The sequence below is a fragment of the Arthrobacter sp. TMS2-4 genome (genome assembly GCF_054511075.1).
The window spans coordinates 112,278-168,436 of sequence record NZ_JBTNDI010000005.1; the positions used below are offsets into that span (position 1 = coordinate 112,278).

50 protein-coding genes, 1 tRNA gene and 1 other RNA gene (2 of these 52 cut by a window edge) are annotated in these 56,159 nt (G+C 70.8%); 20 read left to right on the forward strand and 32 right to left on the reverse strand.

Annotated elements, in window-relative coordinates:
• On the forward strand, positions 1-240 hold the end of the coding sequence (locus ACX80F_RS08870) for a S8 family peptidase (protein ID WP_459336019.1). It extends 2,928 nt beyond the left edge of the window; only the last 240 of its 3,168 coding nucleotides appear in the window; the start codon falls outside the window, past its left edge; the stop codon is at positions 238-240.
• Positions 241-415: 175 nt separating this feature from the next.
• Here the strand turns inward: ACX80F_RS08870 and ACX80F_RS08875 are convergent, their stop codons facing one another.
• Positions 416-1,705, reverse strand: coding sequence for an aspartate kinase (locus tag ACX80F_RS08875; protein WP_459336020.1), 1,290 nt, complete (start codon positions 1,703-1,705; stop codon positions 416-418).
• A gap of 211 nt (positions 1,706-1,916) precedes the next feature.
• Between ACX80F_RS08875 and ACX80F_RS08880 the strand changes: the two genes are divergently transcribed.
• Positions 1,917-2,849 carry an ABC transporter ATP-binding protein gene (locus ACX80F_RS08880; protein WP_459336021.1) on the forward strand — a complete coding sequence of 311 codons (933 nt, stop codon included), beginning with the start codon at positions 1,917-1,919 and terminating at the stop codon, positions 2,847-2,849.
• A complete protein-coding gene (locus ACX80F_RS08885; protein ID WP_459336022.1) occupies positions 2,846-3,985 on the forward strand; it encodes an ABC transporter permease in 1,140 nt (379 codons plus the stop codon). The genes ACX80F_RS08880 and ACX80F_RS08885 overlap by 4 nt, the downstream gene beginning before the upstream one ends.
• A 25-nt stretch (positions 3,986-4,010) precedes the next feature.
• Here the strand turns inward: ACX80F_RS08885 and recR are convergent, their stop codons facing one another.
• The 4 genes from recR to ffs form a co-directional block, all read right to left on the reverse strand.
• Positions 4,011-4,607: a recombination mediator RecR gene (recR, locus tag ACX80F_RS08890; protein ID WP_459336023.1), complete on the reverse strand. Its 597-nt coding sequence runs from the start codon at positions 4,605-4,607 to the stop codon at positions 4,011-4,013.
• Positions 4,608-4,808: 201 nt separating this feature from the next.
• Entirely contained in the window at positions 4,809-8,594 is a 3,786-nt protein-coding gene (locus ACX80F_RS08895; protein WP_459336024.1) for a DNA polymerase III subunit gamma and tau, read from the reverse strand.
• The gene (gluQRS, locus tag ACX80F_RS08900; protein ID WP_459336025.1) at positions 8,591-9,544 is read right to left on the reverse strand and encodes a tRNA glutamyl-Q(34) synthetase GluQRS; all 954 of its coding nucleotides are present in this window, start codon (positions 9,542-9,544) and stop codon (positions 8,591-8,593) included. Before gluQRS ends, ACX80F_RS08895 begins: the two co-directional genes overlap by 4 nt.
• 30 nt (positions 9,545-9,574) lie before the next feature.
• Positions 9,575-9,670, reverse strand: an RNA gene (gene ffs, locus ACX80F_RS08905) — signal recognition particle sRNA small type.
• Between the two features lie 136 nt (positions 9,671-9,806).
• On the opposite strand from ffs, the gene ACX80F_RS08910 reads away from it, so the two are divergent.
• Positions 9,807-9,891, forward strand: a tRNA-Ser gene (locus ACX80F_RS08910).
• 50 nt (positions 9,892-9,941) lie between these two features.
• On the opposite strand, the gene ACX80F_RS08915 is transcribed toward ACX80F_RS08910, so the two are convergent.
• Positions 9,942-11,015 carry an oxygenase MpaB family protein gene (locus ACX80F_RS08915; RefSeq protein ID WP_459336026.1) on the reverse strand — a complete coding sequence of 358 codons (1,074 nt, stop codon included), beginning with the start codon at positions 11,013-11,015 and terminating at the stop codon, positions 9,942-9,944.
• Between ACX80F_RS08915 and ACX80F_RS08920 the strand changes: the two genes are divergently transcribed.
• On the forward strand, positions 11,014-11,517 hold the full coding sequence (locus ACX80F_RS08920; protein WP_459336027.1) for a glutathione peroxidase: 504 nt from the start codon (positions 11,014-11,016) through the stop codon (positions 11,515-11,517). The genes ACX80F_RS08915 and ACX80F_RS08920 overlap by 2 nt on opposite strands.
• A 59-nt stretch (positions 11,518-11,576) precedes the next feature.
• Here the strand turns inward: ACX80F_RS08920 and ACX80F_RS08925 are convergent, their stop codons facing one another.
• Positions 11,577-12,497 (reverse strand): Cof-type HAD-IIB family hydrolase, encoded by a 921-nt coding sequence (locus ACX80F_RS08925; RefSeq protein WP_459336028.1) that lies wholly within the window; start codon positions 12,495-12,497, stop codon positions 11,577-11,579.
• 89 nt (positions 12,498-12,586) lie between these two features.
• Between ACX80F_RS08925 and ACX80F_RS08930 the strand changes: the two genes are divergently transcribed.
• The 3 genes from ACX80F_RS08930 (at position 12,587) to ACX80F_RS08940 (ending at position 14,565) form a co-directional block, all read left to right on the forward strand.
• Complete coding sequence (locus ACX80F_RS08930; protein WP_459336029.1) at positions 12,587-13,513, forward strand: ribokinase; 927 nt, start codon at positions 12,587-12,589, stop codon at positions 13,511-13,513.
• A gap of 73 nt (positions 13,514-13,586) precedes the next feature.
• The gene (locus tag ACX80F_RS08935) at positions 13,587-13,886 is read left to right on the forward strand and encodes a type II toxin-antitoxin system VapB family antitoxin (RefSeq protein ID WP_459336030.1); all 300 of its coding nucleotides are present in this window, start codon (positions 13,587-13,589) and stop codon (positions 13,884-13,886) included.
• Positions 13,879-14,565, forward strand: a complete 687-nt coding sequence (locus tag ACX80F_RS08940; protein WP_459336031.1) for a LytR C-terminal domain-containing protein — start codon at positions 13,879-13,881, stop codon at positions 14,563-14,565. Before ACX80F_RS08935 ends, ACX80F_RS08940 begins: the two co-directional genes overlap by 8 nt.
• A gap of 82 nt (positions 14,566-14,647) precedes the next feature.
• On the opposite strand, the gene aceB is transcribed toward ACX80F_RS08940, so the two are convergent.
• Together aceB and aceA are read right to left on the reverse strand one after the other, a co-directional pair.
• Positions 14,648-16,276 carry a malate synthase A gene (aceB, locus tag ACX80F_RS08945; protein ID WP_459336032.1) on the reverse strand — a complete coding sequence of 543 codons (1,629 nt, stop codon included), beginning with the start codon at positions 16,274-16,276 and terminating at the stop codon, positions 14,648-14,650.
• 47 nt (positions 16,277-16,323) lie between these two features.
• Positions 16,324-17,661 carry an isocitrate lyase gene (aceA, locus tag ACX80F_RS08950; protein ID WP_459336033.1) on the reverse strand — a complete coding sequence of 446 codons (1,338 nt, stop codon included), beginning with the start codon at positions 17,659-17,661 and terminating at the stop codon, positions 16,324-16,326.
• Positions 17,662-17,784: 123 nt separating this feature from the next.
• On the opposite strand from aceA, the gene ACX80F_RS08955 reads away from it, so the two are divergent.
• The gene (locus ACX80F_RS08955) at positions 17,785-19,269 is read left to right on the forward strand and encodes a helix-turn-helix domain-containing protein (protein ID WP_459336034.1); all 1,485 of its coding nucleotides are present in this window, start codon (positions 17,785-17,787) and stop codon (positions 19,267-19,269) included.
• Between the two features lie 97 nt (positions 19,270-19,366).
• On the opposite strand, the gene ACX80F_RS08960 is transcribed toward ACX80F_RS08955, so the two are convergent.
• The 9 genes from ACX80F_RS08960 to ACX80F_RS09000 all read right to left on the reverse strand — a co-directional run bounded on the left by ACX80F_RS08960 (position 19,367) and on the right by ACX80F_RS09000 (position 26,959).
• The gene (locus tag ACX80F_RS08960) at positions 19,367-19,906 is read right to left on the reverse strand and encodes a DUF6328 family protein (protein ID WP_459336035.1); all 540 of its coding nucleotides are present in this window, start codon (positions 19,904-19,906) and stop codon (positions 19,367-19,369) included.
• Positions 19,907-19,916: 10 nt separating this feature from the next.
• Entirely contained in the window at positions 19,917-20,744 is an 828-nt protein-coding gene (thiD, locus tag ACX80F_RS08965) for a bifunctional hydroxymethylpyrimidine kinase/phosphomethylpyrimidine kinase (protein ID WP_459336036.1), read from the reverse strand.
• A 96-nt stretch (positions 20,745-20,840) separates the two neighbouring features.
• On the reverse strand, positions 20,841-21,329 hold the full coding sequence (locus ACX80F_RS08970; RefSeq protein ID WP_459336037.1) for a hypothetical protein: 489 nt from the start codon (positions 21,327-21,329) through the stop codon (positions 20,841-20,843).
• On the reverse strand, positions 21,326-21,991 hold the full coding sequence (locus tag ACX80F_RS08975) for a TetR family transcriptional regulator (protein WP_459336038.1): 666 nt from the start codon (positions 21,989-21,991) through the stop codon (positions 21,326-21,328). Before ACX80F_RS08975 ends, ACX80F_RS08970 begins: the two co-directional genes overlap by 4 nt.
• Before the next feature lie 209 nt (positions 21,992-22,200).
• The gene (locus tag ACX80F_RS08980) at positions 22,201-23,139 is read right to left on the reverse strand and encodes a type IV toxin-antitoxin system AbiEi family antitoxin domain-containing protein (RefSeq protein WP_459336039.1); all 939 of its coding nucleotides are present in this window, start codon (positions 23,137-23,139) and stop codon (positions 22,201-22,203) included.
• Positions 23,140-23,344: 205 nt separating this feature from the next.
• Positions 23,345-24,607, reverse strand: a complete 1,263-nt coding sequence (gene tgt / locus ACX80F_RS08985) for a tRNA guanosine(34) transglycosylase Tgt (protein WP_459336040.1) — start codon at positions 24,605-24,607, stop codon at positions 23,345-23,347.
• 39 nt (positions 24,608-24,646) lie between these two features.
• Positions 24,647-25,516, reverse strand: a complete 870-nt coding sequence (locus ACX80F_RS08990; RefSeq protein ID WP_459336041.1) for a DUF6707 family protein — start codon at positions 25,514-25,516, stop codon at positions 24,647-24,649.
• Between the two features lie 97 nt (positions 25,517-25,613).
• Positions 25,614-26,153: an NUDIX hydrolase family protein gene (locus tag ACX80F_RS08995; protein ID WP_459336042.1), complete on the reverse strand. Its 540-nt coding sequence runs from the start codon at positions 26,151-26,153 to the stop codon at positions 25,614-25,616.
• An 86-nt stretch (positions 26,154-26,239) separates the two neighbouring features.
• Positions 26,240-26,959 (reverse strand): VOC family protein, encoded by a 720-nt coding sequence (locus ACX80F_RS09000; RefSeq protein ID WP_459336043.1) that lies wholly within the window; start codon positions 26,957-26,959, stop codon positions 26,240-26,242.
• Positions 26,960-27,046: 87 nt separating this feature from the next.
• Here ACX80F_RS09000 and ACX80F_RS09005 point away from each other — a divergent pair, with 87 nt between their 5' ends.
• On the forward strand, positions 27,047-27,649 hold the full coding sequence (locus tag ACX80F_RS09005) for a YdeI/OmpD-associated family protein (RefSeq protein WP_459336044.1): 603 nt from the start codon (positions 27,047-27,049) through the stop codon (positions 27,647-27,649).
• Positions 27,650-27,698: 49 nt separating this feature from the next.
• Here ACX80F_RS09005 and ACX80F_RS09010 read toward each other — a convergent pair whose 3' ends face one another.
• The gene (locus ACX80F_RS09010; protein ID WP_459336045.1) at positions 27,699-28,928 is read right to left on the reverse strand and encodes a saccharopine dehydrogenase family protein; all 1,230 of its coding nucleotides are present in this window, start codon (positions 28,926-28,928) and stop codon (positions 27,699-27,701) included.
• A 12-nt stretch (positions 28,929-28,940) separates the two neighbouring features.
• A complete protein-coding gene (locus tag ACX80F_RS09015) occupies positions 28,941-29,954 on the reverse strand; it encodes a glycoside hydrolase family 76 protein (protein WP_459336046.1) in 1,014 nt (337 codons plus the stop codon).
• Between the two features lie 145 nt (positions 29,955-30,099).
• Between ACX80F_RS09015 and ACX80F_RS09020 the strand changes: the two genes are divergently transcribed.
• The 3 genes from ACX80F_RS09020 (at position 30,100) to murJ (ending at position 33,712) form a co-directional block, all read left to right on the forward strand.
• Positions 30,100-30,885, forward strand: coding sequence for an SDR family NAD(P)-dependent oxidoreductase (locus tag ACX80F_RS09020; RefSeq protein ID WP_459336047.1), 786 nt, complete (start codon positions 30,100-30,102; stop codon positions 30,883-30,885).
• A gap of 36 nt (positions 30,886-30,921) precedes the next feature.
• Positions 30,922-32,082: an acyl-CoA dehydrogenase family protein gene (locus ACX80F_RS09025; RefSeq protein WP_459336048.1), complete on the forward strand. Its 1,161-nt coding sequence runs from the start codon at positions 30,922-30,924 to the stop codon at positions 32,080-32,082.
• A gap of 112 nt (positions 32,083-32,194) precedes the next feature.
• Complete coding sequence (gene murJ, locus ACX80F_RS09030; protein WP_459336049.1) at positions 32,195-33,712, forward strand: murein biosynthesis integral membrane protein MurJ; 1,518 nt, start codon at positions 32,195-32,197, stop codon at positions 33,710-33,712.
• A 19-nt stretch (positions 33,713-33,731) separates the two neighbouring features.
• Here murJ and ACX80F_RS09035 read toward each other — a convergent pair whose 3' ends face one another.
• Positions 33,732-34,922: an ATP-grasp domain-containing protein gene (locus ACX80F_RS09035; RefSeq protein ID WP_459336050.1), complete on the reverse strand. Its 1,191-nt coding sequence runs from the start codon at positions 34,920-34,922 to the stop codon at positions 33,732-33,734.
• 297 nt (positions 34,923-35,219) lie between these two features.
• On the opposite strand from ACX80F_RS09035, the gene ACX80F_RS09040 reads away from it, so the two are divergent.
• The 4 genes from ACX80F_RS09040 (at position 35,220) to ACX80F_RS09055 (ending at position 39,962) form a co-directional block, all read left to right on the forward strand.
• Positions 35,220-35,561 (forward strand): YidH family protein, encoded by a 342-nt coding sequence (locus tag ACX80F_RS09040; RefSeq protein ID WP_459336112.1) that lies wholly within the window; start codon positions 35,220-35,222, stop codon positions 35,559-35,561.
• A gap of 53 nt (positions 35,562-35,614) precedes the next feature.
• A complete protein-coding gene (locus tag ACX80F_RS09045) occupies positions 35,615-35,917 on the forward strand; it encodes a DUF202 domain-containing protein (RefSeq protein ID WP_459336051.1) in 303 nt (100 codons plus the stop codon).
• Positions 35,918-36,070: 153 nt separating this feature from the next.
• A complete protein-coding gene (gene ppc / locus ACX80F_RS09050) occupies positions 36,071-38,902 on the forward strand; it encodes a phosphoenolpyruvate carboxylase (protein ID WP_459336052.1) in 2,832 nt (943 codons plus the stop codon).
• A gap of 127 nt (positions 38,903-39,029) precedes the next feature.
• Positions 39,030-39,962, forward strand: a complete 933-nt coding sequence (locus ACX80F_RS09055) for an NADP-dependent oxidoreductase (protein WP_459336053.1) — start codon at positions 39,030-39,032, stop codon at positions 39,960-39,962.
• Positions 39,963-40,034: 72 nt separating this feature from the next.
• On the opposite strand, the gene ACX80F_RS09060 is transcribed toward ACX80F_RS09055, so the two are convergent.
• The 6 genes from ACX80F_RS09060 to ACX80F_RS09085 form a co-directional block, all read right to left on the reverse strand.
• A complete protein-coding gene (locus tag ACX80F_RS09060) occupies positions 40,035-41,486 on the reverse strand; it encodes a TspO/MBR family protein (protein ID WP_459336054.1) in 1,452 nt (483 codons plus the stop codon).
• A complete protein-coding gene (locus ACX80F_RS09065; RefSeq protein WP_459336055.1) occupies positions 41,449-42,084 on the reverse strand; it encodes a DedA family protein in 636 nt (211 codons plus the stop codon). Before ACX80F_RS09065 ends, ACX80F_RS09060 begins: the two co-directional genes overlap by 38 nt.
• Positions 42,085-42,180: 96 nt before the next feature.
• Positions 42,181-43,089, reverse strand: coding sequence for an RluA family pseudouridine synthase (locus ACX80F_RS09070; protein ID WP_459336113.1), 909 nt, complete (start codon positions 43,087-43,089; stop codon positions 42,181-42,183).
• A gap of 39 nt (positions 43,090-43,128) precedes the next feature.
• Positions 43,129-43,947 (reverse strand): DNA-formamidopyrimidine glycosylase family protein, encoded by an 819-nt coding sequence (locus tag ACX80F_RS09075; protein WP_459336056.1) that lies wholly within the window; start codon positions 43,945-43,947, stop codon positions 43,129-43,131.
• Positions 43,940-48,934, reverse strand: a complete 4,995-nt coding sequence (locus ACX80F_RS09080) for an Lhr family ATP-dependent helicase (protein WP_459336057.1) — start codon at positions 48,932-48,934, stop codon at positions 43,940-43,942. Before ACX80F_RS09080 ends, ACX80F_RS09075 begins: the two co-directional genes overlap by 8 nt.
• 59 nt (positions 48,935-48,993) lie before the next feature.
• Positions 48,994-49,368, reverse strand: coding sequence for a DUF4232 domain-containing protein (locus ACX80F_RS09085; RefSeq protein ID WP_459336114.1), 375 nt, complete (start codon positions 49,366-49,368; stop codon positions 48,994-48,996).
• Here ACX80F_RS09085 and ACX80F_RS09090 point away from each other — a divergent pair.
• Positions 49,319-49,741, forward strand: coding sequence for a hypothetical protein (locus tag ACX80F_RS09090; RefSeq protein ID WP_459336116.1), 423 nt, complete (start codon positions 49,319-49,321; stop codon positions 49,739-49,741). The two genes, ACX80F_RS09085 and ACX80F_RS09090, sit on opposite strands and share 50 nt — an antisense overlap.
• Before the next feature lie 80 nt (positions 49,742-49,821).
• On the opposite strand, the gene ACX80F_RS09095 is transcribed toward ACX80F_RS09090, so the two are convergent.
• Complete coding sequence (locus ACX80F_RS09095) at positions 49,822-50,277, reverse strand: 23S rRNA (pseudouridine(1915)-N(3))-methyltransferase RlmH (protein ID WP_459336058.1); 456 nt, start codon at positions 50,275-50,277, stop codon at positions 49,822-49,824.
• Between the two features lie 97 nt (positions 50,278-50,374).
• Here ACX80F_RS09095 and ACX80F_RS09100 point away from each other — a divergent pair, with 97 nt between their 5' ends.
• Entirely contained in the window at positions 50,375-51,142 is a 768-nt protein-coding gene (locus tag ACX80F_RS09100) for a type 1 glutamine amidotransferase domain-containing protein (RefSeq protein ID WP_459336059.1), read from the forward strand.
• A 121-nt stretch (positions 51,143-51,263) separates the two neighbouring features.
• Here the strand turns inward: ACX80F_RS09100 and ACX80F_RS09105 are convergent, their stop codons facing one another.
• From ACX80F_RS09105 to ACX80F_RS09120, 4 genes are all read right to left on the reverse strand, one after another.
• The gene (locus tag ACX80F_RS09105) at positions 51,264-51,962 is read right to left on the reverse strand and encodes a potassium channel family protein (protein ID WP_459336060.1); all 699 of its coding nucleotides are present in this window, start codon (positions 51,960-51,962) and stop codon (positions 51,264-51,266) included.
• Positions 51,955-53,334, reverse strand: a complete 1,380-nt coding sequence (locus tag ACX80F_RS09110; RefSeq protein ID WP_459336061.1) for a TrkH family potassium uptake protein — start codon at positions 53,332-53,334, stop codon at positions 51,955-51,957. Before ACX80F_RS09110 ends, ACX80F_RS09105 begins: the two co-directional genes overlap by 8 nt.
• A 196-nt stretch (positions 53,335-53,530) precedes the next feature.
• Positions 53,531-54,205 (reverse strand): response regulator, encoded by a 675-nt coding sequence (locus ACX80F_RS09115; protein ID WP_459336062.1) that lies wholly within the window; start codon positions 54,203-54,205, stop codon positions 53,531-53,533.
• A 4-nt stretch (positions 54,206-54,209) separates the two neighbouring features.
• Positions 54,210-55,667, reverse strand: a complete 1,458-nt coding sequence (locus tag ACX80F_RS09120; protein WP_459336063.1) for a sensor histidine kinase — start codon at positions 55,665-55,667, stop codon at positions 54,210-54,212.
• 385 nt (positions 55,668-56,052) lie between these two features.
• Between ACX80F_RS09120 and ACX80F_RS09125 the strand changes: the two genes are divergently transcribed.
• Positions 56,053-56,159, forward strand: partial view of a GNAT family N-acetyltransferase gene (locus ACX80F_RS09125; protein ID WP_459336064.1) — the start only. The gene runs 358 nt beyond the window's last position; 107 of the gene's 465 nt are visible here — the first part of the coding sequence; its start codon is at positions 56,053-56,055; the stop codon falls past the right edge of the window.

Here is a 56,159-nt window from a genome sequence, read left to right on the forward strand (position 1 = left end):
CTCGCTCTCGCGAACGGCAGCACGGGCAAGGTGACCCTCGCCTGGACGGGCCTGGAGCCCGGCTCCTACGTGGGTCGCGTGACCTACGCCGGATCCTCGGCCGTGACCTTCGTGACGGTCGTCGTCGACGGACAGGGCACTGCGACGGTTCAGCCGGACGCGGAGCTTCCCGCCGTCAGCCCGGCGGACAAGCTCCTCACCGGCCCCCGGGAATCCATCACCCCGACCGGGAACAAGTAACACCAGCTGAATAACAGGGAGAAGGCCGGTGGATCCCTGATCCACCGGCCTTCTCCCTGTCCAGCGGCCGTCCGTTGCGTCACGCGGGCCCGCCGTCTGGGTCATGTCAGGGGGCATGTCCTGGGAGTCCCACTCATGGGCCGCGGTCGGCGGGCGGACGCCCCCGGAGGAAGCGTTACCGGCCGGTTCCGGCGTACACGGTCGCGGTGGTCTCGCCGTCGAGCTCGAAGGCGGCGTGCACCGCGCGAACCGCGGTGTCGAGCAGTTCGGCGCCGGTGACGACGGAGATGCGGATCTCCGACGTCGAGATCATGTCGATGTTCACCCCGGCGTCGGACAGGGCGCGGAAGAAGCGGTAGGAGACACCGGGATTCGATCGCATGCCCGCGCCGATCAGCGAGAGCTTGCCGATCTTCTCGTTGTAGTCGACCGATTCGAAGCCGACGCCGTCCCGGGCGGCGTCGAGTGCGGCGAGCGCCTCGGCGCCGTCGACGATCGGGAGGGTGAACGAGATGTCCGTGCGGCCCGATCCGTGCGTGGAGACGTTCTGCACGATCATGTCGATGTTCGTGTTGGCGCCGGCGATGATGCCGAAGATCTCGGCCGCCTTGCCGGGGATGTCGGGCACCCCGACCACGGTGACCTTCGCTTCGGAGCGGTCGTGCGCGACGCCGGAGATGATGGGCTGTTCCAAGGGTTCTCCCTCTTGAATCTTGATCTGGTCGTCGGGGCTGGGAAGCACCCAGGTGCCCTCGTTGTGGCTGAAGGACGAGCGGACATGCAGGGGGACGCCGAAGCGGCGTGCGTACTCGACGCACCGCAGATGCAGGATCTTGGCACCCGACGCCGCCATCTCGAGCATCTCCTCGCTCGAGATCGTGTCGATCTTCTGCGCCGACGCGACCACCCGGGGATCCGCGGTGTACACGCCGTCCACATCCGTGTAGATCTCGCAGACATCCGCGTCGAGCGCCGCCGCGAGGGCGACGGCGGTGGTGTCCGACCCGCCGCGGCCGAGCGTCGTGATGTCGTTGCTGTCACGGCTCATGCCCTGGAACCCGGCGACGATCGCGACGTCGCCCTTCTCGATGGCGGTCCGGATGCGGTGCGGGGAGACGTCGATGATCCGCGCCTTGCCGTGGATGGCATCCGTGATCATGCCGGCCTGGCTGCCGGTGAAGGATTGCGCGGAGGCGCCGGTCGCGTGGATCGCCATCGCCAGGAGGGCCATGGAGATGCGCTCGCCCGCGCTCAGGAGCATGTCCATCTCCCGGGCGTCCGACGACGTCGGGCTCACCTGGGCTGCGAGGTCCAGCAGCTCGTCCGTGCTGTCCCCCATGGCGGAGACGACGACGACCACCTGATGACCCGCAGCCTGGGTGTCGACGACCCGCTGTGCGACGCGCTTGATGCCATCGGCGTCGGCCACCGACGATCCGCCGAATTTCTGGACTATGAGGCTCATGCACTCGCTCACTGAAGAAGGAGGACGGCGGCGTCAGCCGGCCGTGGTTGCTGGAACGGGCGGCAGCATCGGCGCCTGAGGGGAGCGGGGGATCCTGATTCCGCGCCCGTGTCAGTGTAGCGGCGGGGGAATCGTCCGCTCAAAGTCGGGGTCCGAATAAGAACCTGCCGGCTTCCGGTCCAAATGCTCCCGCGTCGCCTAGTGTCAGACCATGACCAACGAATTTGGGGGAATCGTTGTCGAGGGGGTCGCACGGAGCTTCGGCTCGGTGCAGGCCGTCCGCGATATCGATTTCGAGGCTCCGCCCGGGGAAGTGACCGCTCTGATCGGTCCGAACGGCTCCGGCAAGACGACCCTGCTGTTGATGATGGCGAGCCTCCTGGCTCCCGATCTCGGCACCGTCCGGGTGGCAGGGTTCGACCCCGTCGCGCAGCCCGGGGAGGTGCGGAGCAGGGTCGGCTGGATGCCGGACACCCTGGGAGCCTGGGAATCGCTGACTGTCCGGGAGGTGCTGACGACGATCGGCGCGCTCTACGGGATGAGCCGTACGGACCGGACCCGGCGGGCCGACGAACTCCTCGCGGCCGTCAAGCTCACCGAGCTCGCCGACCAGCCCGCCCGCGTCCTCTCCCGCGGGCAGCAGCAACGGCTCAGCCTGGCCCGTGCCCTGATCCACGACCCGCAGGTCCTGCTCCTGGACGAGCCGGCGTCGGGTCTCGACCCCGGATCGCGGGTGGACCTGCGGTCCCTCCTACGCTCCCTCGCCGCAGCGGGCAAGACCGTCGTGGTCTCCAGCCACGTCCTGTCGGAGCTCGACGAGATCGCCGACCGCGCCGTCTTCGTCAGCCGAGGGCGGTCGGTGAAGAGCCAGACGCTCGACGAGGCGGGCGGCCAGATGCGCCGCTACTACATCCAGGCCGAACCGATGTCCGCCCTCGCCGCGGCCCTGCAAAGCCACGGGGTGCGCTACGAGACGCGCCTCGACTCGCGGCGTGAGGAATTCCTCGTCCAGCTCGGCAGCACCGCAGAGGCCTCGTGGCTGTTGCGCACCCTGGTGATGGCCGACGTCGTCGTCACCGCTTTCGCACCCGCCGGCGGTGCGCTCGAAGAGACCTACATGAGCCTTGATACGGACAGACGATGAGCACAGTGACCGAACCCTCGACCCCCAATCCCGTCCGATCCTCGGCCTCGCTACCCTTCAGGACCGCGGTCCGCACCGTGTTCACCCTCGAGATGAAGCAGCGGCTTCGGGGCAGGGGCTGGTACTGGATGCTCGGCATCTGGTTCGTGGTGATCGGCTTCATCTTCGTCCTCGGCCTCGGCGTGATCGGGACCACCGACAACGAGGGTGGGATCCTCTTCGACCTGATCGTCGGATTCGTCCTCCTCTTCGGGCTCCTGGTCTCTCCCGGGCTCTCGGCGAACGCCATCAACGGTGACCGTGCGGGCGGAACCCTCGCGATCCTGCAGGTCACCCTGCTGACACCGGGGCAGCTGCTCGCCGGGAAGTGGCTGGCCTCCTGGGCAGGGTCCCTCGCGTTCCTCGTCCTCAGCACCCCCTTCATCTTCTGGGCGCTGGCGCTCGGCGGCGTCAACGGCCAGGAGGCGGTCGTCTCGCTCCTGATGCTCGCGGTGGAACTCGGCATCGTCTGCGCGATCGGTGTGGGCGTCTCGGCGCTCGCGAACCGCCCGCTCTTCTCCATCGTGAGCACCTACATGCTGGTGGCGCTGCTGGCCGTCGGCACGGTGATCGTCTTCGGGCTGAGTACCCTGCTCGTGATGGAGGAGCGGACGATGAGGTCCTCCTACTACACCTACCCGGAGAGCAGCCTCGACGACATGGGCGCGCCCGAGCCGGGCGCCCAGATGGAGTGCGTGACGCAGACCTACCAGTCGGAGGTGCCGAACACGCAGTACATCACCTGGATCCTGGCCGCGAATCCGTTCGTCGTGGTGGCGGACGCCGTTCCCTACAGCGTCGAGGACCTGCCGGAGCCCGGGGCGCCGGACCCCTACGGTCCCACCGCCGGGCCGTACTACACGCCGGGCGTCATGGAGACGATCAGCCAGGGCGTGCGCTCGGCCCAGGCCGGGCCCGACACCGACCAGACCTGTGAGGAGGCGACCCAGGCGCTGCGGCCGCTGCCCCAGGGTACTCCGATCTGGCCGTTGGGTCTGGGGATCCAGCTGCTCCTGGCGGCCTCGCTCCTGCTGGCCGCCCGCCGAAGGCTGACGATGCCCGCCAGGCGCCTGGCGCGGGGGACGCGCATCGCCTAGGTGGCCTTTCCGGGGGTCGCTCGCGTCAGGACATGACGCGGCGGCCCTCGAAGGCCCGGCCGAGCGTCACCTCGTCCGCGTACTCCAGGTCGCCGCCGACCGGGAGACCGGATGCGAGCCGTGTGACGGGAATGCCGATGGTCTTGAGCATGCGCACCAGATAGGTGGCCGTCGCTTCGCCCTCCAGGTTCGGGTCGGTGGCGATGATGATTTCCTGGATCTGCGCGTCCGACAGGCGGGCGAGCAGTTCGCGGATGCGCAGCTGATCCGGGCCGACGCCCGCGATGGGATTGATGGCGCCCCCGAGCACGTGGTACCTCCCGCGGAAGGAGCGCGTGCGCTCGACGGCGATCACGTCCTTCGATTCCTCGACGACGCAGATCATGGTCGCATCGCGGCGCGGATCGCGGCAGATGGCGCACTGTTCCTGTTCGGCGACGTTGCCGCAGACGCTGCAGAACTTCACGCGCTCCTTGACCGTGGTGATCGCCGTGACCAGGCGCTGCATGTCCTCGCCGTCCGCTTCCAGGATGTGGAACGCGAGGCGCTGGGCCGACTTCGGGCCGACCCCGGGCAGGCGTCCGAGCTCGTCGATAAGCTCCTGCACTGCGCCTTCGTACACGGTGAGTCCTCTTCTGCATGTGGTGACGGCGCCGGGTCTCCGGCACCAAGGTCGTGGTCCGCACCCACCCGCGTCAGCGGGAAGAAGCGCACCCTCCATTGTCCGCCCTGCGGCGGTGGCCGGAACGCCTCCGGGCCGGACCGGCGTTACGCCCTGAGCGTGCGCGGCTGTGTCAGGCGCGGCCGACCGACGTCGTGCGGCCTACTGGCCGTCGATGCTGCGTTCCTCGATCAGGCGCCCGTTGAGGATCCGTTCGATCGCGGTGCGCCCGACGAGCGCCGAGTCCTCGATCGTCTCGTCGTCCGCGCTCGGCTCGTCCTCGACGAAGCGCAGATCCGCAGACCCTCGCGTTGCGGCTGCCTCCTCGGCGCGCTTCCGCGCGGCTTCGTCGAGCAGTTGCTGGTAGCGGCTGACCGGTTTCTGCCGAACGTCACCGGCTGCAACCGGTCGATCCAGTCCGGTTCCGCCGTCGGGCGCCGTCGTGCCGGGGGTCGGCGTCCCGGGCGTCGACGTGCTGGGCGCCGCCGGAGCGCCCGGGGCCGCGAATCTCGGGACGACAGGCTTCCTGGGTTCGGCGGGCGCCGTGGGTGCGGCAGGCGCCTGGTGTGCCGTCCGTGGTGCCGGGAGGTCCGCGTCGGGGGAGGCGGGCGTCGTGCGGTCTTCTCCGGACGCGGGGGGCGCTGCCGTGTCCGGCGGGCTCCAGACGACGGACCGCGACGCGGTCGGGGTGGGGGCCGGGCCCGCGGCAGCTCCCTGCGATCGCGCGCCGGGTCGGGGAGCGGACGCGCCCTGGGGTGTCGCGGGACGAGGAGGATGCTGCATGCTCATGCCCTGGCCGCCCGTCCGGTCGGACGTGGAGGTCGTGGGTGTCTGGGGCGTGGGCGGCTGCGCTCCTCCGGCTCCGTCTGGACCAGTGGCGCGGCGATCGGAGGGGTTCTCCGGGACGGAACCCCGGCCCGGACCGGGATCGAACGCCTCCTCGGGAGGCTCGACGAGCGCCCAGGAGTCGTCCGACATGGAGGGGTCCCAGGCGCCGACCGTCTCCGTGCCCGCCGTTGTCGAGCGCTCGGCGGGGCGGGTGTCACGGCTGGCGCCGCCCGTCGGCGAGGGCTTCTCCCCCCGGTTCGACGGCGGTGCGTCGGCGGTTCCGCGCGCCGCGGCTGGTCCGGCGTCGTGTCCCGGGCCGCCGACATCATGGCTGTCCGCCGTCGCTTTCCCGGTGTCGGCACGGCCGGTGGTGGGCGCAACGCTCGTGGCCTGCTGGGGTGCGGATGCCGCGGCCGGTGCAGCGGTCGCTTCCGCGGTGCGTGCCGGGTCCGGGCGGTCGCGTGCCTTGTCGATGGATGAGTGCGCACGAGCCTCACCCCCGGCGTCACGCGGCCCACCGCCCGTGGGCGATGACTGGGCCGCAGCAGCTACCTCAGCCGCTGCAGCGTGCACCGGCGCAGCCACTGCGGACGATGACGGTGCTGTCGATCCCGCGTCCGGCGCAACGTCTGCGTCCGATCGAGCGCCGACCTGGGGCGACGGATTCCTGCCATGATCGGACCTCGAGGAAGCAGGGCTCGGGCTACTACCCGAGCCCGCCGTGCGGGCCGGTACTTTTGGGCCCGACTCACCCGACCCGCCGGCGTCGTGGACCGCTTCGATGGAGCACGTGAGGCCGAGGACCTTGTGGATCGCCTGCTTCACGTTGTCCATGTGGGGGCCGCGCTGGAATCCGATGGCATTGCCCTGGTTCACGAAGGCGAGGACCAACTGGTTGCCCTCGAACGATCGAGGCTTGGCCGAGACATTGACGATGAGCCAGGTGGCGCGCTTGATGTGCGCGACCTCGTCCATGATCTCGGGCCAGGCACGGCGAATCATCTCGACGTTGCCACTGGACGCGACGGGCTGATCCTGGCGACCCTGTTCGGGCTGCCGGGACTCCTGCGGCTGTGCCGGAGCGCCAGGATGCTGCTGTGCCGGAGCGCCCGGAGCCTGTGCCGGGTGCTGCGGGGGAGTGCGGTGGCCCTGCGCCACGCCGGACGACGGGGCCGGCTCGGCGGAGGAAGCGGGGCCTGCCCCCGGCATCGCCGGCGGTCCGTCGGGCCGACGCTCCTCGGCAGACGGTCGTACCGCGCGGTCGCCGGCGCCCGCCGAGCTGCCAGGTCCCGAGCTGTCCCGTGCCGAGCTGTCCCGCACCGGGGTGTCCCGTACCGGGGTGTCCCGCACCGGGGTGTCCCGCACCGGGGTGTCCCGTACCGGGGTGTCCCGCACCGGGGTGTCCCGAGTCGTGTCGTCCGGCGTGGGCGCGCCCAGCGGAGCTGTCGGGACGGGGGTCCCTGCTGCATCCTGGGTGCCTTCGGCTCCCCGCATGTCCGGTGTGCCTGCACCGTCCGCGGGGTCGGGGGTGGAGGACACGCCTGACGTGCCAGGCGCATCCGGGGTACCCGACGCACCCGGAGTGCCCGCCGTACCAGCGGCGCCCAGCGTCGGCGTGCCCGCCGCGGGACGCGTCGTCGTCTGCGTCTCGGGCTCCGGGGCTCCGAACGCGGAGTCCGTGGAGACGCCCCAGTTGCCGCCCCAGTCCGGTGAGGAGTCCGGTGCGGGCGTCCTCGGCTGCTGGTCACGGGCGGCAGGGACAGCGGGCGCACCCGTGGCGGCCGACGGCACCGCAGGAGCGGCCGGGTCGGCGACCGGCAGCGACCAGCGCGCGGCGGCCTCCTCGGCGGTCCGGGGGACGCCGTCGAGCCGTGGGCGCGGAGGTTTCGCCGGCTCGGCAGCGGCGGCCGGCGCAACGGCGGGTTCGCTGCCGCCGTCCGCAACGGGAGTCCCGGCGGCGTACTCGAGGCGGCGCTCGATGCGGTCCACCCGGGCGAGCGTGCCACGGACCGAAGCGTCCGCTGCCGGGAGCAGGAGGCGCGCACACAGCAGTTCGAGATGCAGCCGCGGCGACGTGGCTCCGGTCATCTCGTTCAGGGCGGCATTGGTGACGTCGGCGGCCCGCGACAGTTCACCGGCGCCGAGCTGGTTCGCCTGCGTGCGCATCCGGTTCAGCTGGTCGTCGGGCACGCCGCGAAGGATGGACGCCGCCCCCTCGGGAACCGCGTTGATGACGATCAGGTCGCGGAACCGCTCCAGCAGGTCCTCCACGAAACGCCGGGGGTCGTGCCCGGTCTGGATCACGCGGTCCACGGCGTTGAACACCGTCGCGGCGTCACCGGCGGCCACGGAGTCGACGACGTCGTCGAGCAGGGTCGCATGCGTGTAGCCGAGGAGCGAGACGGCGAGCTCGTAGTCGAGCCCGGTCTCGCTCGCGCCGGCCATGAGCTGGTCGAGCACGGAGAGGGAGTCGCGGACCGATCCGCCACCGGCGCGGACCACGAGCGAGAGGACCCCCGGAGCCACCGGCACGTCCTCCTGGCGGCACAGCAGTTCGAGGTAGGTCATGAGGGGCTCGGGCGGGACGAGCCGGAACGGGTAGTGGTGCGTCCGCGAGCGGATGGTGCCGATCACCTTGTCCGGCTCGGTGGTCGCGAAGATGAACAGGATGTGCTCCGGCGGTTCCTCCACGATCTTCAGCAGCGCGTTGAAGCCCGCCGAGGTGACCATGTGCGCCTCGTCGATGATGAAGATCTTGAAGCGGTCGCGGACGGGGGCGAAGGTGGCGCGCTCGCGGAGATCGCGGGCGTCGTCGACGCCGCCGTGGCTCGCGGCGTCGATCTCGATGACGTCGAGGCTCCCCGAGCCGTTCCGGGCGAGTTCGACGCAGCTGTCGCACACGCCGCACGGGGTGGAGGTGGGCCCCTGCGCGCAGTTGAGGCAGCGGGCGAGAATCCGCGCCGAGGTGGTCTTGCCGCAGCCGCGGGGCCCGGAGAACAAATAGGCGTGGTTGATGCGGTCCTTGTCGATCGCCGCCATCAGGGGGTCGGTGACATGCTCCTGGCCGATGACGTCCGCGAAGGTCTCGGGACGGTAGCGGCGGTAGAGGGCTGTACTCACGGAGAAACCTTATCGGTTGGCGCTGACGGTTTGCATGCCGGTCCGGCGTCGGTGGGGAACAGGACGCCGGGGTCGACCACCCACGGATGGCGTGGCAGCCGTCCCGGGTCGAACACGGCAAGCGCCGCGTCCAGTTGTCCGCCGGGTAGACCGAGCGAGGCGAGGATCGTGTCCAGCACGGCGGCTGCGGACCAGCCCTGCCGCGCAAGGTCCTCCAGTGTCACAGCGCCGTCGCGCTTTGCCAAGCGCCGGCCCGCGGCCGTCACCGCCAGCGGGACGTGCGCGTAGGCGGGCGCCGGCAGGCCGAGCAGGGAAGCGAGATAGGCCTGCCGGGGGGCGGAGTCGAGGAGGTCATCGCCCCGCACCACCTGGTCGATGCCCTGGGCGGCGTCGTCGACGACGACCGCGAGGTTGTAGGCGATCACGCCGTCGTTCCGCCGCAGGACGACGTCGTCGACCGGAGCCGTGACGTGCCCGGCGAGGAGGTCCTCGACGGACCAGCTGTCGACGGCGGAGCGCAGCCGCAGCGCCGGAGGACGCTCGAGCCGACGTCGTGCCCGGTCCTCCTCGCCCAGCGTCCGGCAGGTGCCGGGATAGAAGCCGGGCCGGCCGTGCGGCGCGCTCGCCGCCTCCGCGATGTCACGTCGCGTGCAGAAGCACTCGTAGGCGAGGTCCTGGCCGATGAGCTGCTCCAGGGCGCGGGTGTAGCGGGGGATGTGGTCGCTCTGGCGCAGGATCGGCTCGTCGGAGGAGAGCCCCATTGCGGCCAGGTCGGCGAGTTGCTCCGCCTCGACGCCGGCCCGAACGCGGTCGAGGTCCTCCACCCTGATCAGGAACCGGCGTCCGGTGGAGCGGGCGAAGAGCCAGGCGAGGACGGCCGTGCGGAGGTTGCCGACGTGCAACTGGCCGGAGGGGCTCGGAGCGAAGCGGCCGGCGCCCGTGTCTGCCACCGTGGAACCTCCCGCTGCCCGCGCGCTTAAAGTGAAGACCCCCCATGCACCTGCCAGAGCCCGCTTACCCTTGCTACCTTCCGGTCCTGGGGGAGTTCACAGGATGACACCACATGAGGGGCCGGGAAATAGTCTACACAGTGCATCGCGTGGGGTTCGAATCGGAGGGGAGGGGCCGCAGAGACGCTGCCGTCCGCCCGCGTCCTTCCCGCGATTCGGCAGGAACCGGTTGTATGGGTATTCTGGTATCTGCTCCAAATGAGGAGGATTCGCCTAGCGGCCTATGGCGCACGCCTGGAACGCGTGTTGGGTTCACGCCCTCGGGGGTTCAAATCCCCCATCCTCCGCAGTGCAGCACGACCAGCAGGACCCCGGCTCCGGCCGGGGTCCTGCTGCGTTAAGCCGCCGACGGGCCCACGGCGCCGGTGACGCGGCGGATACGGTTCTTCGCGGCGGCCTCCGCCGGACCCTCCGGTCCCAGCCCCAGACGGATCGTCCCGAGCACCAGCCGCACGGCCGTCCGGATCGGCAGGGGGACCGGTCCGAGGGACGGCACCCTCAGGCCGAGCATCTCGCGGTGGCGCGGTTCGAGCGTCGCCACCGCCCCCGCGAAGAGGATCTGGTATCCCAGGCGCTGCGACCGGGGCAGGGGCGGACGGCGGATGTAGGTCAACGCCTCCTGCACCTGCTCGCTGTTCCTGAGGTCGTCGTCGAACCCCGCGAGTTGCGCGCGCAACTCGGCGGCGGACCGCGGCGGATCCTCGAGGCCCATCAGCCGCCCGGCCTGCGCCCATTCCGCCACGTACCCGTCCACGCCGCCCGGGATGGGTCCGCCGTACGCGGAGTGCGCAGCCAGGAAGGCGTCGGTGAAGGCCAGGTGCACCCAGCGGATCAGGTCCGGGTCCGCCGCCGAATAAGGCCTTTCGGCGCCCCGGCTGTCGGTGTACGTCCCGTGCACCCGCGTGTGGAGGCGCTGGACGAACGCGGAGCCTTCCCGCGCCGCGACCGTGGACCCGTACGTCACCGTGAAGATCCAGCGGATGGTGTTGGCGAGCCGCCCGAGGGGCTCCTCGCGGAAGCTGGAGTGGGCGTGGACGCCGGCCATCGCTCCGGGGTGCAGCGTCTGCAGCAGCAGCGCACGGATTCCTGCCACGGTGGGCGTGATGGAGCTGTGCACCGTCCACACGGCCGAGTCGACCGGGAAGTATCCGACGTCGTCGCCCTTCTCGAACTCGAACTGCCACTGCGGGATGGTCGGATCACCGTCGGTGAAGGTGGTTCGGAGCTGCGTCTTCCACGTGTCGATGATGCCCATCCGGTGACCCGTCCTGTCGGTGTCCAGCGGCCGGCCTGCGGGCCGCCGTTCCTTCCAACGAGCCCGCGGGCCGTTTTGCTCCGTCCGGTCGGGGAGCCATCCGGGGCGTGCGACGATACGAAGCACCAGCACCACCGAGCCCCTGGGAGTATCCATGCCTTCGTCCGGCCTGTACGGGATCGACCTCACCATGAACGACGGGACCAGGAAGTCCTTCGGGGACTTCCGCGGCCATCCGGTCCTCGTGGTCAATGTCGCCTCGAAGTGCGGCTTCACTCCGCAGTACGCGGGCCTCGAGGCGCTGTACGGCCGGTATGCGGCGGATGGCCTCGTGGTGCTCGGAATGCCCTGCAACCAGTTCATGGGCCAGGAGCCCGGGGACGACGGCGAGATCGCCGAGTTCTGCTCGAGGACCTTCGGCGTCACCTTTCCGCTCATGGCCAAGGGCGACGTCCGCGGCCGGGACCAGCACCCGCTCTACGCGCAGCTGACGACGTTCAGGACCGGACCCCTGCCCGGCCTCGTGAAGTGGAACTTCGAGAAGTTCCTCGTCGGCCGCGACGGCGCGATCCTGGCGCGGTTCGCCCCGACGGTCGAACCGGATGCTCCCGAGGTGATTGCCGCGATCGAGGACGCCCTGGCGCGGCCGGCCGCCTGACCCAGCGTGCCGGGACAACGCCGGGACGAAGCGGGCCGGCGCCGGGCCGGCGACGGGTCCTAGCCGAGGGACGCGACGCAGCGGGCGAGGAAGGCGGCGCCCGCCTCCTCGTGGATGAGTGAGCCCTCGGTCAGGATCTCGTAGGGCTTCGCGGGTACGCCGTCGGCCGGCCGGACGTCGAGGTGGGCGAGGTCGTATCCCTGCTCGTGCAGGTAGTCGGCCATGGCGTAGTCGGTGCGCGAGTCGCCCACCGTCCGCCAGGTGCGGGGCAGGTCCATGAGCGGCGCCACCAGGGTGAGCGCCCGCTCGGCGCCGAGGTCCTTGCCCACGCGGACGGACTCGATGTCGGTGGAGATGATGGTCGGATCCACCCGGTACCCGATGTCCCCGTTGCTGTCCGGCTCCTCCCGGTCCAACCGACAGGTTCCCATGTCGTGGCTGTGCATGATTTCGAGGACGTCCTCGTCGAAGGAGCGCTGGCCGTTCAGGTAGTCGGCGTTCGCCGCTTCGAGGGACTGCTCCACGGAGACCATGGCGAGCTTCGTCTCGTCGAAGAACATGAGGTGGGAGTACTTTTCCTCCACGAGGTCGCGTACGTCGTCGGCGAAGCTCGTGGGCAGCGCGAGCCCGCGGTCGAGGAAGACCTCACCGGCGCCGTCGGCCGTGAACGAGAACCAGGTGGCGCCCTTCTCGCAGACGGCGTGGAAGGTCACCCCGGCCGGGAGGCCGGCGTCGAGCATCGGCTCCATGACCTGCTCACGGATGAACGCGTCCGAGCGGCCCGTGTTGAACACCACCGGCCAGCCCGCGGCGGCGAGCGTGAGCAGGTCGGCGATGATCCCGGCGGGCACGGTCCGCGTCACGGGGCTGGCCACCGGGCCGTCGACGTCGAGCAGGAGTCCCTGAACGGGCCGTCCCCGGCCGGGGGCGAGCGGGGCGGGCGCGGTGGGCAGCAGGTCGATCGGGGCATCCGTAGGCATGGGTCCATTATGTTCCGCGGCGCGTGATGCCTCCATCCGAGACCGGTCCGGGGCACGCCCGGGCGGGAACGGCGTGAAAGACTCCCGGTATGAGTGCAGGGTCGCGCATCGTCGTCGTCGGGTCCATCAACGCGGACCTCGTGGTCACCGCCGACCGGCACCCGCGCCCCGGTGAGACCGTGACGGGTCGCTCGTTGACGGTCCTGCCCGGCGGCAAGGGCGCCAACCAGGCGGCGGCCGCAGCCCTGCTCGGTGCCGACGTCCGTCTGATCGGCGCCGTGGGATCGGACGCATATGCCGACGTCGCCCTCTCCGTCCTGAGGACGGCAGGCGTGGACCTGCGGTCCGTCCGGCGGACCGGCGGCGCCACCGGGATCGCGCTCATCCAGGTGGCCGACGGCGGCGAGAACACCATCGTGGTGCTGCCCGGCGCCAACGCCGGGATGACGCCCGGACTCGTCGAGGCCTCCGCCGCCCCCGTCCGGGACGCCGGCGTCGTCGTCGTGCAGGGTGAACTGCCCGCGGACGCCACGGCCGCGGCCATCCGTCGCGCCACCGGGCGCGTCATCGTCAATCTGGCGCCCGTCATCGCCGTCGACGGTGCGGCTCTCCTCCGCGCGGACCCGCTGGTGGTCAACGAACACGAGGGGGCGCTGGTCCTCGCGCGCCTCGGGGGCCCCGCGCCCGCGGACCATCGAGCCGTCGTCGAGGGTCTCCTGGGTCTCGGGTTCGCGTCGGTGGTCATGACGCTCGGTGACGCCGGGGCCCTCGTGGCCGACGGCGGTGCCCTCCATCGGGTCCCCGCGCCGCCGGTCGCCGCGGTCGACACCACGGGCGCCGGGGACGCCTTCGTCGGGGCGCTCGCGGCGCAGCTTGCCGCAGGTCGACCGTTGCTCGAGGCCGCCCGGTTCGCCGTGCGCGTCGGCTCCTACACGGTCCAGCGCCCTGGGGCGCAGCCCTCCTATCCGACGCCCGCCGACGAGCTTCCGGCGCTCCCGGAGGGCCCGGCGGCGTAACCATCGCGCCACGGGCCGACCGGCCGCGGGACGGCGCGTTCCATTGGCCGAAGCAATTACTTACCCTAGAGAGGTGATCTTCAAAGCAGTGAGTGACGGCCGGCCGTACCCGGACCACGGATGCGTGACACCCAAGGACTGGGCCGAAGTGCCTCCCCGGCAGGTGCGACTCGATGAACTGGTGACCACCAAGACCACGCTCGATCTCGGGGCGCTGCTCGCCGAGGACTCGACGTTCTTCGGCGACCTCTTCCCGCACGTGGTGCAGTGGAACGACACGATGTACCTGGAGGACGGCCTGCACCGCGCCGTCCGGACCGCCCTGCACCAGCGGACCATCCTGCACGCGAGAGTTCTCGTGCTCGATGAGTGAGCACGGCTCGCCGCGTCACCAGCGGGCGCAGGCCAAGCAGGACCCGACCGAATGGCACGGCCAGCGGATCGTGACGGAGACGGACCTCGGTGCGGTGTTCACGGAGGACGACGACGACCGCCACCGCCGGGTGTCGATGCGGAAGGTCTTCCACGGCGTCGTCCTCATCCTCCTCGTCGGGCTCGTGAGCGCCGCGGTGTACGTGGCCCTCGGCGTCGCGCGCGGTGACATCAGCACCGGGGCGCCCGAGCCGGTCCCGGAACCGACATCGACCTGCCCCGCCGGGCCGTTCGACTACCAGGACCCGAGCGGCATCAACGTCAACATCTACAACAGCACCAGCATCGACGGGCTCGCGACCACCGCGGCGGACCAGCTCCGCGGCCGCGCCTTCGCGGTGCGGGAGATCGGCAACAGGCAGGTCGGCCGGACGGGCATGACGGCGATCATCGTCTCGGGCGAGGCCGGCCGCGCCAACGCGTTCACCCTGCAGCGCACCATCCCCGACTCGATCTACGTCGCCGACGAGCGCGAAGACAGGACGGTCGACGTCGTCCTCGGCTCCGGCTACGCGGGCGTCATCGCGGCCGAGCGGCTGGACATCACCCCTGCAGGGTTGACCTGTGCTCCGGAGGAGGGCGTCACGGCTCCGCCCGCTCCGACGCCCACGGCCCCCTAGGGCCGTAGCCCCACACCTCCCGGGGCCGGTCACGCGGGAGGGACGGCGCCGCGCGGCGCCGTCCCCGTTCACCCCCGCCGGGTCAGGCGGCGGCGAGCGCCCTCTCGTCCCGCAGGTACTTCGCATACGCGGTCACGGTCAGGAAGGCCGGAAACTGCGTACCGAGGGCCACCTCCTCGAAGACCTCGCGGGCCTCGTCGAAGCGGTCGCCGTCGAACCGCGTCAGTGCGGCGAACTCCTCCTCGAGCAGCTCGGTCACCCGCTCCCGAGTGATCACCTCGCCGTCGTCCGTGAGGGCGCTCGTGTAGATCCACTGCCAGATCTGCGACCTCGAGATCTCGGCCGTCGCAGCGTCCTCCATCAGGTTGTTGATGGCCGCGGCACCGTTGCCCCTCAGCCAGGACTCGATGTACCGCACCCCGACCTCGAGATTCTCACGGACGCCACGCTCCGTGATGGTGCCCGGCGTCGCCGCGATGTCCAGCAGGGCGTCGTCGTCCGGGTGGACGTCGTCGCGCCGGCGGTCGAGCTGGTTGGGGCGGTCACCGAATGCCGCGTCGAAGACCTCCATGGCCACGGGCACGAGGTCCGGGTGTGCCACCCACGAACCGTCGAAGCCGTCGCCGGCTTCCCGGGTCTTGTCCGCCCGCACCTTCTCCAGGGCGAGGGCGTTGGCCTGCTCGTCGCGCCGGTTCGGGATGAACGCGGCCATCCCACCGATCGCATGCGCGCCGCGGCGGTGGCAGGCGCGGACGAGCTGTTCGGTGTAGGCGCGCATGAACGGCGCCGTCATGGTGACGGCGTTGCGGTCCGGCAGCACGAAGCGCGGACCGCGGGTGCGGAAGTTCTTGATGACGGAGAAGATGTAGTCCCACCGCCCGGCGTTGAGGCCCGCCGCGTGGTCGCGCAGCTCGTACAGGATCTCCTCCATCTCGAATGCCGCCGTGATGGTCTCGATGAGCACGGTGGCGCGGATGGTGCCCTGCGGGATGCCGAGCAGGTGCTGCGCCTGGACGAAGATGTCGTTCCACAGCCGTGCCTCGAGGTGGTTCTCGATTTTCGGGAGGTAGAAGTAGGGCCCACGGCCCTGTTCGATCAGCGTGCGGGCATTGTGGAAGAAGTAGAGGGCGAAGTCGAACAGGCCGCCCGCGACGGCGACGTCCTGGATGAGGACGTGCTTCTCGGACAGGTGCCAGCCCCGGGGTCGGACGACGATCGTCGGCAGCGTATCCACGGCGCCCTCGACCCGGTACTCCTTGCCCTCGGGCGAGGTGAAGCCGATGCGCCCCGCGAGGGCGTCCCGCAGGTTCAGCTGCCCGTTGATCACGTTGGACCACGACGGCGTCGAGGAGTCCTCCATGTCGGCGAGCCACACCTTCGCGCCGGAGTTGAGGGCGTTGATGGTCATCTTGCGGTCCACGGGGCCGGTGATCTCCACGCGGCGGTCCTCGAGGCCCGGCGCCGTCGGGGCCACCCGCCACGACGAGTCCTCGCGGATGTGCCGCGTCTCGGGCAGGAAGTGCGGGTCCGCGCCCGCCGCCACGGCCTTGCGCTGACGGCACCGATGATCGAGGAGTTCGTCGCGGCGCTTGTGGGTGGCACGGTGCAGCGCCTTGACGAAGTCCAGTGCCTCGCGAGTCAGGATCTCGCCCTGGCGCTGGAGGGGCGGCGCGGTGAGAGTGATGCCGTTCAGGGTGTAGGTGTCGTTCATGGGGTGCTCCTGGGAGTTCTGGCGGCGGGTTCGGGGTGCCGGGATGGTCAGTGGAACTGCTGCGTCTCGGTGGATCCGGCGAGGGCGAGGGTGCTGCCGCCGGGGTTGAGGGCCGTGGCCACCTGGTCGAAGTAGCCGGTACCGACCTCACGCTGGTGGCGGGTGGCGGTGTACCCGCGGGACTCGGCGGCGAACTCGCGCTCCTGCAGGTCCACGTAGGCGCTCATGCCGTCGCGGGCGTAACCGTGGGCCAGGTCGAACATCGAGTAATTGAGGGCGTGGAAGCCGGCGAGGGTGATGAACTGGAACGTGAACCCCATGGCGCCGAGCTCGCGCTGGAACCGGGCGATCGTGGCGTCGTCGAGGTGCTTGCGCCAGTTGAACGACGGCGAGCAGTTGTAGGCGAGCATCTGGTCCGGGAACTCCGCCTTAATCCCCTCGGCGAAGCGTCGCGCCAGGTCGAGGTCGGGGGTGCCGGTCTCCATCCAGAGCAGATCTGCGTACGGCGCGTAGGCCCGGCCGCGGGCGATGCACGCCTCGAGGCCGTTGCGCACATGGTAGAAACCCTCGGGGGTGCGCTCGCCGGTGACGAACGGCTGGTCCCGCTCGTCGACGTCGGACGTGATGAGCGTGGCGGCCTCGGCGTCCGTGCGGGCCACGACCACGGAGGGCGTCCCCGCGACGTCGGCCGCGAGCCGGGCCGCGTTCAGGGTGCGTACGTGCTGCTGCGTGGGGATCAGGACCTTGCCGCCGAGGTGCCCGCACTTCTTCTCCGACGCGAGCTGGTCCTCCCAGTGGACGCCGGCGGCGCCGGCCTGGATCATCGACTTCATGAGCTCGTACGCGTTGAGCGGCCCGCCGAAGCCGGCTTCGGCGTCGGCGACGATCGGCACGAGCCAGTCCTCGACGCTCGAGGTGCCCTCCGCCCATTCGATCTGGTCGGCGCGGAGCAGCGCGTTGTTGATGCGGCGGACGACGGTCGGCACGGAGTTCGCCGGGTACAGCGACTGGTCCGGGTAGGTATGCCCGGAGTTGTTGGCGTCCGCGGCCACCTGCCAGCCGGAGAGGTAGATGGCGCGCAGTCCTGCCTTGACCTGCTGCACGGCCTGGTTGCCGGTGAGGGCGCCCAGGGCGTTGGTGTACGCGCCGGTGCCGGCCTCCTCGGTGAGCTGGCGCCACAGCTTCTCGGCGCCGCGCCGCGCGAGGGTGTGCTCCTCCTGGACGCTGCCGCGCAGGCGGACGACGTCGGCTGACGAGTAGTCGCGCCGCACGCCGTCCCAGCGGGGATCGGCCGACCACTCGAGCTCCAGTGCGTGGGCGGCATCCGCCGCCGCGCCCTGCAGTCCGGTGGAGGAGGGATTCGAGGGTGAGGGTTCCTGCGTCATTGCTGTCTCCTTGGTCGGTGGCCGGCTGCCCGGCGGGTGTGAAAACAACGATTCGCCACTTCTGCCGAGGTTCCTACCCTTCAGCTCTGGCAAGAAACGCAGTTCTTCGCTTATCGTCAAGAAATGACGACTCCCGCATGGGCTCCGCCCTCCTCCGCCACTCCTCCGAGCGTCGAGGGCCAGCCCCTGGACCTCATCAGCCTGGGGCGGCGCGTGCGGCACCTCCGCAAGGCCAAGGGGCTCACCCTCGACGAGCTGGGTGCCGCCGTCGGTACCGTCGCGTCACAGCTGTCCCTCGTCGAGAACGGCAAGCGGGAGCCGAAACTCGGCATGCTCCAGCGCCTCGCGGCGGCGCTCGGGGTGACGATCGACGAACTGCTCGGGGCGGAGCCGCCGTCGCGCCGGGCCGCCCTGGAGATCGCGCTGGAGCGCGCCCAGCGTGGCCCCCTCTACGAGTCGCTGGGGCTGCCGAAGGTCCGCATCTCGTCGAGGCTGCCGCTGGAGGTGCTGGAGTCGCTCGTGGGTCTGCAGGGGGAGCTCGAGCGTCGGTTGAACGAGCAGGTGGCCACCCCGGAGGAGGCGCGGCGGGCGAACGCCGAACTCCGTGCGGTCATGCGAGAGCGGAACAACTACTTCCAGGAGATCGAGGTCCAGGCGCAGACCGTGCTCGACGCCGTCGGGTACAGCACGGGGCCCGTGTCCCAGCACCTGATCGCGGACATCGCCGCGCATCTCGGTTTCTCCCTGCACCACGTGGGCGACCTCCCGCATTCCACCCGCTCCGTCACCGACCTGAAGAACCGGCGCATCTACCTCACGCAGTCGCAGCGGACCGATCACGATCCCCGCTCGGTGCTGCTGCAGGCGCTCGGGCACTACGTCCTGGAGCACCGGACACCCGAGAACTACGGCGAATTCCTGCGCCAACGGGTCGCCACCAACTACTTCGCGGCGGCGCTCCTGCTCCCCGAGCGGCCGACCGTCGAGTTCCTGAAGCGGGCGAAGGCGGCAAAGGAGATCTCCGTGGAGGACATCCGCGACAACTTCGCGGTGTCCTACGAGACGGCCGCGCACCGCTTCACGAACCTCGCCACCGAGCACCTCGACATCCCCACGCACTTCCAGAAGACCCACAAGAGCGGCATCATCTACAAGGCCTACGAGAACGACGGCGTGACCTTCCCCCAGGATCACACCGGCGCCATCGAGGGCCAGCCCTCGTGCCGCCGCTGGACCTCACGCGTGGTGTTCGACGTCCAGGACAAATTCCGCGCCTACAACCAGTACACGGACACCCCGAGCGGCACCTACTGGTGCACGGCGCGGACGGAACGGGCGGCGAGCGGCGAGTTCTCGCTCAGCATCGGGGTGCCGTACGCACACGTGAAGTGGTTCCGCGGGCGGGATACGGACATCCGTGAGAAGTCCTTCTGTCCCGACGAGTCCTGCTGCCGCCGGCCGCCGGTGGATCTCGCGCGGGAATGGGCCGGGCAGGCCTGGCCGAGCGCGCGCGCCCACTCGCACCTGCTCGCGGCGATGCCGCCGGGGGCCTTCCCCGGTGTCGACGAGACCGAGGTGTACGCGTTCCTCGCGGCGCACTCGGGCTGAGGCGGCGGGGCCCGACGGCGTGCGCTCGCCGGGCGCTGCGCTCTTCGGGCGGCGCTCACCGGTCGGGTCGTTGGCGCGGCGGACCCGACGGCGGCGGTCAGCGGCGGTCCCTGAGCGCCCGACGCCGGAAGACGAGGGGGTAGGCGATCCAGAGGACCGCCTCCACGGTCACGAGCGCTCCTGCCACGACGAGGCTCACGGTCCGGCCGAGCACGAGATCGAAGACCAGCCAGAGGGTGCCCGCGAGCACCACGCCCACGAGCGCCGTGGTCATCGGGATGATGGTGGAGGTGTGCCTCACCAGCGTCCCCTTCGCCTGGAGGCCGAACAGGGCCCGGTGCAGGTTGATCGTGGACAGCATCAGGGCCTGGATCAGGACGGACAGGCACACCAGGCACAGGTAGACGGTCACCTGGACGTGGTCGAGCTCGTCGAAGCGCGCCTGGAAGGGCAGGATCAACAGGAATCCGGCCAGGACCTGGATGCCGGCCTGCATGACGCGCAGCTCCTGCAGCATCTCCTGCCAGTTGCGGTCCAGGCGCTGGTTCCCGCTCTCACCGCGTCGGTCGTCCCGGGCGGGGCGCCGCCGCGACGACCCCGGCCCGCCGGCGCCCTCCTGTCCCGCGGCGGCGTCCATCACATGCCGGCTACCGGGTGGCCCCCGCGCCGCCCTGCCAGACGGCGTCGAACGGTGCGTTGGAGGCGATGCGGTTGCGGATGCCCTCGGTCACGAAGGCCTTCGCCGTGCGGGCGGCCGCCAGCGGCGTCGAGCCCTTTGCGAGTTCAGCGGCGATCGCTGCGGCAAGGGTGCAGCCGGCGCCGCTGACGGCGACCTCGCCGACCTTCGGAGCGGACAGGACCTCGAGCGTCTCGCCGTCGAAGTAGACGTCGACGGCGTCGGGGCCTTCGATGCGCACACCGCCCTTGGCGAGGACCGCGGCCCCGCTCTGCCGGTGGATGATGCGGGCGGCCTCCTTGAGGTCGTCGAGGGAGCCGATGCTGATGCCGGAGAGGGATTCAGCCTCGAAGTGGTTCGGGGTGACGAAGGTGGCCAGCGGCAGGATGTTCGTCTTGAGCGCCTCGTCGGTGTCGAGGGCGGCGCCGGGCTCCTGTCCCTTGCAGATGAGCACCGGATCCAGGACCACGTTGTCCCACTCCTGGCTCGCCAGCGCGGAGGCCACGGTGTCGATGGTCGCCGGTGTGCCGAGCATGCCCAGCTTGACGGTGCGCAGCGGGTAGCAGGACTGGATGGCCTCGAGCTGGTCCGCGATCACCTGCCGGTCCACCGGGACGAAGCGATGCTGCCACTCGTTCTCCGGGTCGAAGGACACGATGCAGGTGAGGGCCGCGACACCGTAGACGCCGAGTTCCTGGAACGTCTTGAGGTCGGCCTGCGCCCCGGCGCCGCCGGTCGCCTCGGAACCGGCGATGGTGAGGGTGACGGCGGGGATGGTTGAAGGCTGGGTGTCGGGCATCGTCCTAGTCTGCCCGACCCGGCTCCACCGCGGCCACACTCCGCGTGCCCGTTCCGAGGATCGGGTCCCGGTTCGCCGGACAGCTCGCCGCCGGGCTCATTGCTCGGCCTCCCGCGCGGTGGCCTCCTCGGTTCCCTGCCCGGTTCCGTGCACGCGGACGAGCTTCCACACGCTGGCGCGGGCGAGCGCACCCGCAGCCCCGATGATCAGGGCGATCGGAAGGCTATCGAGGAGCACCCGGGAGGGGGAGAGCAGGGTGATGATGACGAAGGACACCAGGGTGAAGCCGGCGAAGAAGACTCCGACGTGCACCCACTGGTTCGCCACGGGGCGCAGCAGGAGGCCGAGCACGATCCCGAGTGGAAGGCCGGTGATGACGCCGACGCCGATGCCGTAGAGGAGCGCCAGGAGGAAGACGCCCGGGGCGTCCGGCCCCCAGGAGAGGGCAAAGGCCAGGGCGAGGGTCCCGAGTCCCACGAGGAACCCGACGGCGACGGCGCCGATGCCGAACGTGACCCGGTGGCGGGGATCCGGCGCACGCCGTCCCGCGCCGTCGTCGGCCGTCACGGTCGGGTCGCCCGTCACTGCCGGGTCCCCCGGATCAGCTGCACGAGGTCCTCGACGATCTTCCGCACGACGGGGAGCCGGGAGAGGATCACGAGCTTCGAGATGAGCGGCGCCGCCTGGTCGATCAGCCGGCGTGTGCGGATCTGGCCGGGGGAGGAGTCGTAGGTCCAGAAAAGGGTGATGCCCATGGAGGCGTACCAGAGGAGTTCGGGGAGGTCGTCACGCAGGGCCAGGGGCGGCTGCGGCCTGGACATCGCCATGGCCTGCCGGAACAGTGAGATGGCGCGGGCCCGGGCCACGGCCGACTCGCTGCCGAGCGGGCTCGTCGTCGCCGACGGCTTGATGGCGATGCTGATGAAGTTCGAGCCGAAGCCGTGATACGGCCCCATCACGTCGACCCCCGTGGTCAGGACGATGCGCAGGAGTTCGCCGAGGTTCCGGCCCTCGTCGAGGCGGCGGAGGGCCAGCGACCGGTGCTCGTCCTGGAGGCTGCGGTACAGCTCGTGGACGAGGTCGTCCTTCGAGGCGAAGTAGTAGTAGGCGCTCCCCGTGGAGACATCGGCGGCAGCGGCAATGGCTCGCATGGTCGTCTTCTCGTAGCCGTGCTCGCGGAACAGCCGGAGCGCGGTGGAGACCAGCAACTGGCGGGTTGCTTCGCTCTTGGTCGTCGGCGCGGGCATCGGTCCCCTTTTCGAACGTGTTCAATTCGCAGTGTAGTCCGGATCCGGGCCCGCTCGACCCCTCGGCCCGGGGCCGCCGCGGCGGGTGCCCAGACCCGCGGCGGCGTTTCGCCGGGTCGGGGCCCATGTCCCGGGTTTATGCGCCGGGATTCGTTCCCGAAGCGGTCAGCCCGTCGACGCCGGGCGTACGAGGGCGACGGGCTGTGCGGCTACGCCGCGATCCGGGACGCCGCGCGGCAGAGGGCCCCTCGCAGTCGGGCTTCCAGTTCTGCCTCGCGAAAGAGGTCGCTCCACTCGATGCGGAGAATCGTCCACCCCTCCTCCACGAGGGCCCTCTCCCGGCGCCGTTCCTCGTAGAGCACCTCGTCGGTGACCGCGGCGCCGAAGTACTTCACCCTGCCGTCGAACTCGAGCCCCACCAGCAGCTCGGGCCACGCGAAGTCCAGCCGATAGCGCCCGCGGCGGGTGGATACCTCCACCTGCGACAGCGCCGGCGGAAGTCCGAAGCGGAGGAGGCGGCTACGGGTCAGGGTCTCACCGGGAGACTCCGACAAGGGATCGGCGGCAGTGATCACAGCGCTCGCTCTGCCCACGCCTGCCGCAGGCCCGAGCTGGTCGACGGCGGTCAGCGCTGCGCTGCGGGTGACACCGCGTGCCATGGACTGGTCGGCCACAATCAGGGCCCGGTCGAAAGGGAGCGTCCGTGCACAATCGACCGCGGTTCGCAGCAGCGAGGTGACGGGCAGTCCGTGGAGGAGGACGACGTCGTCCTCCTCCAGTTGCGCGCTGTGGTTCCGGACGTCCGCGCCATGGCTGGCGTTGGAGGTGCGGGTGGGTTGGGTGACGTGCACATCGTTTCCCGGGCGCCACAGGTCCAGGCCGTGAAGAACGGCAGCCGTCTCATGGCTGTAGACGTGCCCGACGGTGTCCCGGCCGACCAGGCCGTGCTGGTGTGCCCGTGCCTGGAGCGCGAGTCGTTCTACGGTGGAGAGGCCTGCCCAGTGTGCCTCCGGCACGTAGCAGTTCTTGCGCAGCCGTCGTAGTTCGCCGCTGACCACGAGGTGGTGGACGTGCTGGCGGGACAGCCCTTCGTCCAGGAGCTCCCGGTAGCGCCACAGGATTCGTGTCGAGTTGATCGGTGCGGCCATGAGGCTACGGTCCCAAGAACGAGGACGGTGCAGTGGACCGGCGGCGCGCATGTGCACAAGGTCCGCTGATCCGGGGCAGAGCCGGGGCATCGGCCCCCACCCGCGGGGGCGTTACCCCGGGTCGGGGCACCCGCCGCGGCGGCCCGAAGAACAAGACGAGCGACCCGACCGATCGGCGAGGAGCCGCGAAAGGAGCCGGCAGGGCTCAGGCGTAGTACCTGCCCAGCACCTCGGCCTTCAGGTCGTAGAACGTGCCGTCGTCGATGGCCGCCCGGGCGTCGTCGACCATCCGCACCACGAAACGCTCGTTGTGGATGGAGATCAGCGTCGCCGAGATCATCTCCTTGGCCTTGAACAGGTGATGGATGTAGGCGCGTGTGTAGTGGGTGCAGGTGTAGCAGTCGCACCCCTCGACCAGGGGCGTGAAGTCCCGCCGGAAGCGTGCGTTCGAGAGGTTCCACCGCCCGTCCGGCGTGTAGAACGCGGAGTTGCGGGCCACCCGGGTGGGCGAGACGCAGTCGAAGGTGTCGGCGCCGTTCTCGATGCCGGTGAAGAGGTCGTCGGGCTCCGAGATGCCGAGCAGGTGGCGCGGCTTGTTCTCGGGCAGCTCGTCGCTGCACCACCCGAGGATCGTCCCGAGGTTCTCCTTCTCGAGCGCGCCGCCGATACCGAAGCCGTCGAAGTCCATGGCACCGAGATCGGCGGACGCCTTCCGGCGGAGGTCCTCGTACTGGGCGCCCTGGATGACGCCGAAGAGGGCCTGGTAGGGGCGGTGGCTGCGCTCGATGGTGAGCCGCCGGTGCTCGGCGATGCACCGCTCGGCCCAGAGCCGGGTCCGTTCGAGGGACTCCTCCTGGTAGCCGCGCGAGTTCATGAGCGTGGTCAGCTCGTCGAAGGCGAACATGATGTCCGCGCCGAGCTGATGCTGCACCTGCATGGAGATCTCCGGCGTGAAGCGGTGCCGGTCACCGTTGAGGTGGCTCTTGAACCAGACGCCGTCGTCGTCGATGTGCGCGAGGCGCTCCTTGCCGATGGCCACGCGGTCATCCGCCCCCGCCGAGGCGGAGTCCACCGGGACGTCCATGGTGATGACTTTCTTGAAGCCCGAGCCGAGGCTCATCACCTGGAACCCGCCGGAATCCGTGAAGGTGGGGCCGGGCCAGTTCATGAACGCGCCGAGCCCACCGGCCTCGTCGAGGATGTCCGCACCGGGCTGCAGGTACAGGTGGTAGGCGTTGGCGAGCAGTGCCTGGGCGCCGAGCTCGGCCATCGCTGCCGGCAGCACGGCTTTCACCGTCGCCTTCGTGCCCACGGGGATGAAGGCGGGGGTGCGGATCTCGCCGTGCGGGGTCGTGATCGTCCCGGTTCGCCCGTGCCGCGGCCCACCGCTCCCGGCGCCCGGCGTCGTGTCCTCGATGCGGTGGTGGACGGAGAAGGCGAACGAGGACTGCTGGGACTGTGGGTGCACCACCCTATTTTGCCAGCCCGACGGCGGCGGGCCCGACCGCTACCGGTCGGCGAGCTGCGCGTTGAGGGCCGCGACGGCGGCGAGTTCCGCGGCGATGCGCCGCTCCAGCACGTCCCGGCTCAGCGTTTCGGAGCCGCCGTGGGCCCGCAGGTACAGCAGGACGCCGATGCGCAGCACGCGCCAGTCGCGTTCGACGTCGATCCGCCCGGCCGTGGAGGCACGCAGGATCTCGGGGTCGTACACATTGGGTTCGTTGAGCTGCCGCTGCCGGTACATGGCGCTGGTCTTGGCGCGCAGCGGGTCCGTCTCGGCGTCGTCGGCCGCACGGATCGCGGCCGAGTACCGGAGGGACCGTTCCTCGTCGTGCCGGGTGAGGTAGGCGGCGATCGCGAGGCCGCCCTCGATCCACTTCCAGCGACCGAAGTTGCCGTCGAACGGCAGTTCCGCCAGGAGGTCCGCGATGCTCAGGGCCGCCGCGGCGTCGCCCTCGTCGACGAACAGGGCGAGCGCAAGGTGGTGGAGGTCCTGCAGGTTGCTGCCGGACTTGAGGTTGATGCCGCGCGCCAGGCGCCCGGCGACGTCCTGGAGGTCGGTGCTGTCCGGGTGTGCCTGAGCCACCTGGGCGACGAGCGCTTCGGGGGACCCGTGGTCGGCGGCGACGGCGGAGACCCCGATCTCGGCGTCCGCGGGCTCGACGTAGACCATCGACCCCGTGGCGATCGTGATGCGGCGGCCCCCGTCGACGGTCGCGACGACGAGCGCGGGCACCCCGAAGTCGTCATTCTCGACGCCGACCGTCGTGACCTCGGCCGCATCCCCGCCGTCGGGGAGTGCCAGCACATCACCGACCGCCAGCATCTCCGCCGGGACCGCGCGCAGCCCTGTCCTGTCCACCCTGTTCACCATCATGTCCGTCGTGCCAACCTCTGCCTCTAGCCCCCTGGATGTTCACCGTCGCCCCAGCGCGCCCATACGACGATACGGTAACGCGGGCCCCGACAGGTGCTCAGCGCCCCCAGCCGGCGTGGGCCAGCGCCTGGCGCAGGAGGTCCGCGCGCCCACCCGAGAACTCGGCCTGGATCGACGGGCTCAGCGCCTCTGACGGCGTCAGCCAGGACAGTTCCAGCGCGTCCTGGCGCGGGTCGCACTCGCCCGTGACCGGGATGAGGTAGGCGAGGGCGACGGCGTGCTGGCGGTCGTCGGTCAGTCCCGTCTCCGAGGGGGAGGGGAAGTACTCGGCGATCGTGAAGGGGACGGGCGACGGCGGCAACTGGGGCAGGGCCAGCGGCCCGAGGTCCTTCTCGAGGTGTCGCAGCAGCGCGGCCCGGATGGTCTCCCGGTACATGACGCGCCCCGAGACGAAGGTGCGCACCATCTCGCCCTGGTCGCTGGCCTGCAGCAGCAGCCCCACCTCGTTCACGTATCCGAGGGAGTCGCACCGCACCGGGATCGCCTCCACGTACACCATGGGCAGGCGGCGGCGGGCCTCGTACAGGTCATCTTCGGAGAGCCAGCCCGGATTGGGGTCGGGGGTGCGAACGTTCATACCTCAGTTCTATCGCAGTGGCCCTGCCGCGGGCGGGTGGCGCGCGGTTCTTCGGCCGGTGGCTGAATCCGCACCGAGGTGCAGTATCAGTGCACCGCGCTGCCGGAGAAGTCCCGCTGCCACTCGTTGACCCGGATCTCGGCGCCCCAGGGGGCCGGGACACGCAGCGACCGTCCGTGGATCTCGTCGACCACCATGGGCTCGAAACCGTGGACCGTGAGGTTCCGGACCAGGTCCCGCACGTCGCCGTCGTACTCGAAGGCGAGTTCCGCTGCTGTCCGCGCACCCGTGCGGGCTGTCACGAGCCCTCCGTTCTTCGCCCGGAAGTCGTGGCGGGTGCCGGCGTCGGAGCTGCTCCGGGGCTTCGCCCCGATGTCTCCCAGCACCGTGGCGGCCGGTCCGACGTCGGGCGTGTACCAGAGGGCGAGGACCGCCAGGGGTGACGGCGGCGCGCCCGTCTCGCGCGGCCCGGCGTCGGCGAGGAGGGACAGCCCGTCGGGCGCGGTGACGCGTGCGGCAAGGCCGTGGCCCTCGCCGGAGAGTTCGACGGTCACCCGAGCACCGGCCTCTGCGGTCCGGCGGGCGAACTCCCGCACGTCGGAGACATCGAAGGCGAGGTCCACGGTGCCGGCCTCCGCGCTGCCCGGCAGGCAGGCGTGGAGGGACACGCGGCCGCTCCCGGCGTCGAACACGGCGTCGGAGCCGTTCGGTGCGGGGTCCTGGGCCGGGGTGAGGCCGAGGGCCTGCAGGAAGCGGGCTGCGCCGGGTAGGTCCGGTGTGGAGACGACGGGGCGGACGCGGAGCATCAGTTCTCCCTGAGATATGGGTCGGGTCCGTCCAGCATGCCAGCACGCGTCGTTCCATCGTGGCCGGGGTCGTCCTAGGGTGGGCGCATGAAGGCCGAATTGTCCGAACTCCTCCTGCCCGATGCCGCCGCCTGGCGAACCTGGCTGGAGGAGAACCATGCCTCCTCACCGGGCGTCTGGCTGATCGAGCACAAGAAGGGCGAGACGACGACGGCGCTCACCTACGCGCAGGCCCTCGACGAGGCGCTGTGCTTCGGGTGGATCGACGGCCAGGCGAGATCCCGGGACGAACACACCTACTTCCAGCGCTTCACGCCGCGCGGTCCGCGGAGCATCTGGTCCGTGCGCAACCAGGGGCACATCGAGCGGCTCCGCGCCGAGGGCCGCATGCGGGAGGCGGGGGAGCGTGCGGTCGCGGCGGCGCAGGCCGACGGTCGATGGGAGCGCGCGTATGCGGGACCGGCGAGCGCGGAGATGCCACCCCACCTGATGGCCGCGATCGAGGCCGACGACGCCGCGCTCGCCACCTTCCGCACCCTGTCCTCGCAGAACCGCTACGCCATGATCTTCCGGCTGTCCCAACTGAAGACGGACGCGGCGAAGGAACGCAACATCGCGAAGTTCGTCGCGATGCTGGCACGGGGGGAGACGCTCTACCCGCAGGGTAAGGGGCCGACGACGAGCGACTAGCGCAGGGTCAGTCCAGCCGGGTCCGTCCGGCCGCCTCAGCCGAGCCGGGTCAGTCCTGCCGGGTCACCTCGTAGGTGTGCCCGGCGGCGCGGAGCCGCTCCACGAGCACCTCACCCAGCGCGGTGGCGGGCGTCAGTGATCCGCTCCGGGGCGGGAGCCGGTCGCCGTCCAGTGCGAGGGCCAGTGCCGTCTCGCCGGCCATCACGGCCGTGGCGGCGTAGCCCGGGTCGCCGGGGCCGGCGGCAACCGCCCGGTAACGGTGCCCCTTCTCGGTGTGCGCGGTGACCTGGGAGCGGAACCAGCCGTTGCGCCGCGTGCCGGCGCTCGGGCCGGTCCCCGGTGCGGGCAGTACGCGGTCGAGCAGCCGCCGGGTCGGCCGGAACGCCATCGCGCCGGCGAAGGCCCCGAGTCCGAGCGTCGTCGCGGCGGCCAGCACCGCTCCCACCGGACCTCGCGCCACGCCCATCACCTCGCCGTAGCGCAGGGAGCGGCCGTAGGCCCAGCCCTGCAGCGCATTGCTGCGGCGCACGATCCGGGTGTTGGCCGCGGCCATGATGAACGGTGCGGTCCACAGGCCGCTCTCCGAGCGGCCGACGAACGCCATATCCGCCGGCTGCTTCGTGTCCGGCTCCTGCGTGCGGTCCGGGCTGAGGGCATAGGGGTCGGCGACGAGGGACCGCAGGGCGGGGGTCGACCGCATCCCGTCGAGCTGCCCGCGCATCGAGTCGAGCGTGCCTCCACTGATGCCGCCCTTGGCCGTCGCCACGAGCTGGACCTCGGTCAGGTCGCCGGCTCCGTCGGCCTCCGCCGCCTGGTGGAGCAGCAGGACCGCCAGATCGGACGGCACGGAGTCGTAGCCGCACGAGTGCACGATCCGGGTGCCGCTCGTCCGGGCCAGGGCGTCGCAGCGGTCGATGGCTTCCCGGACGAAGAGCACCTCGCCCGTCAGGTCGCCGTAGTGGGTGCCCGCCCGTGCGCAGGCCTCGACGACGGGCAGCCCGTACTTCGCGTACGGGCCGACGGTGGTGAAGAGCACCCGGGTGCTTGTCGCCATGGCGGCGAGCGAGCCGGCGTCCTCCGAGTCCGCCTCGACGAGCGGCCACGTGCGTGCCGCGGCCGGCAACCGCGAGCGGACCGCCTCGAGCCTGGCCGTCGACCGGCCCGCCAACGCGATCCGCAGATCGACCGGGGCATGGGTCGCCAGGTAGGCGGCGATCAGCTCACCGACGAAACCGGTCGCTCCGTAGAGGACGAGGTCGTGTGCGCGGGGGTTCTCCATGCCAGCAGTCTGTCACCCGGCGGCGGTCCGCCCCTCCCGGGTGCGGTTCGCGGCCTCCAGGATCATCCAGGCCTGGAGCTGGGATGACAGGCTGACCGGTCCGTCCTGCCGCGGCGGGAAGACAGGCATCCCGGATGCGTCCGCGCGCCGGCCGGACCAGACCGCATCCGCCGTCGCGCCGAGGACGGCCCGGATCTCCGCCGCCGCCGTCGCACCGATGTCCGCCGACGCAGCCTGCGCGAGGTAACGCGCGAGGATCCCCGTGAAGAGGCCGGCGTCGCCGGTACCGGCCAGCGGCAGCACGCCGTCGACCGCGACCTCCCGGGCCACGGCCCCGGCCAGATCGGCCGCGTGCCGGAGATTGGCCTGTCCCCCGACGGCGACGAGCGCGCCGAGCACCGTGCCCTGGTTGTACGTGTGCAGCGACCGCTCGACGCGGCCGTCGGCCTTGACGCCGTCGAGGTAGAGGCCGCTCGCGGCGTCGAAGAGGCGTTCCCTCAGCCAGTCGAGCAGCTCCTGCGCGCGGGCCGACTCCCCGGCGCGGGCGAAGAAGAGCGCTGCGGGGGCGGTGCTGGGGGTGTTCTTGTAGTCGCGCGTGGTGTTCCAGTAGACGCCGCCGCCGAGGTCCGGGGTGTGCGCCGACCGGAGGGCATCCCCGAGCACCCGGACGCGGCGCCGCGGACGGCGCCGCCCGTCCAGCGCGTCCAGGCGCTGCAGGGCGAGCGCGAGCCAGGCCATGTCGTCGTAGTAGGCGTTGCGCCACCGGCCTCCGTTCCTCAGCCAGATACCGCGGGCGAGCTTCCGGGCCTCGGGCAGCGCACCCGTCCCGGCGTCGCGCTGATGCTCGTCCAGCAGGCAGTCGACGTAGTGCGCCTGCCACCAGTAGTGCCAGTGGCTCCGGGGGCTGGTCGGCGCCGGGAACGCGACCGCCGCGAGCCGTGTCCCCGGCACCCGCAGGCTCCGCCGGGCGAACAGGTGCCGGACGCTGCGGGCCGCCGCGGCGGCGGCGTCGTCGGGAATGGGCATGTGACCACCCTAGTTCCGCCGGAACGCTCCGGAATTGGGCAGGATGCGCAGCAGATCGCCCGCAGGGTGCGCAGTGGGCCACGTCACAGTAGGGTGAATGCGTGGCTGGACCAACGGCGGTCCACCGGATGCGGAAGGACCAGGCATGGACATCAGGGGAGCAGTGGCCCTCGTCACCGGCGGCGCCTCCGGACTCGGGCTCGCCACGGCCCGCAGACTGGTCGACGACGGCGCGGCCGTGATCCTCGTGGACCTGCCGCAGTCCGCCGGCGCAGAGGCCGCCGCGGAGCTGGACCCTCGCGGCGAGCGGGTACGGTTCGTCGCTGCCGACGTCACCGATCCCGCCCAGGTCCGGGCTGCCGTCGACGCGGCCACAGGCCTCGGCCCGCTGCGGATCGTGGTCAACTGCGCCGGGATCGCCACACCGGGCAAGGTCCTCGGGCGCGACGGCGTCCTGCCGCTCGAGCAGTTCGCCCGGGTCGTCACCGTCAACCTCGTGGGCACCTTCAACGTCATCCGGCTCGCCGCCGAAGCCATGGCCGCAACTCCCACCGTCGCGGGCCTCGGCGGCTCGGACGAGCGGGGCGTGATCATCAACACCGCGTCCGTCGCCGCGTTCGACGGTCAGATCGGGCAGCCGGCCTACGCCGCGTCGAAGGGTGGGGTCGTAGCCATGACGCTGCCCATCGCCCGCGAACTCGCGCGGTCGCTCATCCGCGTGGTCACCATCGCCCCCGGCATCTTCGAGACGCCCATGATGGCCGGGCTGCCGCAGGAGGCCCAGGATTCCCTCGGGGCCCAGGTGCCGCACCCCTCCCGGCTCGGCAAGCCCGTCGAGTACGCGGCGCTCGCCGCGCACATCGTCGGGAACCAGATGCTCAACGGCGAGACCATCCGCCTCGACGGCGCCATCCGCATGGCGCCCAGGTAGCGCCGCTCCCGGTCTCAACGAAAGGACGGCTCGACGATGAGCCAGCTGCCCACCGCCGACTTCCTCGGCTTCGAATCCCTCCTCTCCGCCCGTGAGCGCGCGAAGCTGCAGGACGTCCGCGACTTCCTGGACAAGGAGGTCGCCCCCCGTGCCGTCGACTGGTGGAACAGGGCCGAGTTCCCGCACGAGATCCTGCCCAAACTGGCGGACCTGCAGCTCAGCACCCCCGTGCAGCAGGGCTACAGCACCCTGTTCAGCGGCCTCGTGATCGCCGAGATGACCCGCGCGGACACCTCGATCGCGACGTTCTTCATGGTCCACCACGATCTCTTCGTCGAGGCCCTGCACACCTTCGGCAGCGCGGACCAGAAGGCGCGGCTCCTGCAGGACGCCATGGACCTGACGATCACCGGGGCCTTCGCGCTCACCGAACCGCTGCACGGCTCCGACGTCGCCGGCGGCATGGCGACCACCGCGACGCGCGACGGCGACACCTGGGTGATCAACGGCGCGAAACGGTGGATCGGCAACGGGACGTTCTGCGACTACATGCTCCTGTGGGCGCGGGACACGGAGACCGGGGGTGTGCGCGGCTTCATCCTCGACGCGACCTTGCCCGGAGTGACGCGCACCGTCATCGCGAACAAGACCGCGCTCCGGACGGTGCAGAACGCCGATATCACCCTGACCGACGTGCGCGTCGCCGAGGCGGACCGCTTCGCCGGCATCGCCTCCTTCGAGGACACGCGCCAGCTCCTGCTCGGATCGCGGATCCTCGTCGGCTGGCAGGCCGTCGGCCAGCAGCTGGCCGCGTTCGACGTCGCCCGGCAGTATGCCGTGGAACGGCACCAGTTCGGCCGCCCGATCGCGGGCTTCCAGCTCGTCCAGGACCAGCTCGTCACGATGATGGGCAACACGACGGCGAGCCTCGGCGTCATGGCCCGCATCGCCCAGCTGCAGGAACAGGGCGAGTCCGACATGCCGCAGGCCGCGTTCGCCAAGTCCTTCACGACGGCGCGGATGCGCGAGACGGTGGCCCTCGGGCGCGGCATCCTCGGCGGGAACGGGATCGTGACGGACTTCTCCATGGCGAAGATCTTCGCCGACGCGGAGGCCGTCTACACCTACGAGGGGTCCTACGAGATCAACAGCCTCATCGTCGGCCGGGCGCTGACGGGCATCTCGGCGTTCACCTGACACGCCCTCAACCGATCGGTGACGGGCCGGAGATGCCCGTTTCGGCGTCCTGACGATCGTCGTGCTTGAATGATCGGGGTTCTGGCAGGGCATGACATCGGGAGGCGGTCGGGTGAGCGTCTCGCGTGCCGCCGTCGTGGTGACCGCCCTGACCGCCGTCTCCACCGTCTTCGGCTTCGTCCGGGACGTCGTCATCGCGGCGGTCTACGGTGCCGGACCGTCCCTCGACGCCTACCTGGTGGCGCAGGGACTCATGAACGTCGTGCTGGGCCTGGTCGCCTACGCCATGGCCCGCTCCGTGACCCCGGTCATCGCGCGCGAGGTCGCCGCCGAGGGGCCGCACTGCCGGGGGCACCGCAGCTTCGACACCGCGATCACCGTGACCATGGTGGTCCTCGGGCTGGGCGCCGTCGTCGTGGGCATCTTCGCGGCCCCCGTGACGGCAGTGCTGGCTCCGGGCTTCGAGGGGGAGCAGGCGGAGCTCACCGTCACGCTGACCAGGATCATGCTGCTCGCGACCGTCCTGATCGCCGGTACGGATCTCCTTGCGGCCGTCGCGCAGGCCCACCGCAAGGTGGTCTGGTCCTCGCTGCAGGGTGTGCCGTTCAACATCATCATGATCGGGGCCGCAGGGCTCTTCGGCCCGCAGTACGGAATCCAGGCGCTGGCGGTGGGCTTCGTGGTCGGATCGGCGGCGCGACTGGCGCTGCAGCTGCCTCCCCTGCGCGTTCTCGGGCTGCGGGTGCAGCCCCGGTGGGAGGTGCGCAACCCGGGGTTCGTGGAGATCGCGCGGCTCATGCCGCCGTTGCTGGTGGGCAGTGCGATCGCCAACGTCAATTCGCTGGTCGACCGCGCGGTCGGGTCGACCCTCGGGGACGGTGCCATCACGGCGCTGTCCTACGGCTGGCGCCTCGTCAACCTGCCGGAGACCCTTCTCGTCGCGTCCCTGCTCGTGCCGCTCTACCCCGCGCTCGGGGCGGCAGCCGGTAACCGGCCCGAGATCCGGCGCCTCGTCTCCCGCGGGCTGTCCGTCACCGTGACGATCCTCGTCCCGCTGACCCTCGTGCTGATGGTGGCCGCGCTGCCCCTCTCGCTCGTCGCCTACGGACGCGGGGAGTTCACCACGGACGACGCCCGCGCCACCGCCGTCGCGGTCCTCTGGTACGCGCCGGCGCTCGTCGCGATGGGCGTGCGGCAGGTGATGGTCAGTACCTCCTACGCGCTCGGTGACTCACGGGCGCCGGTCCTCGTGTCCCTTGCCGCCATGGCCATCAACGTCGTCGGTGACATCCTGCTCGCACCGCTGATGGGCGTCGCCGGCATCGCGCTGGCCACGACGGCCTCGCTCGTGTTCGCGGCCGCTGCGAACGCCTGGCTCCTCGCGCTCCGGCATTCCGCGGTGGAGATCCGCCCCGCCGTCGCCCTCCTGGCACGCGCCGCGGCGCTCGGTGCTGTTGCTGCCCTGAGTGGGACGGCGGTCCTCTCGGCAGCAGGCGACGCCTCCCCGCTGGTCCAGGGCGCCCTCGTGGGGGCCGTGATCCTCGGCGTGTACGTGGCAGGACTCGTCGTCGTGCGGGCGCCCGAACGGCTCGTGCCGCTCGAGATGCTGCAGGCCGTGCGCCGGCGGTGACCGCTGCGCCGGGCCGCCCTCAACCCCGGCGGAACCGCCGGGACGCCAGACTCAGCGACGGGCCGATGTCGCGGGGATCCCAGATGCTGTGGCGAGCCCGCGCCGACCACAGCAGGGTATCGGCGAGGTCGCGCGCCAGACCGCCGCGCCGTTCGATGCCCGCGCGCCTCAGGTCACCCGTGAGCCACGCGTAGCGCTTTCCCGGCGTCGCGTCGGCGAGGTCCGACGGCTGGGCGCCGATCGCGGCCAGCGCCCAGTTGTGCACCAGTCCGGGCCGGGCCGACTCCGCCAGCGCGAGGGACCCGAAGAACCTCCCGTTGAAGTCGATCAGGTGGGGGACGCCGTCGTCGCCGGTGAGGAACTGGAGTTCGACGAGGCCGTGCCAGCCGATGTCGAGGAGCATCGCCTCCGCTTTCGCGACCAGCGTCTCATCGACGGGGATGGTGGACGCCCGGGCGGAGGCGCCGTTGGGGGTCGGCCACAGGTGCGTCGACACCTGCTGCGTGCGTCCCAGCAGCCTGCCCTCGTGGAAGACGCCGATCAGCGCTCCGAGCGTCCCGTCCACCGGCTTCTGCAGGATCGGCTGCGCGCCGGCTGCCCGGATCCGCTCGATCTGGGTCTGTGCGGCGGCGGGGGAGTCGAACAGCTTGGCCTCGATGCGCAACGGGTGGGCGTGCCCGGGCGCCCAGTGTTCCTTGCACTTGACGACGAGGGGCCCGGACCAGCGTGCGAGGGCCTCGTCGGTGGCGAGTTCGGTGTGGGGCGAGGCGAGCCCGGCCTTCCCGGCGTACTGGGCGAGGCGGATCTTGTCCAGGACCGTCTCGACGACGTCGAAGTCCGGGTGCGCTACCGGGATGGGGATCTGCGCCCGGTAGGCGGCAAGGGCGGCCATCCAGTCGTCCCCTCCGCCGAAGACGACGTCGAAGGCACCCGCCTCCGCTGCTCCGCGGATGCCGTCGATGAACCCGGAGCTCCCGTCGCGGGGCCGCGGCACGTGGAACGCGATCCCGCAGGCGGCCGACGCACCGAGCGATCCACCGCCCTCAGGTGTCCCCACGCCCACGTACCAGCCCGCCCGGCGGAAGGCACGGGCGGCCGCGAGGGCGCCGCGGTCCCGGCCGGTGGCGACGATCAGGACGCGGCGTCGGGCCAGGGAGTCCCCGGGCGTCCGGCCCGACCTCGTGGTCGGATCGTCCTGCGGTTGGTGCATGTGAACCTCGACGGTGGAGATGATCGGCGGGTCCCCCCAGACAACCGCACCATGGCCTGTGAGCGCAAAAGCGCCCCGCCCCTCAACGTTACCGAGCATCGGCGGGAGGAGACGCACCGACACCACCAGGGCCCCGTTTCCGCTGCCGGCGGGACCTACCATGAAGACGTGAGGTCTTCGAGGGGCGAGTCGCCCGAGCAGGAGGCGGGGGCGACCCGCGCCGACGGAGCCGACGGTGCGTCCGCAGCCCCGGCCGAGCCCCGTCTTCCGCCCGCGCGGAGTGCCCGGTCCGCGCGGATCCTCGGCGGTGGGACCGAACCGGACCCCCGGTTCACCCTCGCCAATGAACGCACGTTCCTGGCGTGGATCCGTACGGCGCTCGCACTCCTCGCCGGAGGCGTCGCCCTCGAGGCCTTCACCGCGGACACCTTCGCGGAGCCGGTCCGGACCGGGCTCGCCGTCGTGCTCCTGCTGCTCTCGATGATCCTCGCCGTCGTGGCGGGGCTCCGCTGGCTCGCCGTCGAACGCGCCATGCGCCGGGAGGCGCCGCTGCCCATCACGATCCTCGTCCCCGTCCTGGCCGGTGGGGCGGCTCTCGTCGCTGCGGCGTTCCTCGCCGTCGTCCTGGGCGGCGCCTGACCGTGCACGGTCCGCGGGACGACCCGAGCCGGCGCCCGCACGCGGATCCCGGGTTGCAGCCCGAACGGACCACGCTGGCGTGGAACCGCACCATGCTCGCGCTGGTCATCGCCGGCCTCCTCCTGCTCCGCTGGGTGCCCCTCCACGGCTGGTTCCCGCTCCTGCTGACCCTGCTGACCATCGTGACGGCCCTCGTCATCGCCGCCGGACAGGCCCGACGTTACCGTCGCAGCGCCCGCGGGATCAGGGACGGCCGGATCGAGCCCGACGTCGTCGGCGTCCTGGGGACCACCGCCGCCGTGGCCGTCCTCGGTGCGCTGGCGGCGGTCGTCGTCGTCGCACTGCCCCTGCGCTGACCGCCGGTCCTGACACCGGCCGGACGTCCCGCGGCCCGCTTCACATGACGGCCGCGTGAGGCCTGCACCACATCCCCGGGTAAAATCCGACCATCATCCGTCGTATCCAGTGCCGCATACGTCTCGTTCCTCATGACCTGAAGGCAGGCCATCGTGACAGTGCCCCTTGAAGTGACCGCCCCGGCCGACGGCGACGCGGTAGGAGACCTCAGCGCCGACCTCCGGGCCGACGTGCGGCGCGTCAGCACCCTGCTGGGTGAATCCCTCGTCCGACAGCACGGGCAGGAGCTGCTGGACCTCGTGGAGCGTGTGCGCCTGCTCACGAAGCAGTCCAAGGAATCAGGCAGCGTCAGCGACGCCGGCGAGCGCGCGGAACTGGCCGGCCGCGTGCGCGAACTCCTCGCGGCCCTGCCCATCGACCAGGCGACGGACCTCGTGCGGGCCTTCGCCGCGTACTTCCACCTGGCCAACGCGGCCGAGCAGGTCCACCGCGTGCGCGGCCTGCGTGCCCGGCCCGAGGAGGACGGCTGGCTCGCGCAGACCGTGTCCCGCATCGCCTCCGACGCCGGTCCCGCCGCACTCGCCGACGTCGTCGCCTCCCTCGACGTGCGTCCCGTCTTCACGGCGCACCCCACGGAGGCCTCGCGGCGGTCGGTCCTCGACAAGATCCGGCGCCTCTCGGACATCCTCGCCGAGACCGCGCCCGAAGGCTCCCGCCACCGACGGCGCCAGGACCGGCGGCTCGCCGAGGTGATCGACCTGATCTGGCAGACCGACGAGCTTCGGCAGGTGCGGCCCACCCCGATCGACGAGGCCCGCAACGCCATCTACTACCTCGGCGACATCCTCACCACGTCGATGCCCGACCTGCTCGAGGACCTCTCCGACCTGCTGGCCGAGCACGGCGTGGCGCTGCCCGCCGAGGGGGCCCCGCTCCGTTTCGGCTCCTGGATCGGAGGCGACCGCGACGGCAACCCGAACGTCACCGCGGCCGTGACCCGGGAGATCCTGCAGATCCAGAGCCAGCAGGCCGTGCGCATCGCGATCCACTTCGTCGACCGGCTCATCTCCTCGCTGTCCTCCTCGACGGCGATCGTCCCGGCGTCCGAGGAGTTGTCGGCCTCCATCCAGCGGGACCTGGCGAACCTCCCCCGCCTCGACAGGCGGATCCTCGAGCTCAACGCCCAGGAGCCCTACCGGCTCAAGCTGACCTGCGTGAAGGCCAAGCTGCTCAACACCGCGGCCCGCGTGCAGAACCACACGGCACACGAGCCCGGCCGTGACTACAACGCCACGGCGCAGGTGCTGGCGGATCTCGCGCTCGTCGGCGACTCCCTCCGCGAGCATGCTGCGGGCCTCGCCGCGGACGGTGCCCTGGCGACCGCATCGCGGGTCATCTCCTCCTTCGGGCTGCACCTCGCGACCCTGGACGTCCGCGAGCACGCGGACATGCACCACGACGTGATCGCCCAGCTGACCGACCGGCTCGGCGAACTGGAGGTCCCGTACCTCGAACTGGCCCGTGCCGACCGGCTCCGGACGCTGTCGGACGAACTGGCCTCCCGGCGCCCGCTGGCGACGGCGCACCCTCCATTGGACGACGGCGCACGCCGCACCTTCGACGTCTTCCGCGAGATCGCCTCGGCTTTGGAGACCTACGGGCCGGACGTCATCGAGACCTACATCGTGTCCATGACGCGCGGCGCGGACGACGTGCTCGCCCCGGTGGTGCTCGCCCGCGAGGCCGGACTGGTCGACGTCGTCGGGGACGGGTCCGGCCTCGCGGACTCCGGTGCGTTCGCGAAGATCGGCTTCGCGCCGCTCCTGGAGACGGTCGACGAGTTGCGGGTCTCCGCCCGGATCGTGGACACCCTGCTGTCCGACCCCACGTACCGGGAGGTGGTGCGCCTCCGCGGCGACGTGCAGGAGGTGATGCTCGGCTATTCGGACTCCAACAAGGAGTCGGGCGTGCTCACGAGCCTCTGGGAGATCCACAAGACGCAGCGGCTCCTGCGCGACGTCGCCGCGAAGCACGGCGTCCAGCTCCGGCTGTTCCACGGCCGCGGCGGATCCGTGGGCCGCGGCGGCGGACCCACGTACGACGCCATCGTCGCCCAGCCCAACGGTGTCCTCGAGGGCGAGATCAAGTTCACCGAGCAGGGCGAGGTCATCAGCGACAAGTACTCGCTCCCCGCCCTCGCCCGCGAGAACCTCGAACTGTCCCTGGCCGCGGTCATGCAGGGGTCCGCGCTGCACCGGACGCCCCGCTCCTCCGACGACGAGCGGGACCGCTGGGCGGAGGTCATGGAGACGGTGTCGGACGCCGCGTTCGCCCGCTACCGCTCACTGATCGACCACGAGGACCTGCCGGCGTACTTCCTCGCCTCGACGCCCGTGGAGCAGCTCGGTTCGCTCAACATCGGGTCGCGGCCGGCCAAGCGTCCCGATTCGGGCAGCGGCCTCGGCGGTCTCCGCGCCATCCCGTGGGTCTTCGGGTGGACGCAGTCGCGGCAGATCGTGCCCGGCTGGTTCGGTGTCGGCTCCGGCCTGCGTGCCGCCCGGGAGGCCGGCCACGAGGGGCTGCTCGCGGAGATGCTGGGGCGCTGGCACTTCTTCCGCACCGTCGTCTCGAACGTGGAGATGACGCTCGCGAAGACGGACCTCGAGATCGCCGCACACTACGTGGAGGCCCTCGTGCCGGCGGACCTGCAGCACCTCTTCGGGGTCATCCGGGAGGAGTACGAGCTCACGCTGGCCGAGATCAGGCTGCTGACGGGCGAGGACGAACTGCTCGACGACCAACCGGTCCTGAAGCGCTCCCTCGCCGTGCGCGACCAGTACCTCGACCCGATCTCCTACCTCCAGGTGGAACTGCTGCGCCGCGTACGGTCCGAGGCCGACGGCGGGCAGCCCGACGGGCAGCTCCAGCGTGCGATGTTGATCACCATCAACGGCGTCGCCGCCGGGATGCGCAACACCGGCTGAGGTTTTCTGCTCCACCGCACCGCGTCGGCCCGGAATATGCCCGGCGGTGCCTCCGTTGCGCCCCACGAAGCCGACAAGCGACCGGCCCGCCGGACATCGGTGGGCCGGTCCAGGAGAAGGAGACCCCATGAGAGCAGTGTTCTACGAGCAGTACGGCGACCCCGACGTCCTCCAGTACGGTAGGCAGCCGGCCCCGAAGGTCGGACCGGACGCGGTACTCGTCGACGTCCGGGCGTCCTCGGTCAACCCCGTGGACTGGAAGATCACGGCCGGGTACCTCGACGGTGCGCTACCGGCGTTCTTCCCCGTGATCCCGGGATGGGACCTGGCCGGCGTCGTCGTCCAGCCGGGGCCGTCGGTGACGGAGTTCCAGGCCGGCGACGAGGTCATCGGCTACGTCCGTGCGGACACCGTGGGATTCGGGACCTTCGCCGAGCAGGTCGCCGCTCCCGTCCGGACGCTCGCCCGCAAGCCGCGCAACGTGTCCTGGGCGGAGGCGGCCACCATGCCGCTGGCCGGACTCACGGCGTACCAGTCGCTCCGGGCTGTCGGCGTGACCGCCGGCGAGACCGTCCTGGTGCACAACGGCGCCGGCGGTGTGGGGACGTACGCGATCCAGATCGCGAAGGCGTGGGGCGCCCGCGTGCTGGCCACCGCATCCGAGAAGAACCACGACTTCCTGCGCTCGCTGGGCGCCGAGCCGCTGACCTACGGCGAAGGCCTCGGCGAGCGGATCGCCGAGGCCGCGCCGGAGGGGCTCGACGCCGTCGTGGATTACGTGGGCGGCGACGACTGGGTCGCCTCCCTCGCGTTCCTCGGTGACGCCACCCGGGTGGCCTCCGTGGCCGACGCCGCGGTGAAGGACAGGGGCGGTCGATACATCTTCGTCCGGCCCAACCCCGAGGACCTGCTCGCGCTCACCGAGCTCGTCGAGGCGGGGAGCGTCAAGCCCGTGCTCGCCGGGACGTTCCCCCTCGAGCGTGCGGCCGACGCGTTCCGCAGCAGCATCGACGGCCACGTGCGCGGGAAGATCGCCGTCACGGTGGGCGAGCAGGGCTAGACCAGGGCCGGTTCGGGGCATGGCGCCCGTGCGGCGACGGCGTCAGTGCCGGCGCCGTGTCCCGCAGCCCGCCTAGTAGCGCGAATCCTCGGGATCGCTGCCGCTCAGGTGGATGGGGTCGCGGCGGGCGTCCTGCTGCGCCCGGAGCCAGTGCCGGTACTCGTGGTCGACGCGGTGGCGGCGGGACCCGGCGGTGATGAGCAGCAGGAAGATGGCCAGGACGGCGAAGAACGCCAGGTTCATGGCGGAGGGCTGGCCCAGCGCCCGTTCGACGGCGATCCACAGCAGCCCCCAGGAGGTCGCCGCTGCCACGGCGAGGCGTCCGCGGTCCGTCGAGCAGATGATGGCGGCCGTCAGGAGGACGGCGGTGATCCCGAGGATGGACCAGGTGACTCCCGACCACCCGAACAGATCCGCGCCTGCCGCCGTGAGGAACGCCGCCCAGTTCGCGGCCGCCGCCAGCAGGACCCAGCCCAGGTAGAGGCCGATCGGCGTGTCCACCAGCGCACCCTCGAGCCGGGTCTCGTTGGGGTGCTCGTTCAGGGTCCTGATGGCGGACAGGAGGGTGAAGAACAGCAGCATGATCACCACGAGGCTCAAGGTCAGGCGGTCCGCCTGGGCGCACAGGATCCACGCGAGGTTCAGGAGCATCGACGCCGCCACGGTCCACCCGAGACGCCGCTGACGGTCGGTCCGGCGCTGGGACGGCAACCACTGGAACACCGTGTACGCCACGAGACCCGCGTAGATCACGCTCCAGATGGAGAAGGCCGCCGACGACGGCGCCAGCAGCGTCGCGTCCGGGGCGAACAGGCCCCCGGCGGCATCCCTGATGGACGGGCCGCCGAACGCCCCGACCCCCGCGGCCGACCCGAGGATGCAGGCGACGGCGCATACCGTCACGATCACCTGGCGGAGGACGTCCCGATCCCAGGAGGAGACCTCGCGTGCCGTCGCGGTGCTGCCCTGGCGGATAGCCCTGCCGGTGACGGTGCTGCCCTGGCGGATCGCCCTGCTGGTGACGGTGCTGCCCTGGCGGATGGCCCGGCCGGTGACGCCCGCTGCGGTCCGCGCCGATACGGCCGCGACCCGGAGGCGTTCCGCCGCAGCCGCGCCGCGCGCATTGTCGCCCCGACCGTTCGGGGCTCCGTCGCTCCCTGGTGCCCCGGTGGTCGGCTCCAGGGTGCGGGTGCCACCCGAACCTCTCGCTACAGTCACTGCACCCGCCGGGGTCAACGCGCGGTCGCCACCGCCGTTCGCGCCCGCACTGTTCGCGCCTGCACTGTTCGCGCCTGCACTGTTCGCGCCCGCACTGTTCGCGCCCGCACTGTTCGCACCCGCCGCGACGGGACGACGCCCGTCGTCCTCGCCGACTGCAGCAGCCCGCGGCTGTGCGGCCTTGAGGCGTTCGAGGACACTCGCCGTCTCCGGGGACAGTGACGACACGGGTTCCTTCTGCGTGACGGTCGGGGGCCTGACCGGCTTGTCAGGAAGCTTCGGACCCGGGCTCTTCAGGGTGCTCATGCGCGTTCTTGGCCTTCCGGTGTTTCTTCAGGGCGAGGATTGCCGCTGTGATGGCTCCCACAAGCGTACCGACCACCAATCCGAGCAGGGCACCCACCCAGGCGGGCAGCCCGGTCGAGGCCCCGGCCACGAAGCCAAGCCCCACCAGCCAGGCGGTCCACAGTGCACCTCCGGCGGCGGCCGCCAGCATGAAGGGGCGGAGGGGGAGTTCCGCGATACCGGCCGCGGCCACGCTCGCGGTGCGCCCCCCCGGCAGGAAGCGCACAGCCACGACGGCGGCGTAGGTGGGGGACGAGCCGGCCTTCGCGATGGCCTCCCGCAAGCCCCGGTGGATCCTGCGCCCCCAACGGAATCGCTCGAGGACGTGCGTGAGCCGGCGCCGGAACAGGAGGAACAGACCCACGTCCCCGAGCCAGCTGCCGCTCCACGCGACGAGACCGGCGACGGGCAACAGGAGCAGGCCGTCCGCGGCCATCGTGCCGGAGCCGATCACGAGCAGCTCCGAGGGCACCACGGGAAGCACCACGTCGACGACGACGACGGCGAACATGACGAGGAGGTAGAGCGGGTCGGGGATGTCCGTTCCGGGCAGGTCCACTCCGCAAATGTACCGTCAGGACCTGCGCCATCGGCCGTCCTCCGGGCAGAAAGCTGACCGCAACAGGAGGTGAACCTCGCCCGGGGGAAGACCCGGTCAGGCGAACTCCGCCAGGGTGAGGCCGGACTCGAAGCGCCGGTCCGCACCGTCCACCGGGTCCGTGAACGCGATGCTGTGCGCGAGGAGCTGCAGCGGCTTCGTGTAGTCGTCCGGGGCCTGGGGGTGCAGTACCGGGTAGAACGGGTCGTTGACGATGCCGAGCCCGAGGGACGCCATGTGCAGCCGGAGCTGGTGGGTCTTCCCGGTGTGCGGCTGCAGCCGGTACAGGCCGTGCCCGGCGCGCTCCTGAAGCAGGCTCACCGTCGTGTGGGTGTTCGCCGGTCCCTCGACCTCCTGGGCCAGGAGGTAGGTCCGGGACTTCACGATCCGGCTGCGCACCTCGAGCGGCTCCTCGTCGAGGCGCAGCTCCGGCAGGACGGGCGCCACGGCCCGGTACTCCTTGCTGATGCGCCTGTTCTCGAAGAGCAGCTGGTATGCGCCGCGGGTGTCAGGGTCGACGGAGAACATGAGGATCCCCGCCGTCATGCGGTCCAGGCGGTGCATGGGGATGAGGTCCGGGAGGCCGAGTTCCACGCGCAGCCGGACGAGGGCGGATTCCGCCACGTACATGCCGCCCGGTGTGGTCGGGAGGAAGTGCGGTTTGTCGACGACGAGCAGGTGGCGGTCCTGGTGCAGGATGGACAGCTCCACGGGAAGCCGTTCCTCGACCGGCAGTTCGCGGTAGTACCAGACGAACGTGTGGTCGCCGAGGGGAGTGGACCGGGTGAGGACCTCGCCGCCGAGGGCGACCACCTCGCCGCGGTCGAAGCGGTCGCCGATGCCTTCGGGGTCCACGTGGTCGAAGCGGTCGAGGATGTAGTCGAGGGCCGTCTCCCACGGCCCCTCCGCCGGCAGGCGGAGCCGGGTCGCGTTGACGCCGTTGCGGACGGGCAGGGGGGATCTCATCGCCATCAGCGCATCACCCGTCGCATTCCGTCCACCTCGTCAGGGTAGTGCCGCGGCGGCCGGGGCTTCCAATCGCGGCTGGCAGTGCGGACAGTAGTAGAGTTCCCGCAGTTCGGTCTCCTTGTCGCCGAGCTGTTCGAGCGCCACGGCCGTGCCGCAGCGCAGGCAGCCACGCCGGGAGCGCCCGTACACCCAGAGGGTGTTGCCACGGAGCTGTCCCGTGGTGGCTCGCGTACTGCGGTCCTTGTTCGCCTCGAGGAGCTTCTTCGACAGCTCGACCATGCGGGGCAGGTTCGGCACCTCCCCTACCGGGGTGAGCGGGTGGACGCCGGCGAGGAAGCACAGCTCGCACCGGTAGACGTTGCCGATCCCGGCGAGGTTCCGCTGGTCGAGCAGGGCGAGTCCGATGGGCCGCTCGGGCTGCTCCCGCAGGCGTCGCAGCGCCTCCTCGGCGTCCCAGTCGGGGCCGAGCAGGTCGGGGCCGAGGTACCCGACGGCGTCGTCCTCCTCGGTGCGGGGGATCACCCGCAGGAAGCCCAGTTCGAACCCGACGACGACGGCGTCCGCGGTCTCCAGGATGCACCGCGCCTTGAACGCCGGCCTCCGCCACTTCTCCCCGCGGGCATAGACGTGCCAGAGACCTTCCATCTTGAGGTGCGAGTGGATGTCCCAGCCGTCGTCGCCCCCGCCCCGGATGAGCAGGTGCTTCCCGCGCGAGACCGCCTCCTGCACCGTGTCCCCGGTGAAGTTCACGGTGGCGAAGCGGGGTACGCGGATGTCGCAGCGCGTCAGCGTCTTCCCGGCGAGGGCGCGGTGCAGTTCGCGGGCGGCACGCCAGACGGTATCTCCCTCAGGCACGGATCCTCAGCCCCCTCGGCGTGGTGTAGAAACCGGCGTCGGCGAGGGCGCTGCCGATGTCGGTGTCCAGGATCTCGCCGCCGTTGACCTTCTCGAGGGCCATCTTGTCCGCGGCCCCCCGGCGGATGATCGTGACCAGCGCCAGCGCTGCCGCCCGCAGGACGTCGACGTCCCCGGTGAACGCCAGCAGGGTCTTGCCGCCCCGCTCCACGTACAGGGCGAGCGCTCCGTCCACGAGCACCACGAGCGCCCCGGCCTTGCGCCCGGCGCGGTGTCCGCCCTCGGCCTGCGGCCAGCTGAGCGCCGCGCCGTAGGGATTGGCGGGATCGGTGGCCGCGAGTGCCACCGCCTTCAGCGGTGGGGCCTCCCCGCCGAGCACGTCCTGGGCGGTGGGCAGCTGGTTGTCGGCGCTGAACGAGCGCAGGCGGTCGACCGTCGCGGGGACGGCGAACTGCGCGGCGCCGAGGTGCTCGATGAAGTAGCCGCGGCGGCACCTCCCCATCTCCTCGAGCCGCGCCAGCACCTTGTACATGAGGCCGAAGCCGCCGGGGATGCCCTCGTTGCCGACGGCCCCGCGGGTGACGACGCCGTAGCGGTCCAGCAGGAGCTCCGCCTGCGCATGCGCGTGCAGGGTGGTCTCCGCCTCGACGGCGGGCAGCCCGTTCCAGCGGCCCGCCGCCAGGGGAGGGGTGGCACGCTGGTAGCCGCCTGTGGCGCCGTCGTCCCCGGCCAGGCTCAGGCGCATCGAGGCTCCGGTGAGCGACTTGCCGGGGGCTCGGCCGAGCCGTCCGGCCCTCGGTGTGCGCGCGCGGGCCGGGACCGGTCGCTGCTTGTGGGCGGTCTTGCCGTTCGCGAGGAGGGCGCGTACGGGGGAGAACGTGTCGTTGCTGATCCTGCCCGCCCACACCAGGTCCCACAGGGCGGTGACGACGGCGGTGTCCGACGTCGCCTCCTGCACGTCGAGCTGGTTCGTCAGCTGCCGCAGGAAGTACCCGCCGCCGCCGGCGAGCAGGTCGAGCAGCCCGGCGTGGAGGGCCGTGGGTTCGAATGTCGGATCGGGGCGGAGGGTCAAGGGAGCGTTCTCGGCCAGGTGCAGGGCGATCCAGCCGTCGTTGCCGGCGAGCGACCCGGCGCCGGACCAGAGCACCTCGCCGGTCGCGGTCAGTTCGTCGAGCATGGCGGGCGTGTAGTTGGCCACGCGCTGGGCGAGGATCAGCGGCTCCCAGGCGGAGGCCGGGATGGGGACGCCGGAGAGCTGGTCGATGACGGTGATCACGCCGTCGAGACCGCGCAGGCCGGAGCCGATGTGCTGCCAGGCAGGCAGGAACCGGCCGTAGGCGGCGGGGTCCACCGGTTCGACTTCCTGGCGGAGGGCGGCCAGCGATCGTCGGCGGAGACGCCGGAGGACCTCGACGTCGCACCACTCGCTCGCGGCCGGGGCGTGCACGGTGATCGTGCCGGGCTCGGCGCCGGACACCGCAGAGATGTCGAGCACGGGCACCGACTCGGCGGGGCGGAACTCACCCTCCACCACGCGGCCCGCGCCGGCGAGGCGCTGCAGCGAACCGGCGACGACGGCGACGCCCAGCCCCAGGCGGGACGCGGCTTCGGCGGCCGTGAAGGGACCGTGCGTGCGCGCATACCGTCCCACGAGATCCCCGAGCGGATCGGCGACGGGCTCGATGAACGCCAGGGGGATGCCCATGGGCAGGGGGACGCCGAGGGCGTCCCGCAGGCGGGCGGCATCCTCGACGGCGGAGACGCGCTCGACGCCGCCGATGTTGACGGTCAGCGCGCGGTTGGCCTTCACGAGGGCGGCGACATGCTCCCGCACCGCCGCGGGCGAGGCCCTCCCACGATCCGCGACGACGGGCGCGGTGTCGGCGAGCAACTCCTCGTCCGAGGGTTCCCCGGTCGGAGGCGTCTCTGCCAGGGGCGCGCCGGCCGAGAGTGCATCAGCGGCCGGTGTCCCGGTCGCCTGCACGTCTGCGGCGGGGGGCGCCTGATCCCCGGCGGGCGCCTCGAGGCGCTCGGCGATCTCCTGGACGGTCAGCGGCCCGAGGAGGCGCAGCAGGTCGGCGACGCCCTCGAGCCCGCGGGCCAGACGGTCGTGCTTGAGGCGCTGCAGCTCGAGTTCCGTGTCCGCGATGACCCGGGCGTCGAGCAGCTCCCGCAGTTCGGCGCGGCCGAGCAGCTCGTTGAGGAGGGTGGGGTCGAGCGAGAGCGCGGCGGCCCGCCGCTCGGCCAGCGGGGAATCCCCCTCGTACAGGAAGGACGCCACGTACCCGAACAGCATGGAGCGCGCGAACGGGGAGGGCTGCTGTGTGGTGACCTCGACGATGCGCAGTTCCCGGCGTTCGAGCGAGGCCGCGAGATCCTTCAGGGCGGGCAGGTCGTAGACGTCCTGGAGGACCTCCCGCACCGTCTCGAGGACGATCGGGAACGTCGGGTACTTCTTGGCGACGTCGAGCAGCTGCGCCGAGCGCTGCCGCTGCTGCCACAGGGGGGTGCGCTTGCTCGGATTCTGCCGGGGCAGCAGCAGGGCGCGGGCCGCGCACTCACGGAAGCGGGAGGCGAAGAGCGCGGACCCGCCCACCTCGGCGGTCACGATGCCGTCGAGTTCCTCGGCGTCGAACAGGAACAGGTCGGCCCCGGGCGGCTCGTCGTCCATGAGCGGGACGCGCAGCACGATGCCGTCGTCGGAGGCCATCGCGGAGCCGTCCATGCCGTAGCGCTGTTCGAGCCGGGCGCCCACGGCGAGCGCCCAAGGGGCGTGCACGGGCATGCCGAAGGGACTGTGCAGGACCACGCGCCAGTCGCCGAGCTCGTCGTGGAAGCGTTCGACGACGAGCGTCCTGTCGTTCGGCACGACCTCGGTGGCCTCGCGCTGCTCGGTGAGGTAGGTGATGAGATTCCCCGACGCCCAGGGGTCGAGCCCGATCCTCTCGCACCGCTCCTGCGCCTTCTCCGGCGTGGCCCCTGCCATCTCGCGCCGGAAGGCGCCGAGGGCGCGGCCGAGTTCGACGGGCCGTCCGAGGGAGTCACCCTTCCAGAACGGCAGCTTGCCGGGCTGGCCGAAGGCGGGGGAGACCAGGACGCGGTCGTGCGTGATCTCCTCGATGCGCCAGCTCGTGGCGCCGAGGGCGAAGACGTCGCCCACCCGGGATTCGTAGACCATCTCCTCGTCGAGTTCGCCCACGCGGCGTCCCCCCGCGCGGGGGCCCTCGCCCTCCGAGCCGACGAGGAACACGCCGAACAGTCCGCGGTCGGGGATGGTACCGCCGGACGTGACGGCGAGGCGCTGCGCTCCGGGGCGTCCGGTGATGGTGCCCTCCACGCGGTCCCAGATGATGCGCGGGCGCAGTTCGGCGAACTCGTCCGACGGGTAGCGCCCGGCGAGCAGGTCGAGGGTCGCGTCGAAGGCCGATCGGGGCAGGGTGGCGAACGGCGCGGAGGTCCGGACGACATCGAACCACTCCTCGACGTCGATGGTGCCGAGCGCCGCGGCCGCGACGGTCTGCTGGGCGAGGATGTCGAGCGGGTTGGTGGGGATGTAGAGGGGTTCGATCTGCCCGGCGAGCATGCGCTCCACCGTGACCGTGGTGTTGATGAGGTCCCCGCGGTGCTTGGGGAAGAGCACGCCCTGGGACACCTCGCCCACCTGGTGGCCGGCGCGTCCCACGCGCTGCAGGCCGCTGGCCACGGAGTGCGGCGATTCGACCTGCACCACGAGGTCCACCGCGCCCATGTCGATGCCGAGCTCGAGCGAGCTCGTGGCGACCACGCAGCGCAGGCGCCCCGACTTGAGGTCGTCCTCGATGAGGGCACGCTGGTCCTTGGACACGGACCCGTGGTGGGCGCGGGCGAGGAGCGCCTCCGCGCCGCTGGACTGACCCGCCTGGGCCATCATCTGCGCCGGCGTGGCGGTGGTGTGCGCGAACGACGGCGGGGGCACGGGCTCGACGGCGGCCGGGTCGCCGCCCGCCGCCCACACGGCGTCGCGCTCGCGTCGTTCCGCGTGGATCTCGTTGAGGCGTGCGGTCAGGCGCTCCGCGAGCCGGCGCGAGTTGGCGAACACGATCGTCGACCGGTTCTGCTGGATCAGGTCGACGATCTTCTCCTCGACGTGCGGCCAGATGCTCGCCTGCGGCACGGCGTCGCCGTCGTCGTCGGTGTTCGCCGCGGCCCCGCCGAGCTCCGTCATGTCCTCCACCGGGACGGTGACGGTCAGGTCCCACTGCTTCTTCGAGGGCGGGGCGACGATCTCCACGGGGGCGTTGCCCGAGAGGAAGCGGGCCACGGTCTCCTTCGGCTCCACCGTGGCCGAGAGTCCGATGCGCTGCACGGGCTTCTCGAGCAGGGCGTCGAGGCGGGCCAGCGACACCGCGAGATGCGCGCCGCGCTTGGTGCCGGCGACGGCGTGGACCTCGTCGATGATGACGGTATCCACCTCCAGAAGGGTCTCGCGCGCTTTAGAGGTGAGCATGAGGAACAGCGACTCGGGCGTGGTGATGAGGATGTCCGGTGGCCGCGTCAGCATGGCCCGGCGTTCGGCCTGGGGGGTGTCGCCCGAGCGGACGCCCACGGTGATGCTCGGCGCCGGGAGGCCGAGGCGCTTGGCCGTCTGCGTGATGCCGATCAGTGGTGCCCGCAGGTTCCGTTCGACGTCGACGCCGAGCGCCTTCAGCGGTGAGATGTACAGGACCCGGGTGCTGCGCTTCGGCTTCGCCGGGATCTTCCGGCCCTTCGCGGGGGCGGGAGGACCGGGGTCGACGTCGCCGCTTCCCTCACCGGAGGCGATCAGCCGGTCCAGGGCCCAGAGGAACGCGGCGAGGGTCTTGCCCGAGCCGGTCGGTGCGACGACGAGCGCGTTGGAGCCTGCGGAGATGGCGGACCAGGCGCCCTCCTGGGCGGGGGTGGGTTCGGAGAAGGCCCCGGCGAACCACTCATGGGTAGCGGGGGTGAATCTCGTCAGTACCTGCGTCACTCCCTCATCATGCCCCAGCGCACCGACACTCGGTCAGGGTGCCGGTGCGCCGTGACCGGTCAGGACGCAGGCTCCAGCGGACCGACCGTCATCAGCACGATCGACTCGGCGGAACAGGCCGGGAGTGCCTGGGGCAGGACGAGCGAGTCGGTGGCGCCGGGCGGGTAGACGCGGAGGCCGGATGCGGGTGTCAGTCCGCAGTCGGCGCCGTAGTTCTGGGCGTTGGTCTGCTGCAGCGTGGCCGAGGCGGAGGTGCCCGGGGCCAGGAGCACGAACACGGGGGCCGCGCCGTCGCGGTCCGCCGGGGCGCCGATCTGGTTGCCGGCGCCGTCCACGGAGGACACGCCGGGGTAGCCCGCGACGGTGCACGCCTCGTCCGATGCGTTGGTCAGCACGAGGGTGCGGTACACGCTGCCCGCCGCGCCCCCACCCAACTGGTCCTGGACGGAGCCGGTCAGCTGGGCCGCCGTGCAGGTGCCGGCCGCGCCCGCGGCCTCCGGCGAGGCCGACGGCGTCGCGCTCGGTGAGGGACTCTCGGGTGCGGAGGCGGACGGCGACGGTTCCGGCGCGGTCGTCGTGGCCGACGCAGTCGAGTCCGCCGTCGAGTCCGCCGTCGATTCCATGGACGGCGATTCGGATGGCGGCCCGGACGCCGTGGGCGCAGTGGTCGCGGTGTCGGAGGTCGACGCCGCCGGTTCTCCCGAGTCCGATGCCCCGCAGCCGCTCACGGCGACGAGTGCTCCAGCAGCCGCAATGGCCGCGATCCAACGCTTGCTCCCCAGCAGTGTAGTCATGGGCTCACCCTAAGGCCGCGGCCCCTCACTCCACAGGGGCGGAACACGTCGTGCCGAGATCGTTACCTATGGGGCCAATGATCCCTGTGGGGCCTATTCATGGTGGTAGGCGCGGCCACCCGCGATCTCCTGCGCGCGGTACACCTGCTCGGCGAGGATGAGGCGCACGAGCTGGTGCGGGAAGACCAGGGGCGAGAGGGACCAGGTGAAATCGGCGCGCTGGTGGACCTGCTGGTCGACGCCGTAGGCGCCGCCGATGATCACCGTGACGCTCCGGGAGGCCTGGAGCGGCACCAGCAGGGTCCGGGAGAGGGCCGGTGAGTCGATCGGCTTGCCGCGCTCGTCGAGGAGGATCACGTAGTCGGTCCCCACTCGGGCGAGGAGCCGGTCCGATTCCTCCCTGCGCGCCGCATCGTTCTCCCTCGCCGAATGGGCGATGAGCTGCCAGGAGAGGTCGAAGGGCTTCTTCAGTCGCTTGCAGTACCGCTCGATGCCCTCGGCCACCCAGCCCTCATGCTTGCGGCCCACTGCGAGCACCCGGATTGCCATCCCCTCAGGTTATCGCCCGGGCACGGCCCGGACCGCACCCCATCGGGCCGGGCCGGATGCACCCCGTAGGGTGGATTGCGGACGAAAGGAGCACGACATGAAGAAGATCCTCATGGTTCTGACCAGCGTTTCCGAGCTCGGCGACACGGGCGAGAGCACCGGCTACAACGTGGCCGAGGCCGCTCATCCCTGGAAGGTCTTCAAGGACTCCGGGCACTTCGTGGACTTCGCCTCGATCCAGGGCGGCCAACCCTCGCGTGACGAGGTGGACACCTCAGATCCCATCCAGGTCGCCTTCACCGAGGACGAGACCACGCGGGCGGGCCTCTACAACACGGCGCGCGTCGACGTCGTCGAGCCCGGCCAGTACGACGCCGTGTACCTCGTGGGCGGCCACGGCACCATGTGGGACTTCCCGGGCAGCGATGGCCTGCAGAAGCTCGTCGCCGGCGTCTACAACGCCGGCGGGCTGGTGGGTGCGGTCTGCCACGGACCGGCCGGCCTGCTGGACGTGGAACTGGAGAACGGGCTGCGCCTCGTCGAGGGTCGGAGGGTGGCCGCGTTCACCAACGACGAGGAGGTCGCCGCGGGCAAGGACAAGGTCATCCCGTTCTTCCTGGCGGACCGGCTCGAGGAACAGGGCGCCACCCACGTCTTCGCCGATGTGTTCGAGGAGAAGGTCGTCGTCGATGAGCGCCTCGTGACCGGCCAGAACCCGGCGTCAGCCGCCGGCGTGGCCAAGGAGATGGAGAAGCTGTTCGCGGAGGTCATCCACCAGGAGAAGGCCGAGGAGCAGCACGAGACGGAAGCGCTGCGCGCCGAGAAGGACGCTCAGAAGGCTGCTGCGGCGGAGGACGAGGGCTGACTCCGCCACCTCGCCTGGAACGCGGAACCCGACGACCCCGGTCCAGCGTGAGTCCGGTACTTCCGCGTGGTACTCCTACGTCACGGCCTTGAGGCCGACGTGAGGAGGGCCGCCCGACCTCCTAGATCAGGGAGCTGAAGAGTTCCGCTTTGCTCGTCGGTCCGGCGACGATGATTTCGTCGTCGTCGTACAGGATGGTCTGCGCTGTGGTGTAGTCCCATTCCCCGCCCTTGCGTTTGACGGCGACCACCGTGACGCCGTGTTTGGTGCGCAGCCCGGTGGTGCCGAGTTCGCGGTCCCAGTACCCGCGTGGGGGTCTGGTCTTGACCATGGCGAAGTTGTCCTCGAACTCCACGTAGTCGAGCATGGTGCCGCGGACCAGGTGGGCTACCCGCCTGCCCATGTCGTGTTCGGGGCTGATCACACGCTCGACGCCGAGCTGCGAGAGGATCTGGGCGTGGGGCTCACTGATGGCTTTCGCCCAGATGGTGGGCCGGTCGAAGCGCAGCAGGATCGACGTGGTCAGGATGCTCGCCTCCAGATCGCTTCCGATGCCCACGACCACGCGGTCGAACTCGGGCAGGGACAGTTGACGTAGGGCTTCCTCCCTCGTGGTGTCCGCGCGCACCACGTGGGTGAGGCGGCCGTTGTAGGACTGGACGACGTCCTCGTCGTTGTCGATCCCGAGGACTTCGGTTCCGGCGGTCTCGAGTTCGAGGGCCAAAGCACCTCCGAATCGGCCGAGGCCGATGACGGCGACGGAATCCGCGGCGGCGATCGTATCGGCGGGGTGGGAGGAGAACAGTCGTTGCCTAGCCAATGAGGGGCCTTTCCTTCGGGTATTCGTAGTGGAGGGGTTTGGAACGCAGTGCCAGCGCCGTGGCGAGGGTGACCGGGCCGAGCCGTCCGGCGAACATCACCAGGATCAGGACCACCTGGCCCGCGGGTGGGATGGCGGCCGTGATGCCGGTGGAGAGGCCGACCGTCGCGAAGGCGGAGATGACTTCGAAGAGGATCCGGTCGAGGCCGAAGTCGGTGGTCAGCATGAGGAACATCGTTGCGGTGGTGACGAGGCCGACGGCGAGCAGGACGATCGAGATGGCTTGTCGGTGGACGGAACGGGGCAGGCGCTTGCCGAAGACGTTGACGGCGGTGCCTCCGCTGATTTCGGTGTAGAGGATGAAGAACAGAACGCCGAATGTGGTGATCTTCAGGCCGCCGGCGGTTCCGGCGGGGCCGCCCCCGATGAACATCAGCACGTCCATCGCCAGCAGGGTGGCCGGATCCAGGTGCGCGAAGTCGACGCTGTTGAAGCCGGCGGTGCGTGTCATCGTGGACTGGAAGAATCCGGCGAGGATCCGCTCCTGCGGCCGCAGGGTCCCGAGGGTGGCGGGGTTGGACCACTCGACGGAGGTGATGAGGACAGTGCCCAGGACGAGCAGGATCGCCGTGCCGCTCAGGACGAGCTTGGTGGTCATGTGCCACGTGCGGGGGTATCGGAAGTGGCGTCGGAGTTCGAACAGGACGGGGAAGCCCAGGCCGCCGATGATGACGGCGGCACAGATCGGCAGGCAGATCCACGGGTCGCCGGCGAATCCGATCAGGCTGTCGCTGAACAGCGCGAACCCCGCATTGTTGAAGGCGGACACCGAGTGGAAGACCCCCAGCCACACTGCTTCCCCGAGGTCGTGTCCGTAGTGCAGGGCGAAGCGGGCGGCGAGCAGCACCGCGGTCACGGACTCCATGATCACAGTGATCCGCAGGACGCCGAGGAGCACCGTGCGGACGTCGCCGAAGCCGACGCTCTTGGTCTCTGCCGCCGCCGAGATGCGCGATCGAAGGCGCATGCGGCGAGCCAGGAGCACGCCGAGCAGGGAGGCGAAAGCCATGATGCCGAAGCCCCCCACCTGGATCAGGCCCAGGATGATCACGTGGCCGGCACCGGTCCAGTAGACCGGGGTGTCGACGACGATCAGACCGGTGACGCAGACGGCAGATGTCGCCGTGAAGAGCGCTTCGAGGAAGGTGGCCCCGCCCGCTCCGGCCTTCGAGGTGGGAAGCATCAGCAGCACGGTGCCGACCAGGATCGCCGCCGCGAAGCCCAGCACGATTCCCTGCGCCGGATGGCGTGGACTCAGGTGCGCAACCCACGGCCCGATCCTGCCCATGGACCGGCGCAAGAAAGCCGTCATGAGAGCCAGTGGCCGAGCCGGCGGATTCGGAGGGACTGGACGACCTGATCGATGGTTGCGCTCACGGGCTCGAATGTACGCCTGGGCCCGCGGGCCGATTCGACTTCTTGATGGATCCTTTACGCCTGTCCGTTCGGTCTGTGGGTGACGCCACACCCGGCAACGGGATGAGGAAACCGCCGCGCGCCGCCGGGAATCAGGGTTCGAAACGGTAGCCCATACCGCTTTCGGTGATGAAGTAGCGCGGACGGGTCGGATCTGGTTCGAGTTTGCGCCGCAGCTGATTCAGATAGACGCGCAGATACTGCACCTCATGGGTGTACGCCGGCCCCCACACTTCCAGCAGGACCTTCTGCTGACCGACCAGCTGGCCCGGGCTGCGCACGAGCAGCTCGACGATCTTCCACTCGGTGGGGGTCAGCCGGACCTGCTCACCGTGGCTCTCCGCTTTTCTCCCGGCGAGGTCCAGACGGAAGTCCGCCGTGGTGACCACGGGCGTGCCCGGAGTGGCGGCACTTCTTCTTTCGGCCGCGCGCAGGCGGGCCAGCAGTTCCTCGAGGCCGAAGGGTTTGGTCACGTAGTCATCGGCACCGGCGTCGAGCGCCTCGACCTTGTCCTCCGGGCCGTGGCGTGCAGACAGAACGATGATGGGCACCTGGGTCCAGGCGCGGAGACCGATGATCAGCTGCACGCCGTCCATGTCCGGCAGGCCCAGATCGAGGAGCACCAGATCCGGGCGGTGCTCGGATGCGGCCGCAAGGGCCGCGGCGCCGTCGGCTGCGGTCACCGGGCGGTAGCCGTGGGTGCGCAGGTTGAGTTGAAGAGCGCGCAGAAGCTGCGGTTCGTCCTCGACGATCAGGACGGTGGTCACCGGCTCACCCCGTGGAGAGCGGGAGCCGGATGATCATGGTGAGGCCGCCGCCCGGTGCCGGTTCGGCAAGCAGTTCACCGCCCATCACCTCGGTGAATCCTCGGGCGACGGCCAGTCCCAGTCCTACGCCGGTTGTGCCCGCGTCATCCAGGCGTTGGAAGGGCTGGAACATGCGCACGATCCCCGCCTTGTCGACTCCACGACCATGGTCGCGGATGCGAAGTTCTGCCGCGGGAAAATCGCCGACGGTACCGGAGACCGCGGCGGTGACCTCGATGCTGGAGCTGCCCGCGTGCTGCGCCGCGTTCTCGACGATATTGGCGATGATCCGCTCGAGCATGCCGAAATCGGCCTCTACGGGCGGAGCGTTGGGTGGCAGGAGAACTCTCACGCTTTCCGACGGTACCCCTCGCAGGGCGGCGGCCACCGCATCCGACCAGTGCACGGGGCCGAGGTGAGCCGTGGCTGCATCGCCGCTCAATCGCGACATGTCGAGCAGATTGTCGATCAGCGACGCCAACCGGTCCGAAGAACTCTCGATGGTGGCCAGCAGTTCGGCTTCCTCCTCCGGGGCGAAGTCGATGCCCTGCTGCCGCAGGCTGGTCACCGCGAGCTTGATGGCTGCCAGCGGTGTGCGCAGATCATGGGAGACCGCCCGCAGGATCGCGGTCCGCATGATGTTCCCCTCGGCAAGGCGGCGGTTCTCCTCGGTGCTGGCAAGGAGCTGCTGGCGTTGGTGCAGCGCTGCCAGCTGGGACCCGAAGGCCACCAGTAGCCTCTGTTCCCGCCCCGTCAGGGCACGGCCGTACAGCACCAGTTTCAGGCCCCCGGAGACGTGCGTGCTGGCATCGCCCTCGCTGGACACCTGGTCCCCGGCCGGATCCTGACCGACGGGCGATGCTGCCTGTGTGCCATCCATTGCGAGCATGTTCCATCTGCCCGCCCCCGTGGCAGCCTCGTCGTCGTTCCGGGCATACAGTGCTGCTCCCGCCATCCCGAAGTGGTTGCGCGCATGGTGGAGGAAGCCCTGCAGTGTGTCCTCGGCGGCCAGCACGCCCCGGGCGAGTTCTCCCAGTGTCGCGGCATCTGCGGAAGCGTTTGCAGCCTCACGGGACCGCCTGGCCGCGAGTCCGACGACCAGGGACACGGAGACCGCGACGGCCACGAAGATCAGGAGCGTCAGCACGCTCTCGGCATCCGCTATCTCGAGGGACCCGAACGGCCGGGTCGAGTAGTAGTTGAGAATGAGGCTGCTCCATAGCGCTGCCAGCAGTGCTGGCCACAGCCCACCCACCAGCGCCACCGCCACCACACCAGCGACCTGAAGCAGGACATCAGCGGCGAGGAAATCGCTACCGGCGGCGAACATGCCCCACTCCAGCAGCGGTGGGAGCATCAGTGCCACAGCGAATCCGGTGAAGGTTCGGGCACGGCCGAGGTCCGGTGCCGTCGATCGAGCCATGTCGAAATTGTCGCAGGTCAAGCGGGATGACCACCTACCAGAACCCGAGCGGTGACGGTGCGTACCGGTCGGAGATGATCGGCGGGAGTCGACTCCGTGGAATGCGTGCGGTGCCGGGCTCCGGTCCAGTCTCCCTCGGGAGACAGCCCGTCCGCCAACGCAATCGCCTCGATGACGGAGAGTGTCCCTGACCCGTTCTCACCGACCAGGACGGTGGCCGGACCGAGTTCGAGTCGGTCAGTCGTCGGATCGGGAAACGATCGAAGGCCATTCGCCCGGTGTGCCAGCCACCAGGAAAGACGTCCGGTAGAGGATGATTCGGTGCGCGTGTGATCAGCTCTGAATCAGGACCGGGGATGACCGCAACGGCGCCTATCGTCGGTGCATGGAACTTGCCTCCCTGACTCCGGAGAACCTCGGTAAGGCTGTCGGCATCACGCTTCGGCCCGAGCAGGAAGCGTTCGTTGCCCCGGTTGTGCAGTCGATCGCCGA

Bases quoted from the DNA above. Each gene is read 5' to 3' on its own strand.
- ACX80F_RS08875 (WP_459336020.1), bottom strand. From the start codon at position 1,705: ATGAGCCTCATAGTCCAGAAATTCGGCGGATCGTCGGTGGCCGACGCC.
- ACX80F_RS08880 (WP_459336021.1), top strand. From the start codon at position 1,917: ATGACCAACGAATTTGGGGGAATCGTTGTCGAGGGGGTCGCACGGAGC.
- ACX80F_RS08885 (WP_459336022.1), top strand. From the start codon at position 2,846: ATGAGCACAGTGACCGAACCCTCGACCCCCAATCCCGTCCGATCCTCG.
- ACX80F_RS08920 (WP_459336027.1), top strand. From the start codon at position 11,014: ATGCCTTCGTCCGGCCTGTACGGGATCGACCTCACCATGAACGACGGG.
- ACX80F_RS08915 (WP_459336026.1), bottom strand. From the start codon at position 11,015: ATGGATACTCCCAGGGGCTCGGTGGTGCTGGTGCTTCGTATCGTCGCA.
- ACX80F_RS08925 (WP_459336028.1), bottom strand. From the start codon at position 12,497: ATGCCTACGGATGCCCCGATCGACCTGCTGCCCACCGCGCCCGCCCCG.
- ACX80F_RS08930 (WP_459336029.1), top strand. From the start codon at position 12,587: ATGAGTGCAGGGTCGCGCATCGTCGTCGTCGGGTCCATCAACGCGGAC.
- ACX80F_RS08940 (WP_459336031.1), top strand. From the start codon at position 13,879: ATGAGTGAGCACGGCTCGCCGCGTCACCAGCGGGCGCAGGCCAAGCAG.
- aceB (WP_459336032.1), bottom strand. From the start codon at position 16,276: ATGAACGACACCTACACCCTGAACGGCATCACTCTCACCGCGCCGCCC.
- aceA (WP_459336033.1), bottom strand. From the start codon at position 17,661: ATGACGCAGGAACCCTCACCCTCGAATCCCTCCTCCACCGGACTGCAG.
- ACX80F_RS08955 (WP_459336034.1), top strand. From the start codon at position 17,785: ATGACGACTCCCGCATGGGCTCCGCCCTCCTCCGCCACTCCTCCGAGC.
- ACX80F_RS08960 (WP_459336035.1), bottom strand. From the start codon at position 19,906: ATGGACGCCGCCGCGGGACAGGAGGGCGCCGGCGGGCCGGGGTCGTCG.
- thiD (WP_459336036.1), bottom strand. From the start codon at position 20,744: ATGCCCGACACCCAGCCTTCAACCATCCCCGCCGTCACCCTCACCATC.
- ACX80F_RS08975 (WP_459336038.1), bottom strand. From the start codon at position 21,991: ATGCCCGCGCCGACGACCAAGAGCGAAGCAACCCGCCAGTTGCTGGTC.
- ACX80F_RS08980 (WP_459336039.1), bottom strand. From the start codon at position 23,139: ATGGCCGCACCGATCAACTCGACACGAATCCTGTGGCGCTACCGGGAG.
- ACX80F_RS08990 (WP_459336041.1), bottom strand. From the start codon at position 25,516: ATGATGGTGAACAGGGTGGACAGGACAGGGCTGCGCGCGGTCCCGGCG.
- ACX80F_RS08995 (WP_459336042.1), bottom strand. From the start codon at position 26,153: ATGAACGTTCGCACCCCCGACCCCAATCCGGGCTGGCTCTCCGAAGAT.
- ACX80F_RS09000 (WP_459336043.1), bottom strand. From the start codon at position 26,959: ATGCTCCGCGTCCGCCCCGTCGTCTCCACACCGGACCTACCCGGCGCA.
- ACX80F_RS09005 (WP_459336044.1), top strand. From the start codon at position 27,047: ATGAAGGCCGAATTGTCCGAACTCCTCCTGCCCGATGCCGCCGCCTGG.
- ACX80F_RS09010 (WP_459336045.1), bottom strand. From the start codon at position 28,928: ATGGAGAACCCCCGCGCACACGACCTCGTCCTCTACGGAGCGACCGGT.
- ACX80F_RS09015 (WP_459336046.1), bottom strand. From the start codon at position 29,954: ATGCCCATTCCCGACGACGCCGCCGCCGCGGCGGCCCGCAGCGTCCGG.
- ACX80F_RS09020 (WP_459336047.1), top strand. From the start codon at position 30,100: ATGGACATCAGGGGAGCAGTGGCCCTCGTCACCGGCGGCGCCTCCGGA.
- ACX80F_RS09025 (WP_459336048.1), top strand. From the start codon at position 30,922: ATGAGCCAGCTGCCCACCGCCGACTTCCTCGGCTTCGAATCCCTCCTC.
- ACX80F_RS09035 (WP_459336050.1), bottom strand. From the start codon at position 34,922: ATGCACCAACCGCAGGACGATCCGACCACGAGGTCGGGCCGGACGCCC.
- ACX80F_RS09055 (WP_459336053.1), top strand. From the start codon at position 39,030: ATGAGAGCAGTGTTCTACGAGCAGTACGGCGACCCCGACGTCCTCCAG.
- ACX80F_RS09060 (WP_459336054.1), bottom strand. From the start codon at position 41,486: ATGAGCACCCTGAAGAGCCCGGGTCCGAAGCTTCCTGACAAGCCGGTC.
- ACX80F_RS09070 (WP_459336113.1), bottom strand. From the start codon at position 43,089: ATGAGATCCCCCCTGCCCGTCCGCAACGGCGTCAACGCGACCCGGCTC.
- ACX80F_RS09095 (WP_459336058.1), bottom strand. From the start codon at position 50,277: ATGGCAATCCGGGTGCTCGCAGTGGGCCGCAAGCATGAGGGCTGGGTG.
- ACX80F_RS09100 (WP_459336059.1), top strand. From the start codon at position 50,375: ATGAAGAAGATCCTCATGGTTCTGACCAGCGTTTCCGAGCTCGGCGAC.
- ACX80F_RS09110 (WP_459336061.1), bottom strand. From the start codon at position 53,334: ATGACGGCTTTCTTGCGCCGGTCCATGGGCAGGATCGGGCCGTGGGTT.
- ACX80F_RS09120 (WP_459336063.1), bottom strand. From the start codon at position 55,667: ATGGCTCGATCGACGGCACCGGACCTCGGCCGTGCCCGAACCTTCACC.